This window comes from Herbaspirillum sp. FG34 (assembly GCF_057809315.1).
The window spans coordinates 1-56,843 of sequence record NZ_JBMDJS010000004.1 but is presented as its reverse complement, the minus strand read 5'-3'; the positions used below and the strand labels follow the sequence as shown (position 1 = coordinate 56,843).

Here is a 56,843-nt window from a genome sequence, read left to right as displayed (position 1 = left end):
GGCGTCTCGACGTGCCGCAGTTGGCGATCCGGCCTGGTGAGATCATCGGCTTGACCGGTTTGCCGGGGGAGGGCGCCAAGGAGCTGGCGCGCGCACTGTTCGGACTGCACCCCGTGCGTGGCGGCAGTATCCGCTTCCCGCAGCAGCAGGCCGTCAGCCTGCCGCAGTCGCCCGATCAGGCCTTTGCGATGGGCATTGCCTATCTGTCGGATGACCGCAGGCGCGACGGCGTGGTCGGGCATCTGTCCATCCGCGAGAACATTGCCCTGTCGTCGCTGGCGCGCCGCTTGCGTCGCGGCCTGGTGGACGAGGCACAGGAACGCGAGACCTGCCATGGCTATTTCCGGCGCATGGGCATCAAGGCGGGCAGCAGCGAGGAGGCCGTCAACACCTTGAGCGGCGGCAACCAGCAGAAGGTCTGCCTGGGTCGCGTGCTGGCGACCACGCCGCGCCTGCTGATCCTGGACGAGCCCACGCGCGGCATCGACGTCGGCGTCAAGCAGGAGGTGCTGCGCCTGCTCGATCAGCTGTCCCGCTCCGGGGTGGCCGTCATCATCGTGTCCACCGACGTGGACGAACTGGCGCGGGCCGCCGATCGCATCTGCATCTTCCAGGGCGGACGCATCGCCCACACCGTCAGTGGCAGCGACATCAGTACCGACCACCTGCGCCGACTGGCGCAGTGACGACAACATGACACAAGGAGACTCCCCCATGACAACCGCAACCGAGATCGCGACCACCCCGGGTCCCGACCGTCCCGCTCCCGGCCGGGGCAAGCCGCGCCAGGTGCTGGCCTGGGTTCTGCGCAACGTGGTCTGGATCTGGCTGGTGGCGCTGGTACTGGGCTTTGGCCTGTTCAGCCAGTTCTTCCTGAGCGTGATGAACCTGCAGAACATCCTGGTGCAGGCCACCGTGCTGGGCCTGTTGGCGCTGGCCGTGGCGTTGCCTTTGCTGGTAGGCGAGATCGACCTGTCGCTGCCGGCCAACCTGGGCTTTTCCTCGGCCATCGGTGCCTGGCTTTATGCCAGCGTGGGCGGACCGTGGTGGATCACCATGCTGATCGGCGTGGCCGTGGCGACGCTGATCGGCTGGTTCAATGGCTTGTGCATCACGCGCCTGCGCATGGTCTCGCTGATCCAGACGCTGGCCATGATGATCGTGCTGCAGGGGGCCTTGCTGGCGCTCACCCAGGGCAAGACCATCACCAACCTCGACGATGGCTACATCTGGATAGGCTCGGCCACGCTGGGTGGCTGGCCGCTGATGCCGCTGATCTTCGTCATCGCGCTGCTGGCCATGTCGGTGATGCTGCGCCGAACCGTCCTGGGTCGCTCCATCTATGCGGTCGGCGGCAATGCGCTGGCCTCGCATGCGGCGGGCATTCGCGTGCATCGCATCAAGATCATCTGCTATGCGCTGGCCGGCGGTATGGCCGGCATCGCCGGTTATCTGCTGGCGTCGTGGCAGATCGCCATCACCTCCAACCAGGGCGCGAGCTACCTGCTGTATGCCATTGCCGCGCCCATCATCGGCGGGGTGAGTACCTTCGGCGGACGCGGCAGCGTGCTGGGCATCCTGGGCGGAGTCTTGTTGCTCACGGTCATCCAGGTCGGGCTGGCCATCATCAATGTGCCTTCCTTTTATGTGGGCATGATCGGAGGTGTGATGATCTTCATCGCCGTGGCCATCGATGCCATCCGCGTGCGCTTCTTCGTGCAATGAGCGGCGACATGGAGCCCCTGGAGACCTTGTTGCGCAGCCTGCGCACCATCGTGGGCGCGGCCAACGTGCTGACCCGGGCTGCGGCCAAGCGGCGCTATTGCCGGGGCTACCGCTACGGGCAGGGCGAGGCGGCGGCCGTGGTCAGGCCCGGCACCCTGGTCGAGATGTGGCATGCACTGCAGGCCTGCCATGCAGCGGACGTCATCGTGATCTGCCAGGCGGCCAATACCGGCCTGACCGGGGGCTCCACGCCCGCCGACGGCGGTTATGAGCGCCCGGTCATCGTGCTCAATACGCTGCGCCTGCGCGGCCTGAGCTTGCTGGATCAAGGGCGGCAGGTCGTGACCCAGCCCGGCGTGACGCTGGACCAGCTGGAGCGGACCTTGAAGCCCCTGGGCCGCGAACCACACTCGGTGATCGGGTCCAGCTGCATGGGGGCCTCCGTCACCGGCGGCATCTGCAACAACTCGGGCGGCTCCCTGATCCGGCGCGGTCCGGCCTACACTGAACTGGCCTTGTTCGCGCAGGTGGATGCGCAGGGGCAGCTGCAACTGGTCAATCATCTGGGCCTGGATCTGGGGAGCTCACCGGAAGAGATGCTGGCGCGGCTGGAGCGGGGGGATTTGGCCGATATGAACGAAAATGCCGGTCACTGTGCCCGTCACGCCTCCGATCACGAGTATGCCAGCCATGTACGGGACGTACAGGCCGCCACCCCGGCCCGTTACAACGCTGACCCTCGAAGGCTGTATGAAGCTTCAGGCTCGGCGGGCCATGTGGTGGTGTTTGCCCTGCGGCTCGATACCTTCGCCGCCGACCTTGCACCTTCTGTGTTCTATATCGGCAGCAATGATCCCGCCGAACTGGAAGACATTCGCCGCAGCATGCTCATGCACTGTACGCATCTGCCGATTGCCGCCGAATACCTGCATCGGTCCGCCTTCCAGGCCAGCGAGCGATATGGCAAGGATTTGTTTCTGTTCATCCGCCATTGCGGGACCGAGCGGCTGATGCAGGCCTATGCCTTCAAAAGCCGGGTCGACGCCTGGCTGGACAAGCTGGGCATTCGTCCGGGAGCCACGGATCGCCTGCTGCAAAGGCTTTCAGGCTGGCTGCCAGCGCATCTGCCGGCGCGATTGACCATCTGGCGCGATCGCCATGAGCATCATCTGCTGCTGAAAATGCCGCAGGAAGGCGCGCAAGAGGCGCGGCAGCTGCTGCAGGGGCGCTTCCCGTCGGCCAGCGGTGATTTCTTCGAGTGCGAGGAAGAGGAGGGACGGGCCGCTTTCCTGAACCGCTTCGTGGTCGGCGCGGCCATCGTGCGCTATCGCGCGGTGCATGCGGAGGAAGTGGAGGATATCGTGGCGCTGGACGTCGCCTTGCCGCGCAATACGCAGGACTGGTTTGACCCCTTGCCGGCAGAGATTGCCGACAAGATCCGCTTCACGATGCTGTGCGGCCATTTCTTTTGCCACGTGATGCACCAGGAATACCTGATCAGGAAGGGCGAGGATTGCGAGGCGATCAAGAACGCCATCCTGGCCCTGCTGCAAGCCAAGGGCGCCAAGTATCCGGCCGAACACAATGTGGGGCACCAATACAAGGCCGAGCCCGCCCTGGAAGACTTCTACCGCCGCCTGGACCCGACCAACAGTTTCAATCCCGGTATCGGCAAGACCTCGCGCCGCAAGCACTGGCGCTAGGGCCTGTTCAGAACGCATCCCCCGGCACCCGCACCCAGCCTTCCATCAGCACCCGCGCGCTGCGGCTCATGATGGCCTTGGTGACGACCCACTGGCCATCTTCCAGCTTCGCTTCCGCACCGACACGCAAGGTCCCGGACGGATGGCCGAAGCGCACGCTGTGGCGTTCGCCCCCACCCGCCGCCAGGTTCACCAGCGTCCCCGGAATGGCCGCTGCCGTGCCGATGGCCACGGCAGCCGTGCCCATCATGGCGTGGTGCAGCTTGCCCATGGACATGGCGCGCACCAGTACGTCAGCGTCCTTCTCCGTGACAGTCTTGCCACTGGAGGAGATGTATTGCTTGGGCGGTGCAACGAAGGCCACCTTGGGCGTGTGCTGGCGGGTGGCTGCTTCTTCCACCTTGTTGATCAGGCCCATGCGGATCGCCCCATGCGCGCGGATCGTTTCGAAGCGCGCCAGCGCGGCGGGATCGCTGTTGATGGCGTCCTGCAGTTCGGTGCCGGTATAGCCGATCTCGTCGGCATTGAGGAAGATGGTCGGGATCCCGGCATTGATCATGGTGGCCTGGAAGCTGCCCACGCCGGGCACTTCCAGGGTATCGACCACATTGCCGGTGGGGAACATGGCGCCACCCGCGCCTTCTTCCTCAGCGGCCGGGTCCATGAATTCCAGCTGGACTTCGGCGGCGGGGAAGGTGACACCATCCAGTTCGAAGTCACCTGTTTCCTGTACCTGTCCGCCGCGAATGGGGACGTGGGCCACGATGGTCTTGCCGATGTTGGCCTGCCAGATGGTGATGACGGCCACACCATCCTGCGGCAGCTTCGAAGGATCCACCAGACCGGCAGAAATCGCGAAGGGGCCGACCGCCGCCGACAGGTTGCCGCAATTGCCGCTCCAGTCGACGAAATCCTTGTCGATGGAGACCTGGCCGAACAGGTAATCGACATCATGGCCGGGTCGCTCGCTGCGCGAGATGATGACTGTCTTGCTGGTGCTGGAGGTGGCGCCGCCCATGCCATCGATCTGCTTGCCGTAGGGATCGGGACTGCCGATCACCCGCTGCAGCAGCTTGTCACGCGCGCGGCCCGGGACGCGGGCGGCTTCGGGCAGGTCGTCCAGCTTGAAGAAGACGCCCTTGCTGGTGCCGCCACGCAGATAGGTGGCGGGGATACGGATCTGGGGGACTTGGCTCATGCTTGTTCCTTGGCGTTCTGGCCGGCGTTGGCGGAGGCTTCCAGGAAATCCTGGGCGAAGCGCTGCAGCACGCCGCCGGCTTCGTAGATCGAGACTTCTTCGGCGGTATCGAGGCGGCAGGTCACCGGCACTTCCACGCGTTCGCCATTCTTGCGGTGGATCACCAGCGTCAGGTCGGCGCGCGGACGGCGCTGGCCGATGACGTCATAGGTTTCGGTACCGTCGATGCCGTAGGTATTGCGGTTTTCACCGGCCTTGAATTCCAGCGGCAGCACGCCCATGCCGATCAGGTTGGTACGGTGGATGCGCTCGAAGCCTTCTGCCACGATGGCTTCCACACCGGCCAGACGCACACCCTTGGCAGCCCAGTCGCGCGAAGAACCCTGGCCGTAGTCGGCGCCGGCGATGATGATCAGCGGCTGCTTGCGCTCCATGTAGGTTTCGATGGTTTCCCACATGCGCATGACACGGCCCTCCGGTTCCAGGCGCGCCAGTGACCCTTGCTGCACGCTGCCGTCGGCCTTCCTCACCATTTCGTTGAACAGCTTGGGATTGGCGAAGGTGGCGCGCTGGGCGGTCAGGTGGTCGCCGCGATGGGTGGCGTAGGAATTGAAGTCCTCTTCCGGCAAGCCCATCTTGGCCAGGTATTCGCCAGCGGCGCTGTCGAGCAGGATGGCGTTGGAGGGCGAGAGGTGGTCGGTGGTGATGTTGTCGCCCAGCACGGCCAGCGGACGCATGCCCGAGAGCGTACGCTCACCGGCCAGCGCGCCTTCCCAGTAGGGCGGACGGCGGATGTAGGTGCTTTGGGGACGCCAGTCATACAGCGGGCTGACCGACTGGCTGCGGTCCACGCGGGCGGCAAACATCGGCGTGTAGACATTGCGGAACTGCTGCGGCTTGACGGCGGCGGCCACCACGGCGTCGATTTCTTCATCGCCGGGCCAGATGTCCTTCAGGCGGATTTCGCGACCCTCGGCGGTCACGCCCAGCACGTCCTGTTCGATGTCGAAGCGGATGGTGCCGGCAATGGCATAGGCCACCACCAGCGGTGGCGAGGCCAGGAAAGCCTGCTTGGCGTAAGGATGGATGCGGCCATCGAAATTGCGGTTGCCGGACAGTACGGCGGTGCTGTAGAGATCGCGGTCGATGATCTCCTGCTGGATCTTGGGATCGAGCGCGCCGGACATGCCGTTGCAGGTGGTGCAGGCAAACGCCACGATGCCAAAGCCCAGTTTTTCCAGGTCGGCGGTCAGTCCGGCTTCGTCCAGATACAGTTCAACGGCCTTGGAGCCGGGCGCCAGCGAGCTCTTGACCCAGGGCTTGCGGGTCAGGCCCAGGCGATTGGCGTTGCGCGCCAGCAGTCCGGCGGCGATCACGTTGCGCGGGTTGCTGGTATTGGTGCAACTGGTGATGGCGGCGATGATGACGGCGCCGTCGGGCATCTTGCCCGGTTCGTTCTCGACCTTGCCGGCGATGCCTTGGGCGGCCAGTTCGGAGACCGGCAGGCGCTTGTGCGGATTGCTCGGCCCCGCCAGGGTGCGCACCACGGTGGAGAGGTCGAAGCGCAGCACGCGCTCGTACTCGGCTTTGCTCAGGGTGTCGGACCACAGGCCCGCTTGCTTGGCATAGGTTTCCACCAGCTTGACCTGCTCATCTTCGCGGCCGGTCAGCTTCAGATAATCGATGGTCTGCTGGTCGATCGAGAACATGGCCGCCGTGGCGCCATATTCCGGCGCCATGTTGGAAATGGTGGCGCGGTCACCCAGGGTCAGGCTGGCCACGCCCTCGCCGTAGAATTCCAGATAGGCGCCCACCACCTTCTGCTTGCGCAGGAATTCGGTGAGCGTAAGCACAATGTCGGTGGCGGTAATGCCCGGCTGGCGGCGCCCGGTCAGTTCCACCCCGATGATGTCGGGCAGGCGCATCCAGGAAGCGCGGCCCAGCATGACGTTTTCGGCTTCCAGGCCGCCCACGCCGATGGCGATCACACCCAGCGCATCCACGTGCGGGGTGTGGCTGTCGGTGCCGACCAGGGTGTCGGGGAAGGCCACGCCATCCTTGGCATGGATCACCGGCGACATCTTCTCCAGATTGATCTGGTGCATGATGCCGTTGCCGGGCGGGATCACGTCCACGTTCTCGAAGGCCAGCTTGGTCCAGTCGATGAAGTGGAAGCGGTCTTCATTGCGGCGGTCTTCAATCGCACGATTCTTTTCAAACGCCTGCGGATCATCGCCGCCACATTCCACCGCCAGCGAGTGGTCCACGATCAGTTGCACCGGTACCACCGGATTGACCTTGGCCGGGTCGCCGCCCATGTCGGCAATCGCATCCCGCAAGCCGGCCAGATCCACCAGCGCGGTCTGGCCCAGGATGTCGTGGCACACCACGCGCGCCGGGAACCACGGGAAATCCAGCTCACGCTTGCGCTCGATCAACTGGCGCAGCGAATCGGTGAGGGTGGCCGGATCACAGCGGCGCACCAGGTTTTCTGCCAGCACGCGGGAAGTGTAGGGCAGGGTTTCCCAACTGCCGGGATGAATCGCCTCGACGGCGGCGCGGGCGTCGAAGTAGTCCAGTCGGGTGCCGGGCAGTTGCTTGCGGTATTGGGTATTCATGGCGGTTGGCTCGTGTCTCGTTGATGGAATGGTTCTTGTGCGGGGGATGCGTTCAGGCCTGGTCACGCTGCTGGCCTGAGCTGCCGGGACCGGTCTGGGCGATCTGGTGTTCGATGTTGCGGCGGGAAGCGCCGATGTGGCGCCGCATGAGCAGGTCGGCCAGTTCACCGTCGCCGTCTGCCAGGGCATCGAGGATGCGGTGATGTTCGGCAAAGGCCTGGCGCGGACGGTTGGGGGTGGCCGAATACTGAATGCGGTACATGCGCGCCAGCTGGTACAGCTCGCCGCAGAGGATGCGGGTCAGGATCTGGTTGCCGCTGGCCTGGATGATCTTGTAATGGAAGTCGTAGTCGCCTTCCTGTTGGTAATAGCCGCGCCCGGCCTGGAAGGCTTCGTCTTTCTCGTGGGTATCGAGCACCCGGCGCAGTTCGTCCAGCTCGGCCCGGCTCATGCGTTGCGCGGCCAGGCGGCAGGCCATGCCTTCCAGCGATTCGCGGATCTGGAACAGTTCCACCAGACCCTCCAGCGTCAGCGACACCACCCGCGCACCCACATGCGGTACGCGTACCAGCAGGTTCTGGCCCTCCAGCCGGTGGATGGCCTCACGCAAGGGCCCCCGGCTGATGCCATAGGTGCGCGCCAGTTCAGGTTCGGAAATCTTGCTGCCTGGCGCAATCTCACCCTGCACGATGGCGCTCTGAATCTTGCGAAAAACGTGTTCGGAGAGCGTTTCTCCCTCACGTTCGGCGCCGGGCAGTGCAATCAGCTCGCTCATGGGTTTTTCGTCGTGTCGACAATATTTTGAAATTGATGCGTTTCATCATAGCACTTTGCCAAAAAAATGGAAGAAGTGTCGACACTATAATATTTTCGGCACTGGGTAGTAAAAAAATAGCATGAGGCAATTTTCGTTACAGGTGAGAAAATTCAGCCGCCCGCTGGGAATATATGAAGAAGTGTCTCAAAATTTTTCTATTTATTTCCTCATATGCGGGAATCGTTCGCCCAAAGTGAGAATTTAACCTTATATTGCCGCCATGGACTCACCACAAACCTCTACCATCGTTGACCGCGTTCTCCACGTACTCGCCGGCGTGGCCCGTGCCGGCAAGCCCGTCAGTGCCAAGCAGATTGCTGCGATGGTGCAACAACCGGTCAGTACCGTTTATCGCCACCTGGCATCCCTGAAGAAGTGGGGCTTGTTGCAGGAGCACATGAATTCCGGCACCTTCGAGCCGGGTCCGACCGGTGTGCAGCTGGCGTGGGGGTTCGATCAGAATTCCAACCTGATCAGCCAGAGTCGCGAGGAAATCATTTCCCTGGTCCAGCGCAGCGGCGAGAGTGTGGGCCTGCTGGTGCCGATCAACGGCCAGATGGTCTGCATCGCCATGGAAGAAAGTGACCAGCCTTTGCGCTGTTCCTTTACCAAGGGCCGGGCACATCCCTTGCTTAAGGGAGCATCGGCCAAGAGCCTGCTGGCTTTCATGCCACGCAAGCTGCAACAGAAACTGGTGGCCGACCAACTGGGCGACAAGCCCGAGGAAGCCGCCGCGCTGGAGGCGCAGCTCGATGAAATCCGCCGCCGTGGCTACTCCATCAGCGAAAGCGAAGTGGACCTGGGCGTGTGGGGTGTCTCGGTGCCCATCATGACGTCCAATGGCCGTCTGGAAGGCACCATCACCTTGATGGCACCGGCGCTGCGCGTGGGCAATCGCGAGCAGGAACTGGTCCGCATGACGGTGGAGTCCGCGCAGCGCATCTGCAATCGTTTTTAAGCCAGTCAGGCTGCGCCGTCCGCAGAAGACGGTGCTGGCTGGACGCGGGAGGGCCCTGTCCGGGTCCGGGGATGAATAATCCATTTGCGCCGGTAACCCGGCGTCCAGTCCATGTCGTCGTTTCTACCGAGGAACTCATGATGAAGCTTTCCAAGCTGCTTTGCGCCTTTATGGCCAGCCTGTCCCTGCTGGTGGCGGTCGCGCCGGCCGCCCGTGCTGCCGATAACGTGATCCGTGTCGGCACCGATGCCACCTTCCCGCCGATGGAGTTCGTCAAGGATGGCAAGCGCACCGGCTTTGATGTCGAACTGATGGAAGCCCTGGCCAAGACCATGGGCAAGAAGATCCAGTGGGTCGACATCGACTTCAAGGGTCTGATCCCCGGCCTCATCTCCAACCGTTTCGACATTGCCGCCTCGGCCATCTACATGACCGACGAGCGTCGCAAGGTGGTCACCTTCAGCGATCCCTATTACCGTGGCGGTCTGGCCGTGCTGGTGCGGCGTGACGACAACAGCATCAAGGTGCCTGAAGACCTGAATCGCGGCAAGCGCGTCTCGGTCCAGGTCGGCACCAAGTCGGTGAGCTATCTGCGTGACAACTTCCCCGGCGTGGAACGCGTGGAAGTCGAAAAGAACCAGGCCATGTTCGATCTGCTGGCTACCGGCCGCGTCAATGCAGTGGTGACCGGCCGTCCGGCTGCGGTCGAATATGCGCGTACCCAGCCGCTGGTGCGGGTGCTGGACAAGGGACTCACGACCGAACTGTATGGCTTTGCCCTGCGCAAGGACGATACCGTGCTCACCGAGCATCTCAACAAGGCGCTGCAGACGCTGCGCATCAACGGGACCTACGACGCGCTGACCGACAAGTGGTTCGGCAAGAAACAGTAAGCGCCTCCACGCCTGGCCCGGCCATTGCACCGGGCACCTCCATCTTCCTTGTGCATGCTCGACCTGGTCTGCTTGATGCCGGCCGGGCCAGGGCTTCCTTTTGCCGGAGCACCTCATGAAACTGGATTTTTCGGGCGTCTGGGACAGCTGGCCCTCGCTCCTCCACGGCACCCTGGTGACCGTGGAAATCACCGCCGCCTCGCTGGTGCTGGGCTGCGTGCTGGGCCTGCTGGTCGGTCTGGGCCGGCTCAACCCGCAGCGCCGCCTGCTCTACGGACTGTGTACCTTCTATCTCACGCTGGTGCGGGGGACGCCCCTGCTGGTGCAATTGTTCCTGTGGTTCTTCGGGCTGCCGCACGTGGGCGTGATCCTGCCGGCCTACGTGTGCGGAATCCTCGGACTGGGCATCTATAGCGGCGCCTACATTTCTGAAATCGTGCGCGGCTCCATCCAGTCCATCGAGCGCGGGCAGATGGAAGCGGCACGCTCGCTGGGTCTGCCATATCGCATGGCGATGCGGCGCGTGGTCCTGCCGCAGGCCTTCGTGCGCATGATCCCGCCCCTGGGCAATGAATTCATCGCGCTGATCAAGAACTCGGCTCTGGTCTCGCTGCTGACCATCGCCGACCTGATGCACGAAGGCGAGAAGATCATCAGCATTACCTACCGCTCGCTGGAGACCTATCTGGTCATCGCGCTCATCTACCTGGTGCTGACCAGCGTGACCACGCTGGCGCTGCGCCGCATCGAGAAGGTCCTGCGTTCGGAAGGGAGGGTGTGATGCAAGAACTCATGGTCAACGTCAAGGGCTTGCGCAAATCCTTCGGCAGCCAGCTGGTCCTCAAGGATATCGATTTTGTCGTGGCACCCAGTCAGGTGGTGGTCATCATCGGCCCCAGCGGCAGCGGCAAGAGTACTTTCCTGCGCTGCCTCAACGGGCTGGAGACCGCCGAGGGCGGCACGGTAGTGGTGAGCGGACATCCGGTGGTGGAGGGCGGACGCATGATGCCCGAAGCCATGCTCGACGCCCTGCGCGCCGAGGTGGGCATGGTGTTCCAGTCCTTCAACCTGTTTCCCCATCTGAGCGTGCTGGACAACATCACCCTGGCGCCTACCTGCCTGCGCGGCGTACCGCGCAGGACGGCCCAGGAGCAGGGGCTGCAACTGCTCAGGAAGGTCGGGCTGGAGCACAAGGCCAGGGACTATCCCGGCACCCTGTCAGGTGGCCAGAAGCAGCGGGTGGCCATTGCCCGCGCGCTGGCCATGGCGCCCAAGGTGATGCTCTTCGACGAACCCACCTCGGCGCTGGATCCGGAACTGGTCGGCGAAGTGCTGCAAGTGATGAAGGACCTGGCCGGCGAAGGCATGACCATGCTCATCGTCACGCACGAGATGGGTTTTGCGCGCGAGGTGGCCGATGTGGTGGTGGTGATGGATCACGGCAGCATCGTCGAATCCGGCCCCCCTTCCGAGATTTTTACTTCACCTCGTGAGGCGCGCACTCGCAGTTTCTTGCAAACCATGCTGGCCCGCGAGGTGGGCCATGACGCGTAAGGCCGGTACTCTGGCGGTCTCCGGGCCGCCGTCACGGACTGGCGCCATCCGGTTTGTCGGTGCGCTGGGCGAGGTGGATGCCGTGCCCTGGAAGAACGAGGGCGGGCAGACCCGCGAACTGTGCGTGGAGCCCCCGGAGGCTGATTTCGCCAGTTTCGTGTGGCGCGTCAGCGTGGCCGATGTGGGCGCGGATGCCGATTTTTCCAGCTTCGAGGGCATCGACCGCACCATCGTTCTGCTCGAAGGTGGCGGCTTCACCATGCACAGTGCGGGGCGGCAGGTGCACGATCTGGCGCACTGCTTTGTCCCGCATGCGTTCCCCGGCGAGCAAGCGGTCCAGGTGCGGCTGCATGGTGCACCGACGCTGGACTTCAACCTGATGGTGCGGCGCGAATTCGCAGAGGGCAGGGTAGTGGTAGTGGACGAGCGTAATTCCCGCTGTCTGCCCGGCAGTAGCGCCTTGTTGTATGTGGCGCAGGGCTCGGCTTGTCTGTCCGATGAACACGGCCTGCAACAGTCCCTGCGCGCGGGCGAATTTGCGCGCCTGGCTCCGGGCGATGGAGCGCGAATGCCGGACCTTCTTTGCGCGCCCGGAGCAGTTGTATTGCTGGTCTGCATCATCCCGAGGTGACGGAAAGAACGAGCAGGTGAGCCTCGAAACGCCGATATCGCACTGATTCCACCCGCTGCAAGCGGCAGAGCGAGGTCCGGCATACACTACACAACCGCCAATAACAAAGGTGAGCACATGGCATCGCTTGGCGAACCAACACTGCAACAAGTGCAGGCGCATCCACAGCAGCAGGCGCTGTTCTGCCCGCTGGCGCTGCTGCCGGATGGCTGGCAGCGCAACGTCCTGCTGCGCTGGGATGATACCGGCAGGCTCATTGAGGTCAGCGCCGGCAGCGCCGGCGGCACGGCCAGGCAGGCCGCCGGGCCGGTGATTGCCGGCATGCCCAACCTGCATTCACATGCCTTCCAGCGCGCCATGGCCGGCTTGACCGAAGTCATGGGCAGCCCGTCGGACTCCTTCTGGAGCTGGCGCAAGCTGATGTATCGCTTTGCCCAGCGCCTGCAGCCCGAGCATCTGGAAGCCATCGCCCGTCATCTGTACATCGAGATGCTCAAGGCCGGTTACACCTCGGTCTGCGAATTCCATTATCTGCACCATGCCCCAGGCGGCTTGCCCTATGCCGATCGCGCCGAACTGGCCCTGCGGCTGATGCAGGCGGCGGCCGATGTCGGTATCGGCATGACCCTGCTGCCGGTGCTGTACCAGTACGGCGGATTTGGTGGCCAGCCCAGTTCAGGCGAGCAGGCGCGCTTCATCAGCTCCCCCGATGAGCTGCTGGCGCTGCGCGAACGCCTGCTGCAAGCCTTGCCGGAGAACCCGATGCGCCGCTATGGCGTGGCACCGCATTCGCTGCGGGCGGTGTCGCCACAGGGGCTGGAGGAACTGGTCATCGGTTTGCGCCGCCAGCGCGGCGGGCACGACGCCCCGGTCCACATCCACATCGCCGAGCAATGGCGCGAAATCCAGGATTGCCTGGCCTGGTGCGGCCAGCGCCCGGTGCAGTTGCTGCTCTCCCTGCAGGAAGTGGATGGCCGCTGGTGCCTGATCCACGCCACCCACATGGATCAGGCGGAATACCAGGCGCTGGCGGCCAGTGGCGCGGTGGTGGGACTGTGCCCCACCACCGAGGCCAATCTGGGTGATGGCATCATCGATGCCGGGCAGTTGCTGCATTCCCGTACGCCCTGGGGCATTGGTTCGGACAGCCATATCGCCATCAACCCGCGGTCCGAATTGCGGCTGCTGGAGTACGGACAGCGGCTGCATCACCGGCGACGCAATGTCCTGGCGTCCGAAGCGGCACCGGCCACGGCCGACCGTCTGTTCATCCAGGCCGTCGCCGGTGGTGCCGCCGCCTGCGGCCGCGCGGTCGCCGGGCTGGCCGTGGGACAGCAGGCCGATTTCGTGATCCTCGACGGCGATGATGTCAACCTGGCCGACCGCAGTCCGGCGCAACTGCTCTCGGCGCTGGTATTTTGCGAACACGATGGCCAGCCCATCCGGGATGTCCATGTCGGCGGGCGTCAGGTCGTCAGCGCCGGGCAGCACCCCTTGCAGGACCAGGCGCGCCGCGCCTATCGCGACACGATGGCCGATTTGTTGAAAGAGTGAGGAAGTTCCATGCAAGACATGCCCAATGCGATCTACCAGCTTCACCAGGGCAGCTCGCCGCTGCTCATTTCCATGCCGCACGTCGGTACGCTGCTACCGGAGGAACTGAGGTCCTCCTACAGCCCGGTCGGCTTGCAGGTCGACGATACCGATTGGCACATCGCCGAACTCTATGACTTTGCGGCCGATCTTGGGGCGTCGGCAATTCGTCCTTTTCATTCACGTTACGTGATCGATCTCAACCGGCCGGCGGACGGACAGAGCCTGTACCCGGGGCAGAACACCACCGGACTGTGTCCGCTGACGACCTTCGACAATCTGCCGCTCTACCGTGATGGCTGCGAGCCCGATGCCACCGAGATCGCACGGCGCCTGCAACGCTACTGGCATCCCTATCATGCCGCCCTGCAGGCCGAGCTGGCACGGTTGAGGTCACTGCACGGTTACGCGCTGCTGTGGGACGCCCATTCGATCCGTTCGGTGATTCCGCACCTGTTCGACGGCGAGCTGCCGGTCTTCAATTTCGGCACGGCCAGCGGCGCCGCCTGCGCCCCCGGCGTGGGCGAGGACTTGCTGGCGCTGGCGCAGCAACTGGCACCGCATAGTCCGGCGGTGCTCAATGGCCGTTTCAAGGGCGGCTACATCACCCGGCATTACGGACAACCGGCACAGCAGGTGTACGCCATCCAGCTGGAGCTGGCCCAACGCAGCTACATGCAGGAACAGTCGCCCTACGCCCTGCAGGCCGCGCTGGCAGAGCAGGTCAGGCCGGTGCTGGCGCAACTGGTGAGGCGCTTCATGGCGTTTCGACCCGCCGCGGCCGGCGCCATTTGATCCAGCGCAAAGGCAGGGCGGCTGTGACGCTGCAGCCGGTACGGCTTGATACATGTCAAATCCGTCCATGCAGGTGAGGCTTAGTATGCAGTCATACCAAGTCAACGCATTCCAGTCACCTGCTGAGGTCATCATGTTCAAGAACATCCTGTTGGCAACCGATGGTTCCCGTCTGTGCAACGAGTCCGTGAAGGCTGCCATCGCGCTGGCCAAGAGCTGCGGCAGCACTCTGGTCGGCTTGTCGGTGGCAGGCAACCTGCGGGCCCTGTCGATTCCCGAAGTCAGCGTCGGCGTGGATGTGGAGCGTACCGATGAGGCCGGGCGTGAACGCGCAATGGCCAGCGTCGAGATGATCACCGCGATGGCCCGTAAAGAAGGCGTGCCCTGCACCGTGCAGGTGGCACAGGGCGGACGTCCCTACGAAGAAATCATGCGCGTAGCCGAGCGCGAGCATTGTGATGCCATCATCATGGCCTCCAAGGCGCGTTCCACACTGGGGCGGCTGCTGCTGGGCAGCCAGACACAGAAGCTGCTGGCACACAGCAAGGTTCCCGTGCTGGTGTATCGCTGATTGCCGAAAAGATGAGGAGATGAAGAGATGAAGAGATGCGCATGAAATGCGTGCGCATCGGACGGTTCAAGATACCGTCATGAAGGTTTGTGGTGTGGAGGGTCGGGCCGTTCCTGTGGAGAGGGACGGCCCATTTTTTTTTGTCCGAGCATGGCCAGCCTTCGGCCGAAAGATTGGAGAAAAGCCGCCGCCTTTGTTACAGTCAGGCCTTGTTTTGATGACGACAACAAGGAGCCCGCATTGACCCCATCCCCTCACCAGCACCAAGGCGGCAACGCCTTTGCCCGATTCTTCGCCCATGAAGCCGCTGGCGGCATCGTTCTGGGCATCGCGGCCGTACTGGCACTGATCATCAGCAACAGCGGCTGGCGAGACACCTACGAGGCTTTCACCCGCATTCCGGGAACGGTCGACATCGGCGGCCTGGTGGTCCTTTCCAAGCCCTTGCTGCTGTGGGTCAACGATCTGTGGATGGCGGTTTTCTTCTTCCTGGTCGGGCTGGAAATCAAGCGCGAATTCGTCGAGGGCGAACTGGCCTCGCGCAAGCAGGCCATCCTGCCAGCGGCGGCGGCCCTGGGCGGCATGCTGGTGCCGGCCGGCATCTATGCCCTCATCAACCTGGGCGACCCGGTGGCCCTGCGCGGCTGGGCCATTCCGGCGGCCACCGACATCGCCTTTGCCATCGGCATCGTGATGTTGCTGGGTTCGCGCGTGCCGACCTCGCTCAAGGTCTTCCTCACGGCCGTGGCCATCATTGATGACCTGGGCGCCATTGTGGTCATCGCGCTCTTCTATACCGACCATCTCTCGCTGGGCATGCTGGCCGGTGCCGGAGTCGGGACGCTGGTGCTGCTGATGCTCAATCGCAGCGGTGTGCGGCGCGCCGATATCTACATCGTCGTCGGGCTGGTGATCTGGGTGTGCGTGCTCAAGTCCGGCATTCACGCCACCCTGGCCGGTGTGGTCACCGCGCTGGCCATCCCCATGCGCGATGCCGACGACCAGCCGCTGGCAGGCGCCCTGGAGCATGGCCTGCATCCCTGGGTGGCCTTCCTGGTGCTGCCCATGTTTGCCTTCGCCAATGCCGGCGTGTCCTTGCAGGGCATGTCGCTGGGCAGTCTGTTCGAACCGATTCCGCTGGGCATCGCCGGCGGGCTGGTGCTGGGCAAGACCATCGGCGTGTTCGGTGCGGCCTGGCTGATGGTCCGCAGCGGACTGGCGGCCGCGCCCGCCGGCGCCAGCACCCGACAGTTCGTGGGCGTCTGCATGCTCTGCGGCATCGGCTTCACCATGAGCCTCTTCATCGGCGGCCTGGCCTTCCAGGGATTGAGCCCGGACTTCGAAGCCAAGCTCAAACTGGGCGTACTGGGCGGCTCCATCCTGGCCGGAGTGCTGGGAACCCTGGTGCTGTGGCGCAAGGAGATATAAGCGGCGTGAACATCTCGGTGCGTCTCTTTTTCCTCGTATCCACTTGGCGCGATGTCCTACATAAACATCATAAATACGCTTACGAGACGCACCAAGTCGCTATTTGGCGACGATTTGCCGACTTTTTGTTTTGCAATGCAAAAAATTATATAAAAAATAAGTTATTGCACACCATTAGTGCGATTCCACCCGGAAACGAGCCTCTCGCGGGCTTTCGCTTCCACATGACGAAGTGAATCCCTACGACAACGAAATGCGCACTATGAGCTCGGCCATGAATTGCTGCTGCGCAAAACAAGCCCTTGTTTACATCAGCTTTTGGCAGTAGCAAGATACTTGCACGGGCCTGTAGCGGCGCGGCGTGGAAGGGCGCTGACGCTGATACTACTGACAACAGCGCCCGCAGCAAGCCGGGGATATTGTCGTTTCGACATTTTCACCCCTTGGGACGATAAGCCGGGCGAATAACAGTCCGGCCATCAAAAGCAGAGGAGACAAGCATGAAACTGATGGAATTGCTCATGAGCTACGGTAGCCAGGCACTGGTGTGGTACGCGATGTACGTGGTCGTGGGCAGCTGCGCCTTTGGTGCCTACGTCTGGCGCCGTACGCATTTCGGTCACTGATCCTCTCACCATCATCCTGACGCAGACTGGCCTTGTGGCCGGTGCTGCGTGTTCGAGGCAAGCCGGGGAGTCCGTACCAGTACTGGCCTGAAGCATGCCGTTTTCCATCCTGCGCAAGGGCGTGGACATGGGAACGGTGCCGTGCTGGTGACCTGCGCGCTTGGTCGTTTCACTACCGCATTTTCTTCTCGCAACGGCGGGGAGCGTCCGCTCGGCGCTCCCCGCCGTTTGTCGTTCCGGTGCCGGTGACGGTCTGCCGAATCCTTCCTTACGCGTTCATCCGAGATGAAAAAAAAAGCTGCACCGCAGCTTTATTTTCTGATTTTGCGGTGCTATTCTCCAATCCGCGCAAACGTTTGCGCACCGATAACGGCGTCTATCTTCTAGGAAACGCCGGCAACATCAATACTGGAGACCCAGATGAACAAATTCACCCGCCGCCATTTCGCCATCGCCGCTCTGGCCTGTGCAGTCCTCCCCGGCGCCGCCATGGCGCAGACCCCGGCCAAGCCCAAGGTGGCGCTGGTCATGAAGTCGCTGGCCAACGAGTTCTTCCTCAACATGGAGAACGGCGCCCGCGAATACCAGAAGGCCAATGCCAGCAAGTTCGACCTGATCGCCAATGGCATCAAGGACGAACAGGACACTGCCAACCAGATCAAGATCGTCGAGCAGATGATCGTCTCCAAGGTCAATGCCCTGGTGATCGCGCCGGCTGACTCCAAGGCTCTGGTGCCGGTGGTCAAGAAGGCCATTGACGCCGGCATCATCGTGGTCAACATCGACAACAAGCTGGACGACGCCGCCCTGAAGGAAAAGGGCATCACCGTGCCGTTCGTGGGCCCCGACAACCGCAAGGGCGCCAAGCTGGCCGGCGACTACCTGGGCAAGAAGCTGCAGAAGGGTGACAAGGTCGCCATCATCGAAGGCGTCTCCACCACCTTCAACGCACAGCAGCGCACCCTGGGCTTCCAGGATGCCATGAAGGATGTCGGCGCCAACGTGGTCACGGTGCAGTCCGGCCAGTGGGAAATCGACCAGGGCAACAAGGTCGCTGCCTCGATCCTGAACGCCCATCCGGACATCAAGGCCATCCTGGCCGGCAATGACAACATGGCGCTGGGCGCCGTGGCCGCCATCCGCGCCGCCGGCAAGACCGGCAAGGTGCTGCTGGTGGGCTACGACAACATCAACGCCATCAAGCCGATGTTGAAGGATGGCCGCGTGCTGGCCACCGTCGACCAGTTCGCCCAGCAGCAAGCCGTCTTCGGCATCGAGACCGCCCTCAAGGCGATCGCCGAGAAGAAGCCGCAAAGCGCCCTGGGTGGCGTGGTCGAGACCAAGGTCTCGCTGGTCACCAAGTAATACCGACGCCTCGCGCGTCTTCCTTGCAAGGTGCCTGCGCCCGTGACCGGGCGCAGGGCTTTGCCTCTCCCTCCTTGTGCGCTACAGAACCATGCAGCCCAACGACTCCCCCTCCCAAGGCTCGCCCCTGCTGACATTGTCCGGCATCGGCAAGCGCTACGCCGCACCGGTGCTCGATGGCATCGACCTGGATCTGCATCCGGGCCAGGTGCTGGCACTGACCGGCGAAAACGGCGCCGGCAAGAGTACGCTCTCCAAGATCATCTGCGGTCTGGTCGATGCCAGCGCCGGTCGCATGACGCTGGACGGTCTGCCCTATGAACCGGTCTCGCGCACTCAGGCTGAATCCCTCGGCATCCGCATGGTGATGCAGGAACTGAACCTGATTCCCACGCTGTCGATTGCCGAAAACCTGTTTCTGGAAAAATTGCCGCGCCGTTTCGGCTGGATCGACCGCAAGAAGCTGGCCGAGTCCGCCCGCGCCCAGATGGAAGTGGTGGGGCTGGGCGAGCTGGACCCCTGGACCCCGGTCGGTGATCTGGGCCTGGGCCATCAGCAGATGGTCGAGATCGCGCGCAACCTGATTGGCAGCTGTCGCTGCCTGATCCTGGACGAACCCACGGCCATGCTGACCAACCGCGAGGTGGAACTGCTGTTCTCCCGCATCGAGCGTCTGCGCGCCGAAGGTGTGGCCATCATCTACATTTCGCACCGACTGGAAGAGTTGAAGCGCATCGCCGACCGCATCGTGGTCCTGCGCGATGGCAAGCTGGTCTGCAATGACGACATCGGCCGTTATTCCACCGAACAACTGGTGCAACTGATGGCCGGTGAATTGACCAAGGTCGATCTGGATGCCGGACATCGGCGCATCGGCGCCCCTGTGCTGCGTATCCGCGGCCTGGGTCGCGCCCCCGTCGTGCAGCCGGCCAGCCTGGCGCTGCATGCCGGTGAAGTGCTGGGCATTGCCGGCCTGATCGGTTCCGGTCGCACCGAATTGCTGCGTCTTATCTTCGGTGCCGATCGTGCCGATCAAGGTGAAATCTTGATCGGCGACAGCCAGCAGCCTGCACGCATTCGCAGTCCCAGGGATGCGGTCAAGGCTGGCATCGCCATGGTCACCGAGGACCGTAAAGGGCAGGGCCTGCTGCTGCCGCAAGCCATCAGCGTCAATACCTCGCTGGCCAATCTGGGCAGCGTGAGCCGCGCCGGCATGCTCGATCACGCGAGCGAGAGCAGCGTGGCGCAAGACTATGTGAAGAAACTGCGCATCCGCAGCGGCAGCGTGGCGCAAGCCGCGGGAGAACTGTCGGGCGGCAACCAGCAGAAGGTGGTGATCGCCCGCTGGCTGTACCGCGATTGCCCCATCATGCTGTTCGACGAACCCACGCGCGGCATCGACATCGGCGCCAAGTCCGATATCTACCGCCTCTTTGCCGAACTGGCCGCACAAGGCAAGGGCCTGCTGGTGGTCTCCAGCGACCTGCGCGAGCTCATGCAGATCTGTGACCGCATCGCCGTCATGAGCGCGGGCCGCATTGCCGACACCTTCAGTCGCGATGACTGGTCGCAGGAGCGCATTCTTGCGGCTGCCTTCAGTGGTTACGTGGGCCGCCAGGAAGCCGTCGCGACGGCGCACGTGGCCGGCAATACCGCCTGAGCGGCCGGCACCCTCGGCCCGACTATCAACTGCCAAGAATCAACGAGACAGATGCAAACCTCTTCCTCTACCCCCGCCGTCAGCCGGCAAGCGGCCTATCTGGCCGGTTTCAAGAATTACCTGGGCCTGATCGCAGCGCTCCTGGCCATGTGCGTGATGTTCGCCTTCCTGAGCGAGAACTTCCTCAGTGCGGCGACCTTCATTACGCTGTCCAATGACATCCCGCCACTGGTGGTCATGTCGGTGGGCATGACCTTCATCCTCATCATCGGTGGCATCGACCTGTCGGTGGGCTCGGTAATGGCGCTGGCAGCCTCCATGCTGTCCATGGCCATGGTGCGCTGGGGCTGGCCGTTGTATGCTGCCGCGCCCCTGGGGGTGGTGGTGGCCGCGTTGTGCGGTACGCTCACCGGCATGGTCTCGGTGCACTGGCGCATTCCTTCCTTCATCGTCTCGCTCGGTGTGCTGGAAATCGCACGCGGCCTGGCCTACCAGGTCACCAATTCGCGCACCGAATACATCGGCAGCGCCGTGGACGTGGTCAGCTCGCCCATTCTGTTGGGCATGTCGCCGGCCTTCCTGGCGGCCATTGCCATCGTCATCATCGCCCAACTGGTGCTGACCCGCACCGTGCTGGGCCGCTACTGGATCGGCATCGGCACCAATGAAGAAGCGGTGCGCCTGTCCGGTGTGAACCCCAATCCCAGCAAGATCCTGGCCTTTGCCCTGATGGGCGCGCTGGCCGGTATCGCGGCGCTGTTCCAGGTGTCGCGCCTGGAAGCGGCCGATCCCAACGGCGGTGTGGGCATGGAACTGCAGGTGATTGCTGCCGTGGTCATTGGCGGCACCAGCCTGATGGGCGGTCGTGGTTCGGTGGTCAGCACCTTCATCGGCGTGCTCATCATCTCGGTGCTGGAAGCCGGCCTGGCCCAGGTCGGCGTGAGCGAACCAATGAAGCGCATCATCACCGGCGCCGTCATCGTGGTGGCCGTGATCCTGGATACCTATCGCCGTCGCGGTCAACGCCACGCACGTTAAGCGAAACCGCCATGGCCACCATCAAGGATGTCGCCAGGCTGGCCGGGGTGTCCTACACCACGGTTTCGCATGTGCTCAACCAGACGCGCCCGGTCAGCAGCGACGCCCGTGAGCGCGTACTGGCCGCGGTCAAGGAACTGGACTACGTGCCCAGTGCCCTGGCGCGCTCCCTGCGCAGCAAGGTCACGGGCAGTATCGGCCTGATCATTCCCAACAACACCAATCCGTACTTCTCGGAGCTGGCGCGCGGGATCGAAGATCACTGCTACGGGGCCGGCTACAGCGTCATCCTCTGCAATTCCGACGATGATCCGGACAAGCAGCGCGACTATCTGCAGGTCTTGCAGACCAAGCGCTGCGATGGACTCATCATCGCCACCCTGAACCAGGCCGACCTCAACCCGACCGGCAAGCTGGATATTCCGACGGTACTGCTGGACCGGGCGCCCAAGGAGCTCGATATTGACCTGGTCAGCACCGACAACGCCCTCGGCGGCAGCCTGGCGGCAAGTCATCTGCTGGAGTTGCAGTGCCGTCACGTAGCCTGCATTGCCGGACCGGATGGCCTGGAACTGTCGGACGAACGGGTGGAAGGTTTCCGCCAGACCTTGCACTCGGGCGGACTGGCGCTGGCCGACAGCGACCTGCTGCATGCGGACTTCAGCGGCATCGGCGGCTACCAGGCGGCCATGCAGCTGCTGCAAGGCCGCCAGCGCAGTGCACGTCCGGACGCCATCTTCTGCTGCAACGACATGATGGCCATCGGCGTGCTGCGCGCGGCGGGCGAATTGCAGATCGACGTGCCGGGCGAATTGTCGGTGGTGGGCTTCGACGATATCGAACTGGCCCAGTTCGTCCATCCGCCGCTGACCACGGTGGCACAGAATACCCGCAAACTGGGCAACCTGGCGGCGCAGTTCCTGCTGGAACGCATCGCCGATCCTGCTCTGCCGGCGCGGCGCGAGACGGTGGCGCCACAGCTCCAGCTGCGCGGCTCGACGGCCCCACGTCGGAAAACCCCCTGAACACGGCATCACGCAACAGAACACCAGAGAGCACAAGAGAGTACACATGATCGTCATCATCGGCAGCGTCAACATGGACCTGGTCCTGCGCGTTCCGCGCATGCCCTTGCCGGGCGAAACCCTGGCCGGCGACAAATTCATGACCATCCCCGGCGGCAAGGGCGCCAATCAGGCTGTGGCCTGCGCCCGACTGTCCGCGCCCGGTACGGCCGTGGCCATGGTGGCCTGCGTGGGGGAGGATGCCTTCGGTCAGCAGATGCGCCAGTCGATCACCGCCTGCGGCATCGATGACCGCTACATCGATGAGGTGGCCGGTGAAGCCACGGGCATCGCCTCCATCATGGTAGACGCCAACGCCCAGAACAGCATCGTCATCGCCGCCGGCGCCAATGGCCGCCTGGACGTGGAGCGCATCGAACGCGCCCGACCCTTGATCGAACAGGCATCCATCGTCCTGCTGCAACTGGAAGTGCCGATGGCCACCGTCGTCCACAGCATCGAACTGGCGCATGCCCTGGGCAAGATCGTGGTGCTCAATCCGGCACCGGCGCAGTCCCTGCCACGTGAACTGCTGCAGAAGATCGACTACCTGATCTTGAACGAGATCGAAGCCGCCATGCTGGCCGAGGAACAGTCCGACGACATTGCCTTGCTGGCGCACAAGTTGCACGACCTGGGCGCGCGCAATGTGGTGGTGACGCTGGGCGAAAAGGGGGTCTACGGTTCCTTCGCCGACGGTCGGCAGCGGCATCTGCCGGCGCGCAAGGTGCAGGCGGTCGATACCACCGCAGCCGGCGACACCTTCATCGGCGGTTTCATCGGTGCCATCGCACAAGGTCGCGATCAGTTCGATGCGCTTGCCTATGCCCAGGCGGCGGCCGCCCTGAGCGTGACCCGCGTGGGCGCCCAGACCTCCATTCCCCTGCGCGACGAAGTCGTGCTCTGATCGCTTTCCATTCTCATTGCCATGAAAAAGACAGCCTTGCTCAACGCCGCCATTTCCCAGGTCATCGCCACCATGGGGCATGGCGATACCCTGGTCATCGGTGATGTCGGCCTGCCGGCACCAGCGGGTGTACCGGTGATCGATCTCGCCGTGACCCGCGGCGTGCCCGACTTCATGACGGTGCTCACCACGGTGCTCACGGAATTGCAGGTCGAATTCCACATCGTGGCCGATGAGATGCCGAGTGTCAGCCCGGCACTGGCCGCACAGATCGCCGCGCTGGACCTGCCACAAGCGCGCAGCATGTCGCACGAGGCTTTCAAGCAGGCTACCGCGCGCGCCAAAGCTTATATCCGCACCGGTGAATGCACGCCTTACGCCAACATCATCCTGGGTGCCGGCGTAGTGTTCTGAACAAATAAGTGACAAGAAAACACATTGATACAACTAGTTGTGTGATGACTTTGCGACACTTGCTGAAATAGTGTGATGCAATAGTTGTGCGATGAGTTTCCTTGGCGCATCATGCGGGCTCCAGAATAAAAAATGCAGTGGGGTTCGCATCCCTGTTCGATAACAAGAAGCTGGATCTTCGAGGACTGGAAGAGACAGACAATAAATGAACAGCATAGGGAAGCAGCATGTTTGGATATTTCGGGAATCTCAAGGTCGGCGCGCGCCTGGCGATCGTATTTGCCTTCATCGTGGCACTGCTGGCGGTGGTGAGCGTGACCGCCTTCATCAAGATCAACAACATCAATCGCGCGATCGACCAGATCGTCAATGACCGTTACCTGAAGGTGCGCTGGGCGTTCGACCTGCGCGATGGCGTCAATGAGCAGATCAAGTACCTGCGCGGCATGGCCATCGATATCGGCAACCCGGCCGGCAATGAAAAGCGCATCGGCCAGCTCGACGGTGCCGTTCGCGCCAGCAAGGAAGCCCTCGACAAGATCACGGCGCGCCAGGTCACTGCGGTCGGCCAGAAGAAGGCCAAGGTGCTCGACGATGCACGGCAGGTCTTCGATGCCAGTCGGGAGCAGTTTCTGGCCCTGATCCGGGCGGGTCAGGGGAGTGCGGCAGACGAATTCGTCTTGCGCAAGATTACCGACAGCCAGAACAAGTATCTTTCTCTGGCCACGGCCTTTGCCGATTCGCAGGACAGCCAGTTGCGCGCCGAAGGTGCGAAGGCCGTCGCTGACGGCGCGCTGGCAATCCAGGTGACCCTGGCCTGCTCGGTGGCTGCCGTACTGGCCGCCATCCTGCTGGGGTATTTGATGGCACGCTCTATCATCAAGCCGCTCAACGAGGCCGTCCGTGTGGCCGAAAATGTCGCTGCCGGTGACCTGACCACGCGCATCGAACCCCATTCCAGAGACGAGACGGGCCAGTTGATGGCGGCCTTGCGCAAGATGAACGACAACCTGGTCGATATCGTCACTGGTGTGCGACGCAGTACCGACTCCATCGCCACCGCCTCGGGAGAAATCGCCAGCGGCAACATGGATCTGTCGTCCCGCACCGAGCAGCAGGCGGGATCACTGGAAGAAACCGCCTCGGCCATGGAGGAGATGACCTCAACCGTACGCCAGAACGCCGACAACGCCCGTCAGGCCAACCAACTGGCGGCCACCGCCTCGCAGGTAGCCTTGCAGGGAGGTGAAATCGTCGGCCGGGTGGTGACCACCATGGAGGAAATCAATCAGTCTTCCCGCAAGATCGTCGACATCATCGGCGTCATCGACGGCATCGCCTTCCAGACCAACATCCTGGCCTTGAATGCAGCCGTGGAGGCGGCGCGTGCTGGCGAGCAGGGGCGTGGCTTTGCGGTCGTGGCCTCCGAAGTGCGCTCGCTGGCGCAGCGTTCGGCGGCGGCAGCCAAGGAAATCAAGGGTCTCATCAGCGACTCCGTGGCCAAGGTCGAGGGCGGCAGCCTGCTGGTGGCTGAAGCGGGCCATACCATGGAGCAGGTGGTCAGCAGCGTTCGCAGCGTCACCGACATCGTCGGCGAGATCTCGGCCGCCAGCGTCGAGCAGAGTACCGGGATCGAGGAAATCAACCGAGCGGTCGGCCAGATGGATCAAAGCACCCAGCAAAACGCCGCCCTGGTCGAACAGGCCGCCGCGGCAGCGGGAGCCTTGCAGGAGCAGGCGGCCACGCTGGCCTCGGCGATCAGCATTTTCAGGCTGGCACAAACTGCCACGGTATCCGTGGCGGCACCGGTCAAACCGGCAGTGCTGGCCCGTTCGACTGTGGCGACCCGGAAAGCTGCGACGGTCCCCGTTCTGCGCACACCGGCAGTGGCGGCGCCCGCGTCTGCCCCTGCCAGCAAGGCCGCCGTACGCGCTGACGAAGATCTCTGGGAAACCTTCTGAGCCGCTGCATCCGGCACGCTCTTGCCCGGCTGCCGCTATTCCGACAGGGAGGCGGCGCAATCTCCTATAGCCGTGGCCGGCCCGCCAGCTGATACTGTTGCGTTTGCAGGGCAGGAATCAGTCGATGCAAAGCGACCACGGGGAAGGGAGACATGCGAGCAGGCGGACAGACGGCAAGGATGACGAGGAGGGTCGGCAGGTTCCTGACCTGGGTGGCCCTGACGCTGCTGGCTTTGATGGCCATGCTGGCACTGCTCATTGCCCTGTTCGACTGGAACCTGGCCAAGCCCTGGATTACGCGTGAGCTTTCTTCCGTGCTGGCGCGCGAGATCCGGGTCGATGGCCCCATCACGCTGGGCTGGTCGCTGGCCCCCGCGCACAGGGACGGCAGCAGTCGCTGGCTGCCGCAACTGCATTTCACCGCGCGCGAACTGCACATCGGCAATCCCGAGTGGGCCCGTAGTGCGGACCACCTCCTGCGGGCCCGCACGCTGGACTTGCACTTTTCCCCCTTGCCCTTGCTGCGCTGGCATTGGTACATCAGCGACCTGCGCGTGGAGGGACTGGATCTGGTCATGGAGCGCGTCGATGAACGCCACAAGAGCTGGCGCTTTTCCGACCAGCCGCGTTCGCGCTGGAGTTTCGACATACAGCAGATCGTCTTCGAGCGCGCGCTGATCCGTTACGTGGACCAGCCGCTGGACATGGATCTGCGCTTCGATGCCCGGCCCCTGGTCAGCCCGAGCAATCAGTCAGCAGAGCTGCGCCTCGCGCCGGCCGACCCGTCCGCACCGGTCGTGCAGGCCGCCGTCACCGGGCGCCTTGGCCAAGCCAGCATCCAGGGCAATCTGCGCGGCGGCGCCTTGCCCGATCTGCTCAACGAAGACAGCGTCTACCCCTTGCAGGCCGAGGGTGAGGTGGGTGAAGTCCACGCGGTGCTCTCGGGCAAACTCATCAACCCTCATCAATTGAGTCGAGCAGAACTGCAACTGCGCCTCAACGGCGACAGCCTCGATCGTCTCTACGCCGCCAGCGGCGTGCCGCTTCCCGCCACGCGACCCTTCAGTACTGAAGGCGCGCTCACCATTACCCGCCTCGATCCCGACACCCGCGCCTGGGACTGGCACTATGCGCACTTCACCGGCAAGGTCGGCGACAGCGATTTTTCCGGGGATGCTCACTACTATCGGGGCCCACCCAAGAACCGCCTGCGCGTGACGGCGCAAGCCAAGCTCCTGCGCCTGTCGGACTACCTGCCCGATGTAGGGAAGAAATCCGCCGGGCATCCATACAAGTCCGACGCACGGGTATTGCCCGACCAGCAGGCCAAGCCACAGCGCTGGGCCAAGCTGGATGCTGAGATCGGCCTGCATGCAGAGCGGCTGCAGCTGCATCCGGACATTGCCCTGCAGGACGCCAGCACCACGCTGCGCCTGCAGGACCAGGTGCTGACCGCCGCGCCACTGCGCTTTGCGCTGGCTGGCGGCAAGGGAGAGGGCGAGATCAGTCTGGATGGGCGTCAGTCTGATATCGGGGGCAAGCTGCAACTGCAATTGCAGGGTGTGCAGGTGCGTGAGCTGTTCCCGCGCCTGGCCCGCTTCGATGCCAGCTTCGGCAAGGTCGATGGCCGGGCCGATCTGAGCGGTAGCGGCAATTCGGTCGCGGCCATGCTGGCGCATGCCAACGGCGAGATCAAGGCCGATCTCAGCCAGGGCACCATCAGTCAATTCATCCTGGAGGCAACGGGGCTGAACCTGGCCAACGCAGTGTTCGCCAAGCTGTATCGCGACCAGCAGGTCAAGCTGCTGTGTGGTGCCGCCGATATCCGCATCAAGGATGGTCTGGCAGAGGTGCGCCACGGCATTCTCAACACCGAGGATGCCGCCATCGATATCCGTGGCCAGGTCGATCTGGGCCGGGAGACCCTGTCCCTCGACGTGGTCCCGCGCACCAAGCAGCTTCGCATCCTGTCGCTGCGCACGCCCTTGTATGTACGTGGCACATTCGCAAAACCGGACATCGGTGCCAGCAAGCAAGCCCTGGCCGCGCGGGCCGGTGCCGCCGCCGCCCTGGCGATGGTGGCACCGGTGGCGGCGGTGATTCCGCTCATTACGCCGGGACAGAAGATCCCCGACGACTGCGCCCCCCACGCGGCCGCAGCACCCTCTTGAACTGGTCCGGGCAGGATTATTTCAGCGCGGCGGGAGCGTTTTGCAGGAAGTGACAGTCATAGAAGCCAATCAACAAGACAGAGCGTGCCCGCCCACATGCGCGGTCATGGCAGGAGGGAGTCGTCAGGGAAGCTGACCTCAGGGTCGGTGATTCCATCAAGATGCCGACAAGCTCTACCGTGATCACGCAGCCGTGTTGGCGGAGGACGCTCAATCAGACCGGTGCGACGAGGAAGGGCGTTATCTTGGATCAGCAAGCAGCAATGGAAGGCAATTCTCCCCTGAGCAGAGCGTATCGACACGCCTTGCTGGAGGCGATCGATGACGGTTTCTGCATCATCGAATTCATCGATGGTCCGCATGGGCCGCTCAGTGACTATGTGCACATCGAAGCCAACTCGGGTTATTACCGGCATACCGGTATTGAGGGCATCGTCGGCAAGCGCCTGCGGGAAATCGAACCGGACAATGCCCAGGTCTGGCTGGATGTCTATGGCCAGGTCCTGCTGACAGGCCAGCCGCTGCGTTTCGAACAGGAATTCCAGGCCGTGGGCCGCCACATCGAAGTCTCGGCCACCCGAGTGGGGCCGGTGGAGATGCGCCAGGTCTCGGTGTTGTTCCGTGACATTACCGCACGCCGCCGCACCGAAGCCGCCCTGCGAGAAAACGTTCAGCGTGTGCAGCTGGCCATGGAAGCAGGGGCGATCATTGGTACCTGGATCTGGGATATCCCTTCGGATCGTTTCAACGTGGATGAGGGCTTTGCAGCGGCCTTCGGCGTGCCGCCGGAAAAGGGCCTGACCGGTCTGAAACTGGACGACCTCATGCAGTCGGTCCATCCGGATGACCGCGAATTGCTTTCCACCCGCATCCGCGAAGCCCTGGCACGCGGTGGTGCCTATGCCCACCAATACCGCACCCGCCGGCGCGATGGCCGTTACTACTGGCTGGAAGCCAATGGCCGGGTGGAACTGATGCCGGATGGCCAGGCCAGCACCTTCCCGGGCGTACTGATCGACATCGAGGGGCGGCGTGCGGTGGAAGCCGAACGCGACCGTGCCCTGGCCGCGCTGCGCGCCCTCAACGACACCCTCGAACAACGCGTGCAGGAGCGCACCACTGCCTTGCTGGAGGCCGAGGAAGCCCTGCGTCAGGCGCAGAAGATGGAGGCCGTGGGGCAGCTCACCGGCGGGCTGGCGCATGACTTCAACAACATCCTGGCCGGCATCAGCGGCAGTCTTGAATTGATGAAAGTGCGGCTGGCCCAAGGCCGCATTTCCGACATCGAGCGCCACCTCAATGGTGCGCAGTCCGCCGTCAAGCGCGCGGCGGCCTTGACGCAACGGCTGCTGGCCTTCTCGCGGCGGCAGACGCTCGATCCCAAGTCGGCCGATCTGAACCGGATCGTGGCCGACATGCACGAGCTGATCGGCCGCAGCGTCGGCCCGGCCATCACGGTCGAAACCATCGCCGCCGGCGGTCTCTGGAATACCTTCGTCGACATTGGTCAACTTGAGAATGCCTTGCTCAACCTGTGCATCAATGCCCGCGACGCCATGCCGCATGGCGGGCGGCTGACCATCGAGACCGCCAACCGCTGGCTCGACGACATCGCCGCCATGCAGCGCGGTGTGGCACCGGGGCAATACGTGTCGCTGTGCGTGAGTGATACCGGCACCGGCATGTCGCCGGACGTGGTAGCGCGCGCCTTCGATCCTTTCTTCACCACCAAGCCGACCGGGCAGGGCACGGGGCTGGGGCTGTCGATGGTGTATGGTTTTGCCGGCCAGTCTGGCGGCGCCGTACGCATCTACTCCGAGCTGGGGCAGGGCGCCACCTTGTGCATCTATCTTCCGCGTTACGTGGGCCAGGCCGGGGACGACGATCTGCCGCTGCCCGAGGACAGCAGTGCTGCGGCTGCGCCTGGCAGCAAGACCATCCTGGTAGTCGATGATGAACCGCTGGTGCGCATGGTGACGGTGGAGGTCCTGAGCGACCTGGGATACAGCGTCATGGAGGCCGAAGATGGCCCCTCGGCCTTGCGCGTATTGGCCGCCTATCCCGAGCTGGATTTGCTGGTCACCGATGTGGGGCTCCCCAACGGCATGAACGGTCGACAACTGGCCGATGCCATCCGTGCGCCACGTCCGGAATTACCCGTCTTGTTCGTGACCGGCTATGCCGAGAATGCGGTGCTCAATCATGGGCATCTTGAGCGCGGCATGCAGGTGCTGACCAAGCCGTTTGCGGCCGATGTGCTGGCGCGCAGGGTGAAGGAGCTGATCGGGGACGATGGCTCTGCGCAGCACTGATTGCCCCTCACGGCAAGACCGTCTCCGACGGGTGTTGGTACGGCTGGCACAACGAAATGGTCAGCCATTAAAAAATGATCTAAATAATTTCGAAACATGAAGGCTTGTTCTCCATCTTGAGAGGCAGGCTTCTCATTCTTGAGCAATCATCGGCACTCTGTCATCGTTGGTCTGATGTGCGCCAGCGTCGTCCCGGAGCAGAGTTGTCGGAAAGGCTGCGCTGGCGTCACCTTCGTCATTGCGGACTCAGCGCCTCTGATCCATGCAAACAGCTCAGATGATGCAGATCGCATGAAGGAGGGGGTTATGGTCCTGATCGTGTTTGGACTGCTGGCGGTGTTGAGCATCGGGTTCGCGTCCGTGTGCTATGTCGTGATTGACAATCCCGAATTGGTAGACATCCTCCCGGACTTTTGCCGCACTGGCAGGACGACTTTAACACCCGGCTATCAGACGGCCTTGGCTACCGTCATCGCTACAAGCTGGCACTGACGCTGCATTCTGCGGCATTCCCTCTGCATTTCGTCGCATCCCGCTATCGTCCTGCCAGCGGCCTCAGCAGAATCGCTCCACCGATCCGCTGAAAGCCTGTCATGTCCCTTACACCCCTCATTGCACTCCACCTGAGCGTCGCGCTCGCTGCCGTCGTCATGGGCCCCTTCGCCTTCTGGGTCCGGCTGGGCCGCACGGCGCGGCCACGATGGCACCGTATCCTGGGCTATGCCTGGTTCAGCTGCATGGCCATCACGGTCCTCTCGGCACTCTTCATCCGTTCGCATGACCTGCCCAACATCGCGGGATACACGCCGCTGCATCTGCTGGTGCCAGCTACGACTTTCCTGCTCTACCGTGGGCTCTCGGCGGTGCTGCGCGGCGATATCGCGCTGCATCGGCGCACCATGCAGCGGGTCTACATTGGAGCCTGCCTGGTGGCGGGCGCGTTCACCTTGCTGCCGTCACGCTATCTGGGTCAGCTGCTGTGGGGGCAATGGCTGGGTTGGCTGTAGGCCACCACAGGCCCTAGACTGCAGCGCCAAAGAAAGACCCGATGGCGGCCGTACAGCCCATGGCCAGCGAGCTCCACAGACTCACGCGCAAAGCGCCCTTCCACAGATTGGCACCGCCTGTTTTGGCGGCAACCGCGCCCAGTACCGCCAGCGACAGCAGGGCCGCAATCACAATGGCCGGCAACAGGCTGGCCGCCGGCGCCAGCAGCACCACCGCCAGCGGCAAGGCCGCACCGGCCGCAAAGCTCAAGGCCGACACCACGGCCGCCTGCACTGGCCGCGCCGCCGTGGTTTCGGAAATGCCCAGCTCATCACGCGCATGCGCATCCAGCGCATCGTGGGCCATCAACTGGGTAGCGACCTGATGCGCGGTTTCCTGGTTCAGCCCCCGCCGCATGTAGATGCCCATCAGCTCCCGATGCTCGCCTTCCGGATCGGTCGCCAGTTCCTCGCGCTCCTGGCTCAGGGCCGCATGCTCGCTGTCGGCCTGCGAATGGACGGATACGTATTCTCCGGTGGCCATCGACATGGCCCCCGCCACCAGCCCGGCTACGCCGGTGAGTAGTACGTTCTCATGCGATGCACTGGCCGCCACCACGCCCACCAGCAGGCTGGCAGTGGAGACAATGCCGTCGTTGGCACCGAGGACGGCGGCGCGCAGCCAGGAGATGGCGTCGACCTTGTGATGTTCGAGATGGAATTTGGCCATGGCACTTCAATTGCGAGGTTGCAGAATGGCGCAGATTCTAGGGCCGCACTGACGCAAAGGCCACGACAATTAGCGAAAATGAGGGCAATTCGTATTTGCCCGGCAGCCATTGTGGCCGGGGCGGGCCGGATTCGCTTTGCAGCCACCGCCCATTGCGGTCACGGTCCATCGCGCGTAATCTGATGCAGGCGGCCAGGTCGACGCGGCCAGCGACGTGCCGATTGTCCATGGCCATTCCTGGTGAAATTTCTTCATATTCCAACCGGGCAGGGGCGGCAAGTGCCGCTATTGACGGCATCCGCCTGCATCCAGCTTCATTTCGCCCTGAAACCCTCGATCCGGCCGAACAGCAGCATGCCCGCCAGCATGGCCAGCACGAATATCAGCCCCTTGCCCGACGCCATGCCCAGCAAGACCAGCGCCGGTCCCGGGCAAATGCCGGCGATACCCCAGCCGACACCGAAGAGCAGGCTGCCCAGCACCAACCGACGGTCGATCGTGCGCGTGGCAGGCAACTGCATGGGGGCATCCAGCCAGGCGCGTGAGCGGCGGCGCGCCAAGGTGAAGGCGGGCATGCCGATGGCGATGGCGCCGGCCATCACCAGGGCCAGCGAGGGATCCCAATGACCCGCCAGGTCCAGAAAACCCAATACCTTGGCCGGATCGGCCATGCCGGAGACGATCAGACCCAGGCCAAACAACAGACCCGCGACCAGCGCGGCCAACATGCGCAGGAAATTCATGGCAGCGCTCCTTGCAGATCCAGTACGTGACGCAGCAGATAGACGCTCAGGAAACCGGCGCCCATGAAGCAGGCCGTGGCCACCGCCGAGCGCGGCGACAGGCGCGACAGCCCGCACACGCCATGACCGCTGGTGCAGCCGGCGCCGTAGCGGGTGCCTACGCCGACCAGCAAGCCGGCCAGAATGATTTCCGCATAGCCGGCATCAATGCGCAGGGCGGGCAGGGCGTGTATGAGCGCATACAGGACCGGTGCCAGCAGCAAGCCCAGTACGAACAGCAGGCGCCAGGCACGGTCCGCTGCCTGCGGTGGCAGCAGCCCCGCCACGATGCCGCTGATCCCGGCGATGCGGCCATTGCACAGGACCAGCACGCTCGCGGCCAGTCCGATCAGCAGGCCACCGCCCAAGGCGGCAGCAGGGGTGAAGCTATTCCAGGCAATCTCCATGGTCATTCCTTCGGGCAATAAAGTTGATACATCAGGCCCAGCATCTCCAGCAGCCTGGGATCGGCGACACGGTAATACACGCGCTTGCCTTCCCGCCGCGTACTGACCACGCCTTCATTGCGCAAGACACCGAGTTGCTGCGACAGGGTGGGCTGGCGGATGTCGAGTGCTTCCTCCAGCTCGCTCACGCACATTTCGGTTTGCGAGAGCTGGCACATCAGCAGCAGCCGGTCTTCATTGGCGAGCACCTTGAGCGCAGCCACGGCCTGGCCGGCGGCACGGCGCATCTGCTCGGCTTGCAGCGGGGAAGAGGTGGTCATGGGATTCAATATGCTTTTGAATAATATATTGAAATGTATAATATATGAACCGCATGGCAATTGCAAGCCGAAGCACAAGCGCAAGTGAAGAAAAAGGGAAAAGGTCGGGCGGCCAGTGAGCGCGGCTCAGGAGGCGGCGTGCAGCAGGTCGATCAGGTGCCGGCTGGCCTGCTTGGCGGCGGCCATGGCTTCTTCGGCAAAGGCAAAAGGAGCATCCTCACCGCAGAATTGCAGCTTGCCGTTGATGTAGAGATCCCAGGTCCAGCCGCTGCCGGTGTCACTCGGACACTTGAGCTCTATTCTGACCAGCTCGTCGCGATACCTGAAAAGTGCCTTCCTCATCCTGCCCGCCGGGTTTCTTATGGTGAAGCAGCAAGCTCGACAGCACTTGCTCCTGAGTTGCCAAAGTGTACGCCATTACCAGCTTGTCAATAATGGCATTAGATTGCATATAGTCGCTACTATGCTTTCCATTCTACCCATTAGTAACATTTATTGCTGAGTGGTAACCGGCGGGCGGCCAGGCATGCCCGAGATGTTCAGGCAGCCTCAGGCAGAATGCGGGCCGCCGGCCAGGAGCCGGTCCAGCAATTCGTCGTAGTGATGATGGGGGGTGGTGATGGCGAAGAAGCTTTCCACCAGCTCGCTGGTCTGGCCGGCTACCACCAGGGTGCCATTGCGCAACTCGTCCTGTACCACGACCTCGGGCAGCACCGTGAGCCAGCCGCTGTCACGGGCGATCAGACGCAGCATGGCCATGTCATCGACCTCGGCGCGCATGCGCGGGCGCACATCGTTGGAAATGCACAGCGCATCGAACTGCATGCGCAAGGCGTGGCGCGGACCGGGCAGAGCCATGTCGACCCCTTCCAGATCCTGCGGAATACGCAGGCTGCGGGCTTCCCAGCGATGCGCCGGCCCCACCACCGAGACCGCCTGGCTGCCCAGGAAGCGGCAGTGCAGCGGCCGGTCGGGATCGGAGGGGACGGTTTCGTTGGCCAGCACCACATCAAGCTGGTGCTGCATGAGTCGTTCCAGCAAGCCCTCCAGCAAGCCCGACTCCAGCGTCAGGGAGACCGAGGGATCCGAGAGCATGGGCCGGATCCAGTTTTCCTGATAGTTACGCGACAGCGTGGCCACGCTGCCCACCCGCAGACGCGTTACGCCGGCCGAGCGCCCCTCCAGCCGGCCCAGCATTTCCTGGCTGAGGCCAAAGATGTTGTCGGCATAGTTGAACACCAACTGCCCGGTATCGGTCAAGCTCAGGCGGCGACCTTCACGGATGAAGAGATCTTCATCCAGCTGCTTCTCCAGCTGCCGAATCTGGGCCGATACGGCCGACTGCGAAGTATGAAGCTCTTCCGCCGCCCGGGTGAGATGGCCGAGCTTGGCAACCCGCCAGAAATAGCGCAGATGATGAAAGTTAAGCTGTTCTAGGCGCATCGTTCTTATTTGTGAATGAATTTGTTCTCATAAATGTAATTTACAGAACGATCGATGGCAAGCATCATGATGGCATTCCAATTCATGAGGTTGCTTGTCATGACGACCATCCCGCTGATCTCCTGCAGTGCCTGGGCACCGCCCGCACTGACGATGGCCGCCGCCCTGGTGCTGGGCCTGTCCCGGCTGGCGCCGCCACGCGTCTGGACGCTGTTCCGGTTGCTGTCCCTGCTGGCCTTGCTGTCGGCCTTGTTCAATCTGGTGGCGGGCCGCGCTGGCGCGCCCTGGCCGGGCGTATTGCACCCGACCACGCTGGGGCTGGTGCTGGCCCTGCTGGTGCAGGGACTGGGCACGGTGATCGGCAGCTTCTCCGCGCGCTATCTGCAAGGCGAGCAGGGGCAGCGTCAATATGCCGCCGCCCTGGCGCTGGTGCTCACGGCCGTGCACCTGCTGCTGCTGGCCGATCACTGGGTGGTGCTCATCGCCGCCTGGGCAGTGGTCGGCCTGGCCTTGCAACGCTTGCTGTGTTTCTATCCGGACCGTCCGTTTGCACGGCTGGCCTCCTACAAGAAGAGCATTGCCGACCGTATCGCCGACTGCCTGCTGATCGCCGCCGCTGCACTGGCCTGGGCGAGCGTGGGCAGCGGCTCGTTCTCGGACTTGTGGCTGTACCTGGACCAGCACGGCATGTCGAGCGCCTTGCAGATGAGCGCACTGTGCCTGACCCTGGCGGTGATCCTGCGCACGGCCTTGCTGCCGGTGCACGGCTGGCTGATCCAGGTGATGGAGGCGCCCACCCCGGTATCGGCCTTGCTGCATGCGGGCGTGGTCAACCTGGGCGGATTCGTGCTGGTGCGCTTTGCGCCCCTGCTGGAGCAGGCCGTCGCCGCGCGCGCCGTGCTGCTCATCGTCAGCGCCGGCACCGTTCTGTTGGCCGGGCTGGTAATGCTCACCCGCATCAGTATCAAGGTCAAGCTGGCCTGGTCGACCGTGGCGCAGATGGGATTCATGTTGCTGGAATGCGCGGCCGGCCTGTACCTGTTCGCTGCGTTGCACCTGATCGGTCACTCGCTCTACAAGGCGCATGCCTTTCTGTCGGCTTCCTCGGTGGTGCGGGAGACCCGCCTGTCGGCCCTTTACAGCGCCGCGACTCCGTCGACCTGGAGCGTGATCCTGGCACCCGTGGTCAGTATCGCCCTGGTGCTGGGCCTGCACAGCTTGAGCCCGCATGCCGCCTGGCCGTGGTGGTGGAGCAGCATACTCGGGCTGGCCTGGGCACCGCTGCTGTGGTACTCCACGGCCAAGGGCAGTGGTCGGGTGCGCGGCTGGCTGCTGGGCCTGCTGGGGGCCGCCGGGCTGACCCTGGCCGCGCTGCTGGCCCACCTGCTGCCGCTGCATATCAACGATTACCCGCGCGCCGTGTTTGGCGTGACGGCGCTGCTGGCGATGCTGGCCCTGTATGTCTGCATGGGTCTGTTGCAACTGGCGCCGCAGGCCATGGCCGCCTGGCGCCGTCGCAGCTACGCCGGCTTCTATCTGGATGAAGCCTACACCCGGCTGGCCTTGCAACTCTGGCCCTCCAACTGGGCACCCAGCGCCCGCCGGGCCGCCACCGGGCAACAAGTGAACAATCTTGCCAGCGATGGCCGTGGCCAGGGCTGAACCCGACTCACCGGAGAATCTGCATGAACCAATTTGTCCAACATCGCCAGGCGCAGGCCACCATGCCGGTCGCCGCCTGGAACGCTGAACTGGAGCAACAGCTGCAGCAAGCCTGCCAGGATGCCTGCGGCGCCATCGCTCCGGCCTGGCCGCTGGATCGCGCCATTGCGGTCAATCCGCACTGGTCACGGGTCGGCATGCCGCTGCGCCAGGTGGCGGCGCGCATGGCGCTGCTGGGCGGCATCCAGGTGTTTCCGCCGAAGGATCAACTGCAGCAGGCCTGGGACCAGGGCCGTGTCACGCAGGCCGACCTGGAGTACGCGCTGGCGCAGTCCATCGAGGCCCAGGAGCGTGGCTTCGACGTCGCCCACTGTCTTGCCGTACTGGCCTCGGCCAGCCCGGTGCCACGCCTGCCGCTGCTCATCGATGTGCTGGACAACGACCCCCAGCGCCATACCCGGCTCTCCTGGCGGCAGGCCATCACGCACCAGGTCAGCCAGACCTGCGCCGCCTATTTCGACCGCCACCAGGCCGACTGGCAGCCCGAGCGCGGCATGGGCCTGTACGCCTTCTGGCGCGAGACGCTGGAGCACGACCACGGTATCGGCCTGCTCATGGGCCTGCCGCATATTGCCGAGGGCATCCGTACCTTGCCTGCCTGTGCACGCGAGGCCGAACGGTGGGTCATGCGGCACATGGACCTGCCACCCGAGGTCTGGGCCGATTACCTGGAGTCGGTACTGCTGACTGTCAATGGCTGGGCCTCCTGGTGTGCCTATCTGGGCTGGCAGGCCAAACTGGAAGGCGGCAGCGACGAGCACCTGCGTGAGCTGCTGGCCATTCGCATGGCGTGGGGTGCCTTGCTGCTGGAGTGCAAGGATGATGAAGCCGCCAGCCACGCCTTCCATACCGTACAGCAGGCCTGGGCACGTTCGCAGGAACGGCTGGAGCAGGTTCGCCAGGATCTGCTGGTCGATGAACTGTGGCAGGTCGCGCTGGAGGCCGGCTACCAGCGCAAACTGGCGGCCGCCTTGCTACAGCAGGATGCCGGCGGCACGCCCACGGTGGAGGTGCAGGCCGCCTTCTGCATCGACGTGCGCAGCGAACCCTTGCGGCGGGCACTGGAGGCCGTGCATCCGGGCATGCAGACGCTGGGCTTTGCCGGTTTCTTTGGCCTGCCGGTGGCCTATACGCCGCTGGCGACCGAGGCCAGTCGCCCGCAGTTGCCGGGCCTGCTGGCTCCGGCCTATCAGGTGCAGGATGTGTTCATGCCGGCCGCTGCAACCGCCGACGGCGGCGTGCTGGCCAGCGCCGTGGCACGGGCGCGGCGCAAGACGCTGGCCTTCAGAGAGCAGTGGTCGGGCAACACACGCTGGCCGGGTTCGGCGTTTTCGTTCGTGGAGGTGGCGGGTGTGACGGCGCTGGGTGGCTTGTGGCAATGGCTGCGACCGGGTCAGGCCGAGCGTGCGCGCGATGATCTGGCCGGGCTGCCGGCGCGGTATCGCGATCTGTGCCGGCCGCAACTGGTCGGCGTCCCGCTGGAAGACAAGGTGGCGCTGGCCGCCCGCGTCCTGCACGCCATGGGACTGGACCGCCAGGTGGCGCCGCTGGTCCTACTGGTCGGACATGGCAGCCAGTCGGCCAACAACGCCCACGCGGCGGCGCTGGATTGCGGGGCCTGCTGTGGCCAGACCGGCGAAGTCAACGCGCGTACGCTGGCGCAACTGCTCAACGAGCACGACGTGCGACGCGGCCTGCTGGAGCGGCAGATCTTCCTGCCTGAAGAGAGCCATTTCCTGGCCGTCCTGCACAACACCACCACTGACGAAATCGAAGCCTTCGATCTGGACCTGCTGCCGACGGCCGCGCGGTCGCGCTGGCAAGCCCTGCAACCGGTGCTGGCCGAGGCCGGTGATCGTGTGCGCCGTGAACGTGCGCTGCGGCTGGGCATGGATCCGACCCAGGCCGCACCGGTGCTGCTCAAGCAATTGCGTCGCCGCGCCAATGACGGCGCCCAGACGCGTCCCGAGTGGGGCCTGACCGGCAACGCCGCCTTCCTGATCGCGCCGCGCGCGCGCAGCCGTGGCCTGGATCTGGGCGGACGCTGCTTCCTGCACGACTACGATGCCTGCCAGGATCACGACGGCAGCGTACTGGAGCTGCTGATGACCGCACCCATGCTGGTGACCCACTGGATCAACTGGCAGTACCACGCCTCCACCAGCGACCCGCTGCGCCTGGGAAGTGGCAACAAGCTGCTGCACAACGTGGTGGGCGGCACCATCGGCGTGTTCGAGGGCAATGGCGGAGATTTGCGCATCGGCCTGTCGCGCCAGTCCCTGCATGATGGTCAGCAGTGGATACATGAGCCGCTGCGCCTGACCGTGGTGATCGATGCCCCGGCCGAGGCCATCGACGCCATCGTCACCCGCCATGCCATCGTGCGGCAGTTGCTGGAGCACGGCTGGCTGCACCTCTGGCGCTTTGGCCAAGAGGGCCTGGAGCAGTGGCGGCGCGAGGGCTGGAGATCAATTGCTTTGTGAAACTTCTGGTATCGTTGGCGAGATGATGTAGCATGGATGCCGTTTTGCAAACCATGATTGCCGGAGAGAGAATGATTCCCATACTCCCAGCCTCCCATGCCAACCCGGGAGAGGACGCTGCGCGCCGCTCCTGCGAGGGTTGCTCGGAGGAGGGCACGCTGGACATCGAATTCGAGTATGCCTATCAGCCCATCGTGCGCCTGTCCACGCGCTCGGTGTACGCATACGAAGCGCTGGTGCGCGGCCCCCAGGGGGAGCCCGCCCATACCGTACTGGCCCAGGTCAACGACGGCAATCGCTATCGTTTCGACCAGGCTTGTCGCACCAAGGCCGTGGAGGGGGCGGCGCAGCTGGGCATGACGCAGTTCCTGTCGATCAACTTCCTGCCCAATGCGGTCTATCGTCCGGAGGTCTGTATCCAGAGCACCTTCAAGGCGGCGCGCAAACATGATTTTCCGATCGAACGCATCATCTTCGAGGTGACCGAAGGCGAGCGGGTGGACGACCGTCCGCATCTGGTGAACATCTTCAAGGAATACAGCCGCTTCGGTTTTCGCACTGCCATCGACGATTTCGGTGCCGGTTATGCGGGCCTGAACCTGCTGGCCGAATACCAGCCCGATCTGATCAAGATCGACATGGACCTGGTCCGCAACATTGATACCGACAAGCCGCGCCAGGCCATCGTGGCCGGCATTGCCGCCATCTGTCGTGAGCTCGACATCGAGATCCTGGCCGAGGGCGTGGAGACCCGTGCCGAACGCGATCATCTGGCGGCACTGGGAATCGACCTGATGCAGGGGTACTGGTTTGCCAGACCGGCGTTCCAGTCGCTGGGGATCGTGCCTGAGACGGCCTGGGAATGACTTCTCCAGACCGGCGCCGGCAGTATTGAAGCAAAACGGCCTCCCATGTGGGAGGCCGTTTTTTCTCTTAGTCGGGGAATCGCACCAGTCGCTTGGCGTCCTTGGGTGTCTGGTATTGCGCGACATTCATCTGCATGGCCAGCAGCGTGTAGTAGGCATTGATGCCGGTGAGATCGACCACGCCTTTTTTGCCGAAGCGTTTTTCGGCGCGGGCAAAGGTCTGGTCGGAAACACGCTTGTTGCGATGCAGTTCGAGCGAAAAGTCATAGACGATCTGTTCATCCTCGCTCAGGCCTTCCGGACGGCGGCCGTCGGCGATGGCGGCGGCCACTTCCGGCTTGATACCGGCCTTGATGGCGATGGGATAGTGCACGTACCACTCGTAATCCTGGGTCCATTCGCGCGCCGTGATCAGAATCACCAGCTCGCTGAGGGTGTTGCCGATGGCCGACTTGTAACGCAGATAGTCGCCCATGGAGCGCGCCTCTGTCATCACCTGGGGACTGTGCATCAGGGGTTCGAAGGGGCCGAACACAGGCACCTTGCGCGCAGCGAGGAATTCATCGGCGGCTTTTTTCTGTTCCGGCGTGTACTGATCGGGCGGAATCACCGGCAGGCGGTCCGCAGCCTGGGCTACGGCGGCCGACAACAAGGTGGAGGCAAGGGCAATGCGCAGGAATCGGTTCATGAAGGTCTCTGTCTCTGAATATTGATCTGTTTATGGGGGCCGTCGATGGCGCTGGCGGCCATGGATGCGGCGGTCCCAGCATAGGCGAGCTTGCGCGGAATGTCTTGCCAACTCTTCATTTGAGAGTGCGCGAGTGTGAATGTCATACAACATCGGCAGGCGCTTGCCGATTTCACTCCCATCATCAGGCAGGGGAGAGTCGATGGTGTTGGCCGTGCGGCGCGGCTACAATCTCTGCCCGGCAAACAAGCAATGAGACCCTCTCGATGAAAAACCACGCCGTACTCCCGTGGCTGGCCCTGCTGCTGGCGCTGGGTGGCTGCGCCACCGAAGCCTATCGCGCCACGGAGAGCCAGTGCGCTCCGGCGGCCTATGCGCAGTACCCGATCATCCAGCAGACCCGTATGGAGATGCGGACCCGCGCCATCCAGGTGCCGACCGGACAGACCCGCTGCAGCTCGGTGGTCAACGGCAATCGCACCGATACGGTATGCCAGGACATCCTGCGCACCGAGTATCAGCAATATCCTGTCTACGTGACAGTCGACATCAATGAATATGGCCGCAACCAGGTCATTGCCGCCTGCGCGCGCAGCCAGTGCGTCAAGACGCACGGCAATCCGGACTGCGAGTAAGTCTTTCCGTGCGTCTTGCGTTGACGCGGGCTGATCCTATGGCAGGTCAGCCTCATCTGCTGTGCCCAATGTGGCGGGCTGCTCCGGCAGCAGGCGTTCCAGCATGGCGCGGTGGTAGGGGTCTTGCGATTCCACATAGCGTGCCGCCGAATGAATGTTTTTCCATCCCACGTACTCCATGAGGGCGCGCATCTCCCAGCCGTTGGCGCTGGCCCAGCTGGCAAAGCCGCGGCGCAGTGAGTGCGAGCTGTAGAGATGGGCATCGTCAATGCCGGCCGAACTCAGGATCCGCCGCAATAGCGGAATGATGCTCACCGCATGGATCGCCTCTTCGCTGATGCGGCCCCAGCGATCGATGCCGCGGATCACCGGCCCGCTGCTCAGGCCGCTGACTGCCAGCCAGTCGAGATAGGCCGCCACCGGACACAGCCGCGAGAGCGCCGGCGTCTTGTAGGTGCTGCCCTTGAGGTTGCGGTCGGTCTTGGTGCGCGGCAGGTGGATGCGCATGCCTTCGCCTGCCACGGCCTCGATGCGGGCAATATCCAGGCGCGCCAGTTCGTCGCTGCGAAAGCCCCGCCAGAATCCGATCAGCAGCAGGGCCTTGTCCCGCGTATGGCGCAGCAGATCGGTAAAACGAGACTGCTGGCGGGCCAGTTCGCGTTGCTGGTCGAGATAGCCCACGGTTTGTTCCAGGGCGGCCAGTTGCAAGGGCTTGGCCCGCTTTTCCTGCGTCGGGTGCAGCTCCTGGATGCCGCGCAGCATCTTGCGCACCACGGGTGCCTTGGTCGGATCGGGAAACCCTTGGTCTACATGCCACTGCCCCAGTGCCGAGATCCTCTGCTTGAGGGTGTTGTGCGCCAGTTTTCCGGCGTGGTGGGCCAGATAACGCAAGAGACTGTCGGCCGTGGCCGGCAGGAAGCCTCCCCATTCGACTTCGAAGTGACGCACGGCGGCGCGATAGCTGCGGCGCGTGTTGTCACGGGTGGCAGCGTGCAGGTAGTCGTCAATATCGATCATGACAAGGGCGCAATGAAGGGGCATTACAGCCCGATGAGAGGATCTCGGGCGATTTTAGCCGATAAGATTGAATAATGAGCCAATATTCAATCTTAATATTAAAAAGATAATCAAGGAAAAATCCTTGAATATATTATGTAATTACGTATTATGTAATACATTATCAAATAACGGATTGGAACCATGGCACGCACCGGCCTCTACAAATCGGAAGTGAAGAAAGCCCGTGATGCCTTGCTGGCACTAGGCCGTCATCCGTCGGTGGATGCGGTGCGGGTGGAACTGGGCAATACCGGTTCCAAGACGACCATCCACAAATATCTGAAAGAACTGGAAGAAGAAGAGGGTGGCCAGGACCGGCCGCGCAGCATCAGCGACACCTTGCAGGATCTGGTCGGTCGCCTGGCGGCCCAGTTGCAGGCCGAAGCCGCGATCCAGGTACAGACCGTGCGCGCCGACGCCGAGGCGGCGACGACGCGGATGCGCCAGGAGCTGGAGACGCTGCGTGCGGCCCATGCCGAGCAGGGGTTGCGTCTGGGCCAGACGCAACAGGCCCTCATTGCCGAGCGCGCCGCGCATGACAAGACCCGTGAGGAGCGCCAGGAACAGGCTGCCGTTGTCCGCACGCTGGAGGTCCGTCTGGCCGCCTTGCAGGAACGTCTGGACGAGAACGAACAGCATCGCCAGTCGCTGGAAGAAAAGCACCAGCACGCACGCCAGGCCCTGGAGCACTACCGCAGTGCGGCCAGGGAGCAGCGCGAGCAGGATCAGCGGCGCCACGAACAACAACTCCAGAGCCTGCAGGCCGAGTTGCGCCAGTTGCGTCAGGAAGCGGTGATTCGCCAGGAGGACATCACCCGCCTGAACCAGGAAGGCGTGCGCCTGATCGCCGAGTTGTCGCACAGCCGCCAGGCGCTGGCTGAGCAGCTCACGCTGGCAGCGCGTCGGGAGCAGCAGCTGGACTCGCTGCAACAGGTCGCCTCGGCCAAACTCGTGCTCGAGGCGCAACTGGCTGCCAGAAACGAAGCCTTGACGCAGTTGCAGTGCCGTCTGGCCGAGGCGCAACAAGATGTCGCCATCGCACGCCAACAATGGCAGCAGGGTGAACGCGAACTGGCCGCGTTGCGCGCCAGGCTGGAGACACACGAGGCGCTCCTGCAGCAGTGGCATACCCGAACCGACACGGAACCAATGCGAGAAGAAGAAAAGAATGAGCGCATAGCGCCAGGCACTGTCGACCCTTGATGTTCCAGGGCAGGGTGGCCGACGCCACCTCAGGTGGAGCAACGATCATCGTTGCTTGCCGGGAGGCAGGACACTCAAGATCATCGCTCTGCACCGCAATCGTTGGCTTGCGTTAACGTTCATTTAATCCTGCCGTACTAACCTCCCTGCATTTAACAAATAGCGATAAAAGGGGACGGTGGTCATGTATCACTTTCATCATGGCAGGTGGCGCCGTTTGCCAGCGACGCCGAGGGCATCATCGGGGGTGGCGGCATGAATACCACCATTGGTCTTTTGCTGTTGCTCAGTTTCGTGGTGTCACTGGCGGCGCTCGGGACGCTGATCTGGGCGATCGCCAATCACCAGCTGAACGTCAGCCGGGATGATGCAGCCTCGATTTTTCTGAAGAACGAAGCCGGCCAGTTTGACGCGCCTTCCATTGACGCTTCATCCGGCGATGCTGCGCATCGGTTCGACGCACAGCGCGCTGGCATTGATGCTCCCGGCCGTCGGGTGGTGCTGCTGGCGGCCAGCATGTCCATCGTGTTCCTCATCGCGGGCTCGTTGTTCGGCGTGCTGGCCTCATTGAAAATGCACATGCCAGATTGGCTCGCCAGCAGCGCGTTGACCACTTTCGGCCGCGCTCGCACCATCCACCTGAATCTGGTCGCATACGGGTGGCTATCGGTGGCAGGCGTCGGCGTGGCCTTGTGGCTGATTCCACGTATTTTTCACACGCCGTTGCGGCGTCCTGCAATGGCCTATGCCGGCGCCTGTCTCTGGGTCCTGGGCGTGATCGCGGGTGTCACTGCCATCGGCGCTGGCTGGAATGATGGTCTGGAGTGGCTGGAGATTCCCTGGCAGATCGATATCGTGCTGGCCATTGGCGGCTTTCTGTTGGCCTGGCCGGTCGTCGAGACGGCCTGGCATCGCCAGGTACAGCATATCTATGTGACGGGATGGTACTTCCTGGCCGCTCTGGTCTGGTTCCCGGTCTTGTTCATCATCGCCAATCTCCCCGGCGTTCACATGGGAGTGCAGCAAGCCACGATGAACTGGTGGTTCGCGCACAATGTGCTCGGCTTGTGGCTGACCCCTCTGGGTGTCGGAACGGCCTACTACCTGATTCCCAAGATCATCGGCAAGCCCGTGTATTCATATAGCGTTTCGCTCCTGGGATTCTGGGGCCTGGCGCTGTTCTACAGCCAGGTGGGCATTCATCACCTCATCGGTGGACCAGTGCCGACCTGGGTTGTCACTCTCTCGGTAGTCCACAGCGTGATGATGTTCATCCCGGTGATCGCCGTGGCGGTAAATCAGCATACTACGGTGATACAGAATTTCTGGGCTTTCAGGCAATCCATGGCGCTGCGCTTCGTCTGGACCGGTGCCCTGATGTATACGGCAGCGTCCTTCCAAGGTTCTCTGGAGGCGATACGGGCGGTCAATTCGATTACCCACTTTACGCACTACACCGTCGGCCACGCGCATTTGGGCGCCTATGGATTTGTTTCATTGGTGATGTTCGGCGCGTTCTACTACATGATGCCCCACCTGACCGGCAAGCCATGGCCGTGGCCACGCATGATTGGGCTGCATTACTGGCTTACCTTGCTAGGCTTTGGCATTTATTTCGTGGCATTGAGTGTGGGAGGTTTCTTCCAGGGAATCGCCTTGCTCGATCCAGAGGCCAGTTTCGCCCGTATCACTCAAGACCTCATGCCCTATCTCCAGGCGCGTTCGCTCGGTGGCAGCATCATGACCTTGGGCCATATTCTGTTCGGAGTACATTTCTTCGCTCTGCTCATGAGCAAGGGATCGTTCAAAGGAGCTGCCGCATGAACCGTATCACTCCTTTGATGCTCGGGGCGCTGCTCATCTTGGTCTTCGCCACGGTGCTGCTGGTACTGTTGCCGGGATGGCAGGTGCGCTCGATATCGGCACCGCCGCAGCTCAAACCTTACGACGCACAGCAACTTGCCGGGCGCGAGCAATACGTGGCCAACGGCTGCGTCTACTGCCACAGCCAGCAGCCACGTTCGGCCGGACAAACGCTGTCCGATCTGGCGCGCGGCTGGGGTCGTGCTTCGACCCCGGGAGACTACGCCTATGATGCACCGCATCTGCTGGGCACCATGCGTACCGGCCCGGACTTGCTCAATGTGGGTGTGCGACTGCCTTCACGGGACTGGCATCTGACGCACCTTTATCAGCCTCGCGCCATCTTCGGCTGGAGCATCATGCCGTCGTATCCCTACCTGTTCGAGATCAAGAGCAAGGCTGGCCCGGGTGACGTCGTGGTCAAACTGCCAGCGGCCTGGCAGCCTAAAGAGGGTCAGGTAGTGGTGGCACGCAAGGAGGCGCTGGATCTGGTGGCTTATCTTCAAAGCCTTAATCGCAGCTATCCGACTGATCTGAGCGAGGAGCGTCTGCGGGATCAGGGTTATAACGGTGCGGGGACATCCGGCACAGCAACCAGCGCTACAGGCGCTGCCAATTAAGGAGGGGCCATGTCACGTCAGAATAAGTCGGTCCAACGGCAGCGACATCAGGTGGACGAGAGTTTCGAGCCATGGGAACGCGCGCGTCCCATCCCCATTTTCGTATTGGCGATCCTTATCGCCTTGGCGACGTGGGGGGCAATGACCTATTGGCGTGGTTTTGTCCCATCCCCCGCTGCTCAGCCAGTGGCCGCATCTCAGCAAGCCCAGGCCTCGTTCGAGCAGGTCGATTCGAGCGCCCCTGACGTCGTGCGCGTGGGCAGTGCCACGGTTTGGAGCTGCGCCTCGTGTCATGGAGGCCAAGGGCAGGGGAGCGGTCAGACACCGCGCTTGGCGGGATTGTCGCAACGCTACATGAGCAAGCAATTGCACGATTTCGCCGAGGGAACAAGGCTCAACGAATCGATGCGCTACGTGGTCACGCAACTCAGCGCTGAAGAACTGGCTGAGGCAGCCCGTTATTACTCGGGTCTTGCGCCGCTGGCGCCGTCTGCCTACGCCAGCGTCGATCCTCAGAGCCAATCGCTCAAGCGCGGCAAACACCTGCAAGAAGAAGGTGATTGGGACCGCAATATTCCCGCCTGCTTCACTTGTCATGGCAAGCAGGCCGAGGGTGTCGGCGACGACTTCCCTCGTTTGGCCGGTCAGCAGCCTGAATACCTGCTGAGCCAATTGACGGCGTGGAAGGGCGGTGCACGGCACAACTCGGCACAGGCGCTCATGGATGACATCGCCAAACGCATGAGCAACGACGACATGTGGGCCGTGGCCCAATATCTGGCCACCTTGAAGTGAGCCGGCACGGAGAAAAACTCATGGAAACTACCGAACCCCGCATGACCTCCCGCATGTCCAGTCGCAAGCGCGCCGCTCTGGCCGTGTTACTGGGCGGCTGCATGTTTGCTGCCGGTTACGCACTATTGCACACTGGCGTCGTGGAGCAGCTCTACTCAGCGCTGGGAGGCAAAACGCCTGGGACTCAGGCAGCCCCGATTTATTCGCGCGCCCAGATGGAAGAGGATCGCAAGAAGCTGCAAAGCGATCCTCGCTCGGATCGGCCGCGCACGCCGGTGGATGCCCAGGGATTCTACATTCCGCCCAGCGAGGCCTCCATTCCCAAGAATGCCTACGGCGACGCGGTACGGCGCGGCCGCGCTATCTTCACTGAAACCGGTCTGCGTGTGAAAGACCATGTAGGCAACGCCCTGGCATGTGCCAACTGTCATCTTGATGCCGGGCGTCGTCACGATTCGGCGCCGATGTGGGGGGCTTACGGAGCCTATCCGGCATTCCGTGCCAAGACAGGCGCCATCAGCACGTTGGAAGACCGCATCATGGGCTGCTTCACTTATTCCATGAACGCCCAAGGCTCGTCCAGCGGCAGCCCGCCCGCCGCAGGCAGCGACGTTTATCGTGACCTGATGACCTACATGGCTTGGATGGCAAATGGCGCGCCAGCCGGTGAAAAACTGCCAGGAGCGCTTTACCCCAAGCTTCCCAAGCCAGCCTTGGCCTACGATCCCAAGCGTGGTGCTACCGTCTACCAGCAGAACTGTGCCTTGTGCCACGGTTCTCAGGGGCAGGGCCGGACGGAAGCGGATGGTACCGTTCGTTTCCCGCCGCTGTGGGGTGCGCAATCCTACAACTGGGGAGCGGGGATGGCGCGCATCGACACTGCGGCCGGCTTCATCAAGGCCAACATGCCGCTGGGCAAGCCCAATTCGCTGAGCGATCAGGATGCGTGGGATGTCGCGGCCTACATCAACAGCCGCGAACGTCCCAAGGATCCGCGCCAGACCGGTACAGTGGTCCAGGCTGCCGAAAAAGATCACGCGGGCGAACAAAGCTATTACGGCAAGATGCTGGAGGGCAGGCTGATCGGTGTAGGTACCAGTGCCAGCGGCGGCTAATTTCATGGATGCAGCCAAACTGGAACAGGTGCGCAGCGCTGGCCGCATGGTGTTTTCAGTACACGGAATGTGGTGCGCCAGCTGCGCCATGGCCTTGCAGCGAGCCCTGGCGCGGGTCAAAGGCGTACGTGCGGCTCAGGTCAACTTCATTTGCGGCGCGGCAGTGCTGACCTGGCATCCTGAGAGTATCGACTTTGCAGCACTGCTGCAGCGCGCCGCCAAACTTGGCTATCCGCTCACGCCGTCGCAGGATCAAGATGCGGCTGCCCACGCCTTGCACAAGCAGGCCCGGCGCATCCAGTTTCGTCTTGTGGTCGCGGTCTTTTTTGGTATGTGGAGCATGCTGGGTTGTTGGGTGTTGTACCTGGATCCCGGCCTGGCCCGGGCACCGGATGGGCTGGTCATTGCCTGGCTGGCGCTGCTGGCCGCCTTGCCTGTGATTTTTTACTGCGGCCACGATTTCATGCGCATGAGTATCCGTGCCTTGCGCACTGGTCTGGCCGGCATGGATACGCTCATTTCAATGGGTGCGCTTGGCGCATTGCTGGTGTCGCTGCTCAATCTGCTCAGAGGAGACAGCACCATCTATGTAGACGCATCAACGATGCTCATCAGCTTCCTGCTGGCGGGGCGTTTGCTTGAACTGCATGCCAGGCAAGCCAGCGGTGCCGCGCTGCAGGCCTTGGCACAACTGGCACCGGAATCTGCCAGCCGTGTCAACGCCGCCAATGAAGAAGAAATCGTCCCGCTGTCTCAACTGCAGGTCGGCCAGAAGATCAGAGTACGCGCCGGCGAGCGTATCGCCGTCGATGGCATCGTGTTGGAGGGAACATCACTGCTCGATGGGGCCTTGATGTCAGGCGAAACGATGCCGGTGCAGGTGGTGCCGGGCGCGACAGTACAAGCCGGCTTCGTCAATCTGCTATCACCCTTGCTGGTCAGGGTGGAGGTGCTTCAAGGCGCGCGCCGTATTGATCAGTTGGGCTTGCGTATGCTGGAGCTGTTCGGCCAGCGCAGCCAGCTATCGCAGTCTGCCGAGCGCTTCGTGCGCTGGATCTTGCCCCTGATCTGCTCGCTGGCGATCTTGTCCGTTGCGCATCGATGGTGGGTGGGCGAGCAGCTCTTGCCCGCTGTCGTGGCAGGCCTGAGCATGCTGGTGTCGGCCTGTCCCTGCGCCGTCGGGGTATCTGTACCGCTGGCCTATGCAATCGCAGCACGGCGCGCGGCGGCCAATGGCATCCTCTGGCGTGATCCGGCCAGCATCGAGGGGCTGGCATCGGCGCGTGTGATCGCGTTCGACAAAACCGGCACGCTTACCAATGGCACTCTGGAGATCGATCAAGTGAGCGTGGCCGAAGGTCAGACGCAAGAGCAGGTCCTGCGCTGGGCCTGGGAGGCCGAATCCGGGGTCATCCATCCGGTGGCAGAAGCTCTGCGTCGTCATGCCGTCAACCGCCATTGGACGTTGGCTGCCGCAACAGTACCGGTGCAGCGTCTGTCCTGGGGAGTGCGGATGCAGCTTCCCGATGGGCAGTGGCGTCTGGTTGGCGCGCGTCCGTGGCTCGAACAAGAAGGCGTGACAGGATTGCCCCCCCTGCCTGAGCGCACCGGTAGCGTTCACGTGGCACAAGGCGGCCTCTGGCAGGGTAGGGTCTCTTTCAAGGACGTGTTGCGCACCGATACGGGCGCGGTACTGGCATCGTTGTCGGCGCAGGGAAAGAAACAAAAATTGTCCTTGTGGCTGATCACGGGTGACAGCGCCCAGGCGGCGCACGAGCTCGATACGGCCCTGAATCATCCTTTTGCTCGCGTACTCAGTGCTTGTTCACCGGAAGATAAAGCCACCGCCATCGCCGGCGTGGGCCAGTCCGTTTTCGTGGGGGATGGCGTCAACGATGCACTGGTACTGGCCCGCGCCGCCTGCGGGATAGCCGTGCCCGGGGCCAGCCAGGTCGCCGTCGGCGCGGCCGGCATGGTCATTGCGGAAGGCGGGCTGGCGCAGCTGGCTTGGGCTCGTCGCTACGCACGCCAGACCTGCAATGTTGTGCGCCAAAATCTGCTGTTTTCCATCATCTACAACGCAGGCATGGTGATCTTTCTGTTCTTTCACGGTGTCACCCCGTTTGCAGCGGCGCTGGCGATGTTGGCCAGCAGTGTCTCCGTCATGCTCAATGCCAGCCGCTTGAGCTGGTCAAGCCGGAGCAATCAGCCTGCCGGCTAAAAAAGTCCCGTATTACGCGCAGCTCATGGAATAAAAGGCCTCTTTGGGCCGTATACCTCATCGATCCCTCCGGGGACACCCTGTGCAGGCAGCAGCATCAAAGCGCTGTCGGGCAATTTCTCTACTTAACCATGGTCATGGAGTTCTCGTGAAAAAAACAACGGATTTAACCGCATTCAATACCTTCGTGTCCGCATATCGCATGCCGGTGCTCGGACATGCGCGTCTTTGGCGTCGGGTCAGTTTGGCGATGGCAGCGTTGCTGGTAGCGGCCAGCAACGCTGGATGGGCAGCTGACGGGGCCGTGCTCAAGGTCTATGGTCCCGGCGGTCCGGCACCGGCGATGAAAGAAGCAGCTGCCACTTTCTCTGCACTCCATCATGTCCAGGTGGACGTGGCTGCTGGCCCTACCGGTCAATGGGTTGAGGTCGCCAAACAGGATGCCGATGTGATCTTCAGTGGCGCCGAGAACATGATGTCGGACTTCGCCAAAGCACTGCCGGGAGCGTTTGACCTGCATGAGGCTGAACCGTTGTATCTTCGTCCGGTCGCCATCCTGGTCAGGCCAGGCAACCCCAAGGGCATTCGGGGCTTCAAGGATCTGCTGCGCCCGGGCATCAAGGTACTCACCGTGGCGGGTGCCGGCCAGACAGGGTTATGGGAGGACGTGGCCGGCCGTACTGGCGATATCGAAACGGTCAAGACCTTCCGCAAGAACCTGGTAATGCCGGAAGCCGGCAATAGCGCACTGGCCCGCGAAATGTGGACGAAGAATCCGGACATTGATGCCTGGCTGATCTGGAACATCTGGCAGGTCTCCAATCCCGCCCTGGCCGAACTGGTTGCGGTGGAAGAACCCTACCGCATCTACCGTGACGTCGGCGTGGTAATGACCATGCGCGGCAAGCAGTCACCGCAGGCGCAGGCATTCTTGACTTATCTCAAGTCCGATGAGGGCCGCCGCATTTTTGCCAAGTGGGGATGGCTGAGCACGGCCAAGTAAGCCGCGCGTTTCTCAATCACGGTGGGGAGAGGCAGGGTAGTAGCGCTTGAACACCACAGTCGCCACGGTACCTCCGCCAGCACGGGGAAACAGCGCAAGGCTACCCTGGTAGCGTTGCAGGATGCCGTTGACGATGGCCAGGCCGAGCCCGCTGCCTTGCACCTTGGCTGACTGCGGCCCGCGCCAGAAGCGGCGGCCGACCTGCAGGCGATCATCGTCACTGAAGCCGCAGCCGCGATCAAGCACGCGCAACTCCACCTCATCGTCGCGCAGGTCACACTCCAGTTCCACCCTGCAGTGTGAGGGTGAGTAGGCCAGGGCATTGTCGATCACATTGCGCAGCACCGTGCCCAGAAGAACCTCCGGCATGGCGATCCGTGCTGACTCGCGACCTGCATCGAGCGCTTCAATGCGGGCAGTCAGGCGATCGCTTTTCATCGCTGGCAAGCTCCTTGCCACTGACTGCAGCACCAGGCTGAGGTCACTTATGGCATGGGGATGTGTGTCGCCATCAATCCGTGCCAATGCCAGCAACTGCTCTATCAGATGCTGCATGCGCTCGACGCCCTGATGGGCCATGTCCAGCGCTTCATCCAGTTTATCCGGCTGACCAGGTTGCTGCCGGGTCATCTGGGCAATCTGCAGATGCAGTTTGATGGCGGTGAGTGGTGTGCGCAGCTCGTGGGCAGCGCCATCGGTGAAGCGTCTTTCCAGCATCAGCGCCTGGCCGATCTGAACCACCAGCCGATCTACCGTGCTGGCAAATGGCAGTAACTCAGTTGGGCATTGCTCCTGCGGAAGCGCACTCACATCCTCGGGATTTCTTCGCTCCAGTCGCTTGCGTAGTCGCTCCAGCGGCGCCAGTCCCCAATTCACGCCGAACCACACCGCCAGCAGCATGCCGACAAAGGCAATCGCAAAGGGCAGGGCGGCGGCCAGCGCAATCTCGCGCAGCAGACCTTCCCGGCTGTCGATGCGGTCAGCTGTGGCAATGCGCATGCCATTGTCTTCCAACACATAGGTGCGCCACAGCTTGCCACCAAACGTGCTGACCCCATAACCCAATGGCAACTGGTTCAGGCGCGGGCTGCCAGCGGTCCGCGCCAGCGTGCGCTCGGCCACCTCACCACGCATCAGGCTGACCTCGCAGGCCAGGCCATCGCGGCCGATCACGTCCAGCGGCATGGTGCGGCCCTGGCTGGGAAGGTTGCGCGGCATGGTCGCCATCAGGCCGGCCACCATCCGCGCCGAGGATGCCAGCCGGTCATCCAGTGCCTCGCGCAGATGCTGGCGTACGTCCAGCAACATCCACAGCGATACAGCGCTCCAGAGCAGCAACAGCGACAGGCCAATGATGGCCATGAGGCGCAATCTCAGGCTCAGGGCGGGACGGCCGAGGGTACTCATTCGATGTCCCCGATGCGGTAGCCCAACCCGCGGATCGTCTGAATCGACTGGCTGCCCAGCTTGCGGCGGAGGTGGTGGATGTGCACGTTGAGTGCGTTGCTGCCTACCGGATCGGCAAAACCGTACAGGCTGCTATGCAGCTGTTCGCTGGTGAAGATGTGCTCGGGATTACGCAATAGCGCCAGCAGCAGGGCAAGCTCACGGCGCGAGAGGTCAACCTCCTGGTCATCCACCCAGACCTTGGAAGCGCTGGGATCGCACCTGAGTCGACCATGGCGGATGATATTGTGAGTGCGCCCCTGGCCGCGACGGACGATGGCATGCAGTCGGGCCACCAATTCGCTCAGATCAATCGGTTTGACCAGATAGTCGTCAGCGCCGGCCTCCAGCCCGGCGACACGATGCACCACGGCGTCACGCGCACTCAGGATCAGGACCGGCATGCCGATGCCACGCAGGCGCCAGCCATTGAGCAAGGCCTGGCCATCGCCGTCGGGCAGGCCCAGGTCGAGAATGCAGATGTCGAAACTGGAGGTGCTCAGGGCGGCATCCGCCTGGGCCACCGTGAAAACCCGGTCAACGGTGATGCCATGCAGTTCGAGCCCGGTCTTGATCCCGTGGGCGACCAGTTCGTCGTCTTCAATGACCAGCACATGCAACTGAAATTCTCCTGTGAACGTTAACGCAAAACATGATGATAGGGGCTTTGCTTCCGCCCGGGGAAAAACAGTTGGTACCTGTCAGCCAATTAATTCTGGCTTAATCGCGGTGCGCTAAGGTAATGGCCATGAACAGTGAAAAAGCAAGTCGATCTGCCCTATGCCTGATGTCTTGGCGATAGGTCCGCTGGCCGTGAACGCGCACGTGCTGGTGGCGCTGGCAGCGCTACTGATCGGGTTGATGGTCACCCAGGGGGTGGCACGCCACCTGAAGACCAGCGATGCCGGGATGGGCTGGTTGCTGCTGCTGGCCGTGGTGATTGCACGCGGCAGTTTCCTGCTGCGCCATCTGCAGGAATATCGGGAGGCGCCGCTGTCCTTGTTCAATCTGCGCGATGGCGGCTGGGATCCGATCTCCGGATGGGTGGCTGCCTTGCTGGCGATGTTGTGGCTGACGCTGCGGCGGCGCCGTCGCAGTCTGCCGCTCTGGGCAGGCCTGTTGAGCATCACCTTGGTCGCGGCTGGCGGGCAGTGGTTTCTATGGGTCCAGTCCAGGCAACGCACGCTCTCCCAGCCTGCTCTCCAACGGCTGCCACCCATGACCTTGCCGGCGCTCGACGGCGGTATGTCAGACCTGCGGCAATGGCCTGGCAAACCGTTGTTGATCAATTTCTGGGCGAGCTGGTGCGGGCCCTGTGTACGCGAGATGCCGATATTGATGGCGGCGCGACAACGCTACGGCAATGTCCAGTTCGTCTTTGTCAACCAAGGGGAGAGCCCCGCGCAGGTGCACACCTTCCTGCAACGCGAGGATCTGCCCACCCAAGATGTGCTGCTCGATACGCAGCTGGCATTGGGGCATTTTTTCGATGTGCGGGGCTATCCCGGCACTTTGCTCTTCGATTCCAGCGGCCAGAAGATCGCCAGCTGGCAAGGGGAGTTTTCACAAGCCACTCTGGCGGAATTTCTGCGGGCACTTAGTGCGCCAGCAGTCGCGTCAGCCTCGTCTCCCTGAGTCTGTTCATGCTGTCATTATTCAACCGCTTGCTGTGGTCCTGGCGCTGCCCTGTATTCGCTTTCCTGGCGTTGCTGCCCGTCACCTGCTGGTCGCTCGCCCTCCAGCCATCGGCCGTGATCGGCGACGCCCAGTTTCTTGGTGCCGAGCAAGCCTTCCACTTCCGACTGGACCAAGTGGGCGATGGCAAGCTCCAGCTGCGTGGGCAGATCGCCGATGGCTATTATCTCTATCGTGACCGTATTGAAGCCGTCAGCCTTGACGACGGGAAAAGCGTTGCGCTGGACAAGCCTGAGGGCGAGCGCAAAGACGACCCCAATTTCGGCGTGGTCCGGATTTATCGGCACGAAGTTCTGCTCACCTTGATCGCTCCGGTTAACGGGGACATCGAGCTTACCTGGCAGGGCTGTGCCGACGCCGGCCTATGTTACGCCCCCCACTCGCAGCGTATCCAGCTCCCTGCTGCCGTTGATGGCGGCAATGCACAGGCGCACACCTTCGATTCGCAATCTCTGGCCCAGGCCGCCTGGAGTGGTGGCAGCGACATCCAGATCAGTGATTTTCTGCAACGTTCTTCCTTGCTGGTGCTGTTGCCGCTCTTTCTGCTGATGGGCATGGGAATGGCCTTTAGCCCTTGCGTACTGCCGATGGTGCCGATTCTCTCCAGTATCGTGGTCGGGGCCAATGCGTCGCGGAGGCGCTCGCTGATGCTATCGCTGGCCTTCGTGCTACCCATGGCCCTGGTGTACGCCGCCATGGGAGTGGCCGCGGCCTATCTGGGAAGGGGATTGCAAGCGCTTCTCCAGCGCCCCGAAGTGATGCTGGCCTTCGCACTCGTGTTTGCGCTCCTGGCCCTGGCGATGTTCGGCTTTTATAGCCTTCAATTGCCGGCCTCCCTGCGTACCCGGCTTGAACGCCACTCGCCGCGCGGGGGATCCCTGACGGGATCTGCAAGCATGGGCGTGTTGTCGGCGCTACTGGTCGGGCCATGTATGACCGCCCCACTGGCCGGTGTACTGCTCTTTATCTCGCAAACCGGCAAGATGCTGGATGGGGGCTTGCTGTTGCTGTCCTTGGGCCTTGGCATGGGCGTACCACTGATGATTGTCGGTACACTGAGCAGGCAACTTCTGCCCAGGCCTGGAGCGTGGATGGAATGGATCAAGAACGCTTTCGGTTTTGGTCTGCTGGCCATGGCGGTGTGGACGGCACAACGTGGCCTGCCACCTGCAGTTGGCCTGGCGCTGTGGGTATTTTGGCTAGCCAACCTGACCGTGGCTCTCTATGTGGGCGCTCAGGGGTTGCCTGCGCGCTTGCGCATACCGGTGCACGCCGTCGCCGCCGTGCTGGGCTGCTGGGGCGTGCTTGCCACAATCGGCCTGGCCGCCGGGCAACCTGATGCCTTTCATCCGCTAAAAGAAATATTGTCGGCCCGGCGCGCTGTCGCGCCTGCGCAGGCTGGACCGACGCTTGCTGTCAGCACGTTGTCCGCCCTCAGGCAACAACTGACTGTTACGGCAGGACGCGGCCAGGCGACCATCGTTGATTTCAGCGCGGATTGGTGCACTGCCTGCCAGACCCTGGAACACCAGGTATTGACCGATGCGAGCGTGATCGATGCCTTGCGCGGCATCCAGCGTATTGAAGTCGATGTCACCACTACCGGCACCGCCCAGCAGGAATTGATGCAGGCGTATGGCGTTATCGGACCGCCGACCTTCCTGTTTTTTGATGCCTCTGGCAAGGAGCGGCGTGATCTGCGATTGGTGGGGGAATTCAATGCTGCGCAACTTGGCCGGCGACTGCAACGTCTTGCTCAACATGGCCTCAGTGCCGATTACCAGGAATTACCATGACCTTATCTTCTTGCTCCCGCCGAATGCTGACCACGCTGAGTGTGCTGGCCATGCTGCATTCAATTTCGGTCAACGCCCAGACTGCACCGAAGACACCGCCCACGCTCAAGGCGTTGGAGCAGCAGGGCGTGCACTTCGTGGCCGACACGCTTCCCGCCCCCAGGGGCATGAAGGGCTGGGCCGCCTACCATGGCCAGCAGCCGCTCGCTTTTTACGTGACTGGCGATGGCAACGTCATCATGGGTACCTTGCTGGACTCCGAAGGTGAGGACATGACCAGCAAGCCTTTGCAGGATACCGTTCAGGCAGCGATGATGGATGGCATCTGGAAGCAGGTCCAAAAAAGCCATTGGGTGGCAGAAGGCAGCCCCTCAGCCCCTCGCACGCTCTATGTCTTCACGGATCCAAATTGCCCTTACTGCACTCAACTCTGGTCGGAGACCCAGCCCTGGGTCAAGGCGGGAAAGGTGCAGATCCGCCATATCCTGGTCGGGATATTGACCAAAACCAGTCCCGGGAAGGCGGCCGCCATCCTTGCTTCGGCCAACCCGGGCAAGGCGCTGACGGCCCATGAGACGGCGTATTTCGAAGCGCGCCAGAAGCAGGCAGCAGATGGCCGGAAAATCGACCCGGATGGGCAGGGGATCGCTCCATTGGATCGTGTTCCGGCCAACATGTCCCAGCAGCTCGAAGAGAACACCCGCATGATGCTGCAGCTGGACTTGCAAGCTACCCCCGCGCTGATCTGGCGCGATGCGTACGGTGCAGTGCACATCAGGCAGGGAGTGCCGCAGGGTGATCTGAAGAAAATAATGGGACCTATCTGATCTGAATAATGTCCTCAGATCAGACCAGTTCAGCGTCGTTGCCTTCGTTCTGCGTGCATGCGCGCATCAACGAAGCGCGCATGGGTTTCCTCGGCCTTGCGACGGCCGAAGGCATAGTTGGCTTCCAGCCACATGA

The 56,843-nt window shown here is 62.9% G+C and carries 51 protein-coding genes (1 of these 51 running past the window's edge); 38 read left to right on the top strand and 13 right to left on the bottom strand.

Translation table 11 applies throughout. The annotated features are described in order from the left end of the window. The 3 genes in view from ACODSZ_RS06445 to dld are tightly spaced (at most 28 nt apart) and all read left to right on the top strand, a layout consistent with a single transcriptional unit that may run on beyond the window. Positions 1-686, top strand: partial view of a sugar ABC transporter ATP-binding protein gene (locus tag ACODSZ_RS06445; protein WP_488927281.1) — the final stretch only. 832 nt of this gene lie to the left of the window's left edge; 686 of the gene's 1,518 nt are visible here — the last part of the coding sequence; its start codon lies beyond the left edge, outside the window; it ends in the stop codon at positions 684-686. A 28-nt stretch (positions 687-714) separates the two neighbouring features. After that, positions 715-1,725, top strand: a complete 1,011-nt coding sequence (locus tag ACODSZ_RS06440) for an ABC transporter permease (RefSeq protein ID WP_217509768.1) — start codon at positions 715-717, stop codon at positions 1,723-1,725. Between the two features lie 8 nt (positions 1,726-1,733). Further along, positions 1,734-3,428, top strand: coding sequence for a D-lactate dehydrogenase (dld, locus tag ACODSZ_RS06435; protein WP_488927280.1), 1,695 nt, complete (start codon positions 1,734-1,736; stop codon positions 3,426-3,428). Between the two features lie 7 nt (positions 3,429-3,435). On the opposite strand, the gene prpF is transcribed toward dld, so the two are convergent. Genes prpF through ACODSZ_RS06420 form a run of 3 tightly spaced genes read right to left on the bottom strand, consistent with a single transcriptional unit; the run spans position 3,436 to position 8,019 of the window. Next, positions 3,436-4,626: a 2-methylaconitate cis-trans isomerase PrpF gene (prpF, locus tag ACODSZ_RS06430; protein WP_175342571.1), complete on the bottom strand. Its 1,191-nt coding sequence runs from the start codon at positions 4,624-4,626 to the stop codon at positions 3,436-3,438. Continuing rightward, the gene (acnD, locus tag ACODSZ_RS06425) at positions 4,623-7,244 is read right to left on the bottom strand and encodes a Fe/S-dependent 2-methylisocitrate dehydratase AcnD (protein ID WP_488927279.1); all 2,622 of its coding nucleotides are present in this window, start codon (positions 7,242-7,244) and stop codon (positions 4,623-4,625) included. The genes prpF and acnD overlap by 4 nt, the downstream gene beginning before the upstream one ends. 52 nt (positions 7,245-7,296) lie before the next feature. Continuing rightward, positions 7,297-8,019, bottom strand: coding sequence for a GntR family transcriptional regulator (locus tag ACODSZ_RS06420; protein WP_175342573.1), 723 nt, complete (start codon positions 8,017-8,019; stop codon positions 7,297-7,299). A gap of 262 nt (positions 8,020-8,281) precedes the next feature. Between ACODSZ_RS06420 and ACODSZ_RS06415 the strand changes: the two genes are divergently transcribed. From ACODSZ_RS06415 to ACODSZ_RS06315, 21 genes are all read left to right on the top strand, one after another. Further along, positions 8,282-9,019, top strand: coding sequence for an IclR family transcriptional regulator (locus ACODSZ_RS06415; protein WP_034332582.1), 738 nt, complete (start codon positions 8,282-8,284; stop codon positions 9,017-9,019). Positions 9,020-9,159: 140 nt separating this feature from the next. Then, positions 9,160-9,912, top strand: a complete 753-nt coding sequence (locus ACODSZ_RS06410) for a glutamine ABC transporter substrate-binding protein (protein ID WP_008328648.1) — start codon at positions 9,160-9,162, stop codon at positions 9,910-9,912. 115 nt (positions 9,913-10,027) lie between these two features. Further along, positions 10,028-10,693 (top strand): amino acid ABC transporter permease, encoded by a 666-nt coding sequence (locus ACODSZ_RS06405; RefSeq protein ID WP_008328649.1) that lies wholly within the window; start codon positions 10,028-10,030, stop codon positions 10,691-10,693. Further along, the gene (locus ACODSZ_RS06400) at positions 10,693-11,466 is read left to right on the top strand and encodes an amino acid ABC transporter ATP-binding protein (protein WP_008328650.1); all 774 of its coding nucleotides are present in this window, start codon (positions 10,693-10,695) and stop codon (positions 11,464-11,466) included. Before ACODSZ_RS06405 ends, ACODSZ_RS06400 begins: the two co-directional genes overlap by 1 nt. Then, positions 11,456-12,097: a HutD/Ves family protein gene (locus ACODSZ_RS06395; protein WP_488927278.1), complete on the top strand. Its 642-nt coding sequence runs from the start codon at positions 11,456-11,458 to the stop codon at positions 12,095-12,097. Before ACODSZ_RS06400 ends, ACODSZ_RS06395 begins: the two co-directional genes overlap by 11 nt. A gap of 117 nt (positions 12,098-12,214) precedes the next feature. Then, positions 12,215-13,651: a formimidoylglutamate deiminase gene (locus ACODSZ_RS06390; RefSeq protein WP_175342574.1), complete on the top strand. Its 1,437-nt coding sequence runs from the start codon at positions 12,215-12,217 to the stop codon at positions 13,649-13,651. A gap of 18 nt (positions 13,652-13,669) precedes the next feature. After that, on the top strand, positions 13,670-14,485 hold the full coding sequence (gene hutG / locus ACODSZ_RS06385) for an N-formylglutamate deformylase (RefSeq protein ID WP_175342619.1): 816 nt from the start codon (positions 13,670-13,672) through the stop codon (positions 14,483-14,485). A gap of 133 nt (positions 14,486-14,618) precedes the next feature. Continuing rightward, positions 14,619-15,056, top strand: a complete 438-nt coding sequence (locus ACODSZ_RS06380; RefSeq protein WP_175342575.1) for a universal stress protein — start codon at positions 14,619-14,621, stop codon at positions 15,054-15,056. Between the two features lie 240 nt (positions 15,057-15,296). Beyond that, positions 15,297-16,484 (top strand): Na+/H+ antiporter NhaA, encoded by a 1,188-nt coding sequence (nhaA, locus tag ACODSZ_RS06375; RefSeq protein ID WP_488927277.1) that lies wholly within the window; start codon positions 15,297-15,299, stop codon positions 16,482-16,484. A gap of 500 nt (positions 16,485-16,984) precedes the next feature. Then, the gene (locus tag ACODSZ_RS06370) at positions 16,985-17,110 is read left to right on the top strand and encodes a hypothetical protein (RefSeq protein WP_008328661.1); all 126 of its coding nucleotides are present in this window, start codon (positions 16,985-16,987) and stop codon (positions 17,108-17,110) included. Positions 17,111-17,530: 420 nt separating this feature from the next. Next, positions 17,531-18,475: a sugar ABC transporter substrate-binding protein gene (locus ACODSZ_RS06365; RefSeq protein ID WP_008328663.1), complete on the top strand. Its 945-nt coding sequence runs from the start codon at positions 17,531-17,533 to the stop codon at positions 18,473-18,475. Between the two features lie 91 nt (positions 18,476-18,566). Then, positions 18,567-20,135: a sugar ABC transporter ATP-binding protein gene (locus ACODSZ_RS06360; protein WP_175342577.1), complete on the top strand. Its 1,569-nt coding sequence runs from the start codon at positions 18,567-18,569 to the stop codon at positions 20,133-20,135. 51 nt (positions 20,136-20,186) lie between these two features. Next, positions 20,187-21,173, top strand: coding sequence for an ABC transporter permease (locus ACODSZ_RS06355; RefSeq protein ID WP_008328675.1), 987 nt, complete (start codon positions 20,187-20,189; stop codon positions 21,171-21,173). A gap of 11 nt (positions 21,174-21,184) precedes the next feature. After that, a complete protein-coding gene (locus ACODSZ_RS06350) occupies positions 21,185-22,198 on the top strand; it encodes a LacI family DNA-binding transcriptional regulator (protein WP_488927276.1) in 1,014 nt (337 codons plus the stop codon). Positions 22,199-22,244: 46 nt separating this feature from the next. After that, positions 22,245-23,144: a ribokinase gene (gene rbsK / locus ACODSZ_RS06345; protein ID WP_175342579.1), complete on the top strand. Its 900-nt coding sequence runs from the start codon at positions 22,245-22,247 to the stop codon at positions 23,142-23,144. 21 nt (positions 23,145-23,165) lie between these two features. Beyond that, positions 23,166-23,558 (top strand): D-ribose pyranase, encoded by a 393-nt coding sequence (rbsD, locus tag ACODSZ_RS06340; RefSeq protein WP_175342580.1) that lies wholly within the window; start codon positions 23,166-23,168, stop codon positions 23,556-23,558. 227 nt (positions 23,559-23,785) lie between these two features. Further along, complete coding sequence (locus tag ACODSZ_RS06335) at positions 23,786-25,519, top strand: methyl-accepting chemotaxis protein (protein WP_175342581.1); 1,734 nt, start codon at positions 23,786-23,788, stop codon at positions 25,517-25,519. A gap of 179 nt (positions 25,520-25,698) precedes the next feature. Continuing rightward, the gene (locus ACODSZ_RS06330; RefSeq protein WP_488927275.1) at positions 25,699-27,690 is read left to right on the top strand and encodes an AsmA family protein; all 1,992 of its coding nucleotides are present in this window, start codon (positions 25,699-25,701) and stop codon (positions 27,688-27,690) included. Between the two features lie 263 nt (positions 27,691-27,953). Continuing rightward, complete coding sequence (locus tag ACODSZ_RS06325) at positions 27,954-30,002, top strand: response regulator (RefSeq protein WP_175342583.1); 2,049 nt, start codon at positions 27,954-27,956, stop codon at positions 30,000-30,002. A 306-nt stretch (positions 30,003-30,308) separates the two neighbouring features. Further along, entirely contained in the window at positions 30,309-30,494 is a 186-nt protein-coding gene (locus ACODSZ_RS06320; RefSeq protein WP_217509770.1) for a hypothetical protein, read from the top strand. Positions 30,495-30,595: 101 nt separating this feature from the next. Next, positions 30,596-31,009, top strand: a complete 414-nt coding sequence (locus ACODSZ_RS06315; RefSeq protein ID WP_488927274.1) for a DUF2306 domain-containing protein — start codon at positions 30,596-30,598, stop codon at positions 31,007-31,009. Between the two features lie 13 nt (positions 31,010-31,022). On the opposite strand, the gene ACODSZ_RS06310 is transcribed toward ACODSZ_RS06315, so the two are convergent. The 6 genes from ACODSZ_RS06310 to ACODSZ_RS06285 form a co-directional block, all read right to left on the bottom strand. Then, complete coding sequence (locus ACODSZ_RS06310; RefSeq protein WP_008328702.1) at positions 31,023-31,718, bottom strand: VIT1/CCC1 transporter family protein; 696 nt, start codon at positions 31,716-31,718, stop codon at positions 31,023-31,025. Positions 31,719-32,032: 314 nt separating this feature from the next. Then, positions 32,033-32,461, bottom strand: a complete 429-nt coding sequence (locus ACODSZ_RS06305) for a YeeE/YedE family protein (protein ID WP_175342584.1) — start codon at positions 32,459-32,461, stop codon at positions 32,033-32,035. Next, the gene (locus tag ACODSZ_RS06300; RefSeq protein WP_008328707.1) at positions 32,458-32,907 is read right to left on the bottom strand and encodes a YeeE/YedE family protein; all 450 of its coding nucleotides are present in this window, start codon (positions 32,905-32,907) and stop codon (positions 32,458-32,460) included. Before ACODSZ_RS06300 ends, ACODSZ_RS06305 begins: the two co-directional genes overlap by 4 nt. Before the next feature lie 2 nt (positions 32,908-32,909). After that, positions 32,910-33,227, bottom strand: a complete 318-nt coding sequence (locus ACODSZ_RS06295; RefSeq protein WP_008328717.1) for an ArsR/SmtB family transcription factor — start codon at positions 33,225-33,227, stop codon at positions 32,910-32,912. Positions 33,228-33,353: 126 nt separating this feature from the next. Further along, complete coding sequence (locus ACODSZ_RS06290) at positions 33,354-33,569, bottom strand: hypothetical protein (RefSeq protein WP_008328720.1); 216 nt, start codon at positions 33,567-33,569, stop codon at positions 33,354-33,356. 207 nt (positions 33,570-33,776) lie between these two features. Continuing rightward, on the bottom strand, positions 33,777-34,670 hold the full coding sequence (locus ACODSZ_RS06285) for a LysR family transcriptional regulator (protein ID WP_008328721.1): 894 nt from the start codon (positions 34,668-34,670) through the stop codon (positions 33,777-33,779). A 99-nt stretch (positions 34,671-34,769) separates the two neighbouring features. Between ACODSZ_RS06285 and ACODSZ_RS06280 the strand changes: the two genes are divergently transcribed. The 3 genes from ACODSZ_RS06280 (at position 34,770) to ACODSZ_RS06270 (ending at position 39,741) form a co-directional block, all read left to right on the top strand. Beyond that, a complete protein-coding gene (locus ACODSZ_RS06280) occupies positions 34,770-36,332 on the top strand; it encodes an NADH-quinone oxidoreductase subunit L (protein WP_488927273.1) in 1,563 nt (520 codons plus the stop codon). A gap of 62 nt (positions 36,333-36,394) precedes the next feature. Beyond that, on the top strand, positions 36,395-38,875 hold the full coding sequence (locus tag ACODSZ_RS06275; protein WP_488927359.1) for a YbcC family protein: 2,481 nt from the start codon (positions 36,395-36,397) through the stop codon (positions 38,873-38,875). A 71-nt stretch (positions 38,876-38,946) separates the two neighbouring features. Then, the gene (locus ACODSZ_RS06270) at positions 38,947-39,741 is read left to right on the top strand and encodes an EAL domain-containing protein (protein WP_175342587.1); all 795 of its coding nucleotides are present in this window, start codon (positions 38,947-38,949) and stop codon (positions 39,739-39,741) included. A gap of 67 nt (positions 39,742-39,808) precedes the next feature. Here ACODSZ_RS06270 and ACODSZ_RS06265 read toward each other — a convergent pair whose 3' ends face one another. Further along, the gene (locus tag ACODSZ_RS06265; RefSeq protein WP_008328726.1) at positions 39,809-40,429 is read right to left on the bottom strand and encodes a carboxymuconolactone decarboxylase family protein; all 621 of its coding nucleotides are present in this window, start codon (positions 40,427-40,429) and stop codon (positions 39,809-39,811) included. Between the two features lie 266 nt (positions 40,430-40,695). On the opposite strand from ACODSZ_RS06265, the gene ACODSZ_RS06260 reads away from it, so the two are divergent. Then, positions 40,696-41,064, top strand: coding sequence for a hypothetical protein (locus ACODSZ_RS06260; RefSeq protein WP_008328727.1), 369 nt, complete (start codon positions 40,696-40,698; stop codon positions 41,062-41,064). Positions 41,065-41,100: 36 nt separating this feature from the next. Here the strand turns inward: ACODSZ_RS06260 and ACODSZ_RS06255 are convergent, their stop codons facing one another. Further along, the gene (locus ACODSZ_RS06255) at positions 41,101-42,081 is read right to left on the bottom strand and encodes a site-specific integrase (RefSeq protein WP_488927272.1); all 981 of its coding nucleotides are present in this window, start codon (positions 42,079-42,081) and stop codon (positions 41,101-41,103) included. A 183-nt stretch (positions 42,082-42,264) separates the two neighbouring features. On the opposite strand from ACODSZ_RS06255, the gene ACODSZ_RS06250 reads away from it, so the two are divergent. The 7 genes from ACODSZ_RS06250 to ACODSZ_RS06220 all read left to right on the top strand — a co-directional run bounded on the left by ACODSZ_RS06250 (position 42,265) and on the right by ACODSZ_RS06220 (position 50,943). Further along, on the top strand, positions 42,265-43,326 hold the full coding sequence (locus tag ACODSZ_RS06250; RefSeq protein WP_488927271.1) for a DNA-binding protein: 1,062 nt from the start codon (positions 42,265-42,267) through the stop codon (positions 43,324-43,326). Positions 43,327-43,581: 255 nt separating this feature from the next. Next, positions 43,582-45,150: a cbb3-type cytochrome c oxidase subunit I gene (locus tag ACODSZ_RS06245; protein WP_175342590.1), complete on the top strand. Its 1,569-nt coding sequence runs from the start codon at positions 43,582-43,584 to the stop codon at positions 45,148-45,150. Continuing rightward, complete coding sequence (locus ACODSZ_RS06240) at positions 45,147-45,809, top strand: cbb3-type cytochrome c oxidase subunit II (RefSeq protein WP_175342591.1); 663 nt, start codon at positions 45,147-45,149, stop codon at positions 45,807-45,809. The genes ACODSZ_RS06245 and ACODSZ_RS06240 overlap by 4 nt, the downstream gene beginning before the upstream one ends. A gap of 9 nt (positions 45,810-45,818) precedes the next feature. After that, positions 45,819-46,604, top strand: a complete 786-nt coding sequence (locus ACODSZ_RS06235) for a c-type cytochrome (RefSeq protein ID WP_488927270.1) — start codon at positions 45,819-45,821, stop codon at positions 46,602-46,604. A 20-nt stretch (positions 46,605-46,624) separates the two neighbouring features. Beyond that, positions 46,625-47,719, top strand: coding sequence for a c-type cytochrome (locus tag ACODSZ_RS06230; protein WP_488927269.1), 1,095 nt, complete (start codon positions 46,625-46,627; stop codon positions 47,717-47,719). Positions 47,720-47,723: 4 nt separating this feature from the next. Then, entirely contained in the window at positions 47,724-49,940 is a 2,217-nt protein-coding gene (locus tag ACODSZ_RS06225) for a heavy metal translocating P-type ATPase (protein WP_488927268.1), read from the top strand. A gap of 250 nt (positions 49,941-50,190) precedes the next feature. Next, on the top strand, positions 50,191-50,943 hold the full coding sequence (locus tag ACODSZ_RS06220; protein ID WP_488927358.1) for a substrate-binding domain-containing protein: 753 nt from the start codon (positions 50,191-50,193) through the stop codon (positions 50,941-50,943). Between the two features lie 12 nt (positions 50,944-50,955). On the opposite strand, the gene ACODSZ_RS06215 is transcribed toward ACODSZ_RS06220, so the two are convergent. Beyond that, complete coding sequence (locus tag ACODSZ_RS06215) at positions 50,956-52,305, bottom strand: sensor histidine kinase (protein ID WP_175342595.1); 1,350 nt, start codon at positions 52,303-52,305, stop codon at positions 50,956-50,958. A 41-nt stretch (positions 52,306-52,346) separates the two neighbouring features. Then, the gene (locus tag ACODSZ_RS06210) at positions 52,347-53,003 is read right to left on the bottom strand and encodes a response regulator (RefSeq protein ID WP_349627545.1); all 657 of its coding nucleotides are present in this window, start codon (positions 53,001-53,003) and stop codon (positions 52,347-52,349) included. 166 nt (positions 53,004-53,169) lie between these two features. Here ACODSZ_RS06210 and ACODSZ_RS06205 point away from each other — a divergent pair, with 166 nt between their 5' ends. From ACODSZ_RS06205 to dsbG, 3 genes are read left to right on the top strand one after another with little or no spacing between them, the layout of a single operon-like run. Continuing rightward, on the top strand, positions 53,170-54,024 hold the full coding sequence (locus ACODSZ_RS06205) for a TlpA family protein disulfide reductase (RefSeq protein ID WP_488927267.1): 855 nt from the start codon (positions 53,170-53,172) through the stop codon (positions 54,022-54,024). Positions 54,025-54,032: 8 nt separating this feature from the next. Beyond that, positions 54,033-55,880, top strand: a complete 1,848-nt coding sequence (dsbD, locus tag ACODSZ_RS06200; protein WP_488927266.1) for a protein-disulfide reductase DsbD — start codon at positions 54,033-54,035, stop codon at positions 55,878-55,880. After that, positions 55,877-56,707: a thiol:disulfide interchange protein DsbG gene (gene dsbG / locus ACODSZ_RS06195; protein ID WP_488927265.1), complete on the top strand. Its 831-nt coding sequence runs from the start codon at positions 55,877-55,879 to the stop codon at positions 56,705-56,707. Before dsbD ends, dsbG begins: the two co-directional genes overlap by 4 nt. The last annotated feature ends 136 nt before the right edge of the window (positions 56,708-56,843 follow it).

What these genes read in the sequence shown, in the direction of transcription:
- ACODSZ_RS06440 (WP_217509768.1), top strand. Translation starts at nt 715, where the DNA reads ATGACAACCGCAACCGAGATCGCGACCACCCCGGGTCCCGACCGTCCC.
- dld (WP_488927280.1), top strand. Translation starts at nt 1,734, where the DNA reads ATGGAGCCCCTGGAGACCTTGTTGCGCAGCCTGCGCACCATCGTGGGC.
- prpF (WP_175342571.1), bottom strand. Translation starts at nt 4,626, where the DNA reads ATGAGCCAAGTCCCCCAGATCCGTATCCCCGCCACCTATCTGCGTGGC.
- acnD (WP_488927279.1), bottom strand. Translation starts at nt 7,244, where the DNA reads ATGAATACCCAATACCGCAAGCAACTGCCCGGCACCCGACTGGACTAC.
- ACODSZ_RS06420 (WP_175342573.1), bottom strand. Translation starts at nt 8,019, where the DNA reads ATGAGCGAGCTGATTGCACTGCCCGGCGCCGAACGTGAGGGAGAAACG.
- ACODSZ_RS06415 (WP_034332582.1), top strand. Translation starts at nt 8,282, where the DNA reads ATGGACTCACCACAAACCTCTACCATCGTTGACCGCGTTCTCCACGTA.
- ACODSZ_RS06410 (WP_008328648.1), top strand. Translation starts at nt 9,160, where the DNA reads ATGAAGCTTTCCAAGCTGCTTTGCGCCTTTATGGCCAGCCTGTCCCTG.
- ACODSZ_RS06405 (WP_008328649.1), top strand. Translation starts at nt 10,028, where the DNA reads ATGAAACTGGATTTTTCGGGCGTCTGGGACAGCTGGCCCTCGCTCCTC.
- ACODSZ_RS06400 (WP_008328650.1), top strand. Translation starts at nt 10,693, where the DNA reads ATGCAAGAACTCATGGTCAACGTCAAGGGCTTGCGCAAATCCTTCGGC.
- ACODSZ_RS06395 (WP_488927278.1), top strand. Translation starts at nt 11,456, where the DNA reads ATGACGCGTAAGGCCGGTACTCTGGCGGTCTCCGGGCCGCCGTCACGG.
- ACODSZ_RS06390 (WP_175342574.1), top strand. Translation starts at nt 12,215, where the DNA reads ATGGCATCGCTTGGCGAACCAACACTGCAACAAGTGCAGGCGCATCCA.
- hutG (WP_175342619.1), top strand. Translation starts at nt 13,670, where the DNA reads ATGCCCAATGCGATCTACCAGCTTCACCAGGGCAGCTCGCCGCTGCTC.
- ACODSZ_RS06380 (WP_175342575.1), top strand. Translation starts at nt 14,619, where the DNA reads ATGTTCAAGAACATCCTGTTGGCAACCGATGGTTCCCGTCTGTGCAAC.
- ACODSZ_RS06370 (WP_008328661.1), top strand. Translation starts at nt 16,985, where the DNA reads ATGAAACTGATGGAATTGCTCATGAGCTACGGTAGCCAGGCACTGGTG.
- ACODSZ_RS06365 (WP_008328663.1), top strand. Translation starts at nt 17,531, where the DNA reads ATGAACAAATTCACCCGCCGCCATTTCGCCATCGCCGCTCTGGCCTGT.
- ACODSZ_RS06360 (WP_175342577.1), top strand. Translation starts at nt 18,567, where the DNA reads ATGCAGCCCAACGACTCCCCCTCCCAAGGCTCGCCCCTGCTGACATTG.
- ACODSZ_RS06355 (WP_008328675.1), top strand. Translation starts at nt 20,187, where the DNA reads ATGCAAACCTCTTCCTCTACCCCCGCCGTCAGCCGGCAAGCGGCCTAT.
- ACODSZ_RS06350 (WP_488927276.1), top strand. Translation starts at nt 21,185, where the DNA reads ATGGCCACCATCAAGGATGTCGCCAGGCTGGCCGGGGTGTCCTACACC.
- rbsK (WP_175342579.1), top strand. Translation starts at nt 22,245, where the DNA reads ATGATCGTCATCATCGGCAGCGTCAACATGGACCTGGTCCTGCGCGTT.
- rbsD (WP_175342580.1), top strand. Translation starts at nt 23,166, where the DNA reads ATGAAAAAGACAGCCTTGCTCAACGCCGCCATTTCCCAGGTCATCGCC.
- ACODSZ_RS06335 (WP_175342581.1), top strand. Translation starts at nt 23,786, where the DNA reads ATGTTTGGATATTTCGGGAATCTCAAGGTCGGCGCGCGCCTGGCGATC.
- ACODSZ_RS06330 (WP_488927275.1), top strand. Translation starts at nt 25,699, where the DNA reads ATGACGAGGAGGGTCGGCAGGTTCCTGACCTGGGTGGCCCTGACGCTG.
- ACODSZ_RS06325 (WP_175342583.1), top strand. Translation starts at nt 27,954, where the DNA reads ATGGAAGGCAATTCTCCCCTGAGCAGAGCGTATCGACACGCCTTGCTG.
- ACODSZ_RS06320 (WP_217509770.1), top strand. Translation starts at nt 30,309, where the DNA reads ATGGTCCTGATCGTGTTTGGACTGCTGGCGGTGTTGAGCATCGGGTTC.
- ACODSZ_RS06315 (WP_488927274.1), top strand. Translation starts at nt 30,596, where the DNA reads ATGTCCCTTACACCCCTCATTGCACTCCACCTGAGCGTCGCGCTCGCT.
- ACODSZ_RS06310 (WP_008328702.1), bottom strand. Translation starts at nt 31,718, where the DNA reads ATGGCCAAATTCCATCTCGAACATCACAAGGTCGACGCCATCTCCTGG.
- ACODSZ_RS06305 (WP_175342584.1), bottom strand. Translation starts at nt 32,461, where the DNA reads ATGAATTTCCTGCGCATGTTGGCCGCGCTGGTCGCGGGTCTGTTGTTT.
- ACODSZ_RS06300 (WP_008328707.1), bottom strand. Translation starts at nt 32,907, where the DNA reads ATGGAGATTGCCTGGAATAGCTTCACCCCTGCTGCCGCCTTGGGCGGT.
- ACODSZ_RS06295 (WP_008328717.1), bottom strand. Translation starts at nt 33,227, where the DNA reads ATGACCACCTCTTCCCCGCTGCAAGCCGAGCAGATGCGCCGTGCCGCC.
- ACODSZ_RS06290 (WP_008328720.1), bottom strand. Translation starts at nt 33,569, where the DNA reads ATGAGGAAGGCACTTTTCAGGTATCGCGACGAGCTGGTCAGAATAGAG.
- ACODSZ_RS06285 (WP_008328721.1), bottom strand. Translation starts at nt 34,670, where the DNA reads ATGCGCCTAGAACAGCTTAACTTTCATCATCTGCGCTATTTCTGGCGG.
- ACODSZ_RS06280 (WP_488927273.1), top strand. Translation starts at nt 34,770, where the DNA reads ATGACGACCATCCCGCTGATCTCCTGCAGTGCCTGGGCACCGCCCGCA.
- ACODSZ_RS06275 (WP_488927359.1), top strand. Translation starts at nt 36,395, where the DNA reads ATGCCGGTCGCCGCCTGGAACGCTGAACTGGAGCAACAGCTGCAGCAA.
- ACODSZ_RS06270 (WP_175342587.1), top strand. Translation starts at nt 38,947, where the DNA reads ATGATTCCCATACTCCCAGCCTCCCATGCCAACCCGGGAGAGGACGCT.
- ACODSZ_RS06265 (WP_008328726.1), bottom strand. Translation starts at nt 40,429, where the DNA reads ATGAACCGATTCCTGCGCATTGCCCTTGCCTCCACCTTGTTGTCGGCC.
- ACODSZ_RS06260 (WP_008328727.1), top strand. Translation starts at nt 40,696, where the DNA reads ATGAAAAACCACGCCGTACTCCCGTGGCTGGCCCTGCTGCTGGCGCTG.
- ACODSZ_RS06255 (WP_488927272.1), bottom strand. Translation starts at nt 42,081, where the DNA reads ATGATCGATATTGACGACTACCTGCACGCTGCCACCCGTGACAACACG.
- ACODSZ_RS06250 (WP_488927271.1), top strand. Translation starts at nt 42,265, where the DNA reads ATGGCACGCACCGGCCTCTACAAATCGGAAGTGAAGAAAGCCCGTGAT.
- ACODSZ_RS06245 (WP_175342590.1), top strand. Translation starts at nt 43,582, where the DNA reads ATGAATACCACCATTGGTCTTTTGCTGTTGCTCAGTTTCGTGGTGTCA.
- ACODSZ_RS06240 (WP_175342591.1), top strand. Translation starts at nt 45,147, where the DNA reads ATGAACCGTATCACTCCTTTGATGCTCGGGGCGCTGCTCATCTTGGTC.
- ACODSZ_RS06235 (WP_488927270.1), top strand. Translation starts at nt 45,819, where the DNA reads ATGTCACGTCAGAATAAGTCGGTCCAACGGCAGCGACATCAGGTGGAC.
- ACODSZ_RS06230 (WP_488927269.1), top strand. Translation starts at nt 46,625, where the DNA reads ATGGAAACTACCGAACCCCGCATGACCTCCCGCATGTCCAGTCGCAAG.
- ACODSZ_RS06225 (WP_488927268.1), top strand. Translation starts at nt 47,724, where the DNA reads ATGGATGCAGCCAAACTGGAACAGGTGCGCAGCGCTGGCCGCATGGTG.
- ACODSZ_RS06220 (WP_488927358.1), top strand. Translation starts at nt 50,191, where the DNA reads ATGGCAGCGTTGCTGGTAGCGGCCAGCAACGCTGGATGGGCAGCTGAC.
- ACODSZ_RS06215 (WP_175342595.1), bottom strand. Translation starts at nt 52,305, where the DNA reads ATGGCCATCATTGGCCTGTCGCTGTTGCTGCTCTGGAGCGCTGTATCG.
- ACODSZ_RS06205 (WP_488927267.1), top strand. Translation starts at nt 53,170, where the DNA reads ATGCCTGATGTCTTGGCGATAGGTCCGCTGGCCGTGAACGCGCACGTG.
- dsbD (WP_488927266.1), top strand. Translation starts at nt 54,033, where the DNA reads ATGCTGTCATTATTCAACCGCTTGCTGTGGTCCTGGCGCTGCCCTGTA.
- dsbG (WP_488927265.1), top strand. Translation starts at nt 55,877, where the DNA reads ATGACCTTATCTTCTTGCTCCCGCCGAATGCTGACCACGCTGAGTGTG.